The organism is Streptomyces sp. TSRI0281, assembly GCF_001905125.1.
Classification (GTDB): Bacteria; Actinomycetota; Actinomycetes; order Streptomycetales; family Streptomycetaceae; genus Streptomyces.
This window is the reverse complement of the sequence record NZ_LWLE01000025.1, coordinates 57,672-100,810: the sequence shown is the minus strand read 5'-3', so window position 1 is coordinate 100,810 and position 43,139 is coordinate 57,672. Positions and strand designations below refer to the sequence as shown.

General features: G+C 68.8%; 42 protein-coding genes and 2 pseudogenes. 24 read left to right on the top strand and 20 right to left on the bottom strand.

The annotated features are described in order from the left end of the window. The first annotated feature begins 103 nt into the window (after window positions 1–103). Both istA and istB read left to right on the top strand, forming a co-directional pair. Window positions 104–1,384, top strand: coding sequence for an IS21 family transposase (istA, locus tag A6A29_RS28525; RefSeq protein ID WP_073724221.1), 1,281 nt, complete (start codon window positions 104–106; stop codon window positions 1,382–1,384). After that, window positions 1,384–2,202: an IS21-like element helper ATPase IstB gene (gene istB, locus A6A29_RS28520; protein ID WP_073724219.1), complete on the top strand. Its 819-nt coding sequence runs from the start codon at window positions 1,384–1,386 to the stop codon at window positions 2,200–2,202. The genes istA and istB overlap by 1 nt, the downstream gene beginning before the upstream one ends. A 308-nt stretch (window positions 2,203–2,510) precedes the next feature. On the opposite strand, the gene A6A29_RS28515 is transcribed toward istB, so the two are convergent. Continuing rightward, window positions 2,511–3,956: an FG-GAP and VCBS repeat-containing protein gene (locus tag A6A29_RS28515; RefSeq protein WP_073724217.1), complete on the bottom strand. Its 1,446-nt coding sequence runs from the start codon at window positions 3,954–3,956 to the stop codon at window positions 2,511–2,513. Between the two features lie 470 nt (window positions 3,957–4,426). Here A6A29_RS28515 and A6A29_RS28510 point away from each other — a divergent pair, with 470 nt between their 5' ends. The 3 genes from A6A29_RS28510 (at window position 4,427) to A6A29_RS28500 (ending at window position 6,241) form a co-directional block, all read left to right on the top strand. Further along, window positions 4,427–5,167, top strand: coding sequence for a hypothetical protein (locus A6A29_RS28510; RefSeq protein WP_143197097.1), 741 nt, complete (start codon window positions 4,427–4,429; stop codon window positions 5,165–5,167). 57 nt (window positions 5,168–5,224) lie between these two features. Beyond that, window positions 5,225–5,461 carry a hypothetical protein gene (locus A6A29_RS28505; protein WP_073724213.1) on the top strand — a complete coding sequence of 79 codons (237 nt, stop codon included), beginning with the start codon at window positions 5,225–5,227 and terminating at the stop codon, window positions 5,459–5,461. Window positions 5,462–5,719: 258 nt separating this feature from the next. Continuing rightward, entirely contained in the window at window positions 5,720–6,241 is a 522-nt protein-coding gene (locus A6A29_RS28500; protein WP_073724242.1) for a hypothetical protein, read from the top strand. A 634-nt stretch (window positions 6,242–6,875) separates the two neighbouring features. On the opposite strand, the gene A6A29_RS28495 is transcribed toward A6A29_RS28500, so the two are convergent. Continuing rightward, window positions 6,876–9,641, bottom strand: a complete 2,766-nt coding sequence (locus A6A29_RS28495) for an ATP/GTP-binding protein (protein WP_385732150.1) — start codon at window positions 9,639–9,641, stop codon at window positions 6,876–6,878. 1,618 nt (window positions 9,642–11,259) lie between these two features. Between A6A29_RS28495 and A6A29_RS28480 the strand changes: the two genes are divergently transcribed. Then, entirely contained in the window at window positions 11,260–11,580 is a 321-nt protein-coding gene (locus A6A29_RS28480; RefSeq protein WP_073724205.1) for a hypothetical protein, read from the top strand. A gap of 245 nt (window positions 11,581–11,825) precedes the next feature. After that, the gene (locus tag A6A29_RS47080; protein ID WP_241838701.1) at window positions 11,826–12,164 is read left to right on the top strand and encodes a DUF6247 family protein; all 339 of its coding nucleotides are present in this window, start codon (window positions 11,826–11,828) and stop codon (window positions 12,162–12,164) included. Window positions 12,165–12,522: 358 nt separating this feature from the next. Here A6A29_RS47080 and A6A29_RS28470 read toward each other — a convergent pair whose 3' ends face one another. Further along, window positions 12,523–13,974: an amidase gene (locus A6A29_RS28470; RefSeq protein WP_073724203.1), complete on the bottom strand. Its 1,452-nt coding sequence runs from the start codon at window positions 13,972–13,974 to the stop codon at window positions 12,523–12,525. A 1,522-nt stretch (window positions 13,975–15,496) separates the two neighbouring features. Between A6A29_RS28470 and A6A29_RS28460 the strand changes: the two genes are divergently transcribed. Both A6A29_RS28460 and A6A29_RS28450 read left to right on the top strand, forming a co-directional pair. Beyond that, entirely contained in the window at window positions 15,497–15,925 is a 429-nt protein-coding gene (locus A6A29_RS28460; RefSeq protein ID WP_073724199.1) for a DUF5959 family protein, read from the top strand. A gap of 771 nt (window positions 15,926–16,696) precedes the next feature. Beyond that, window positions 16,697–16,912 carry a DUF6243 family protein gene (locus A6A29_RS28450; protein WP_073724176.1) on the top strand — a complete coding sequence of 72 codons (216 nt, stop codon included), beginning with the start codon at window positions 16,697–16,699 and terminating at the stop codon, window positions 16,910–16,912. Between the two features lie 932 nt (window positions 16,913–17,844). On the opposite strand, the gene A6A29_RS45020 is transcribed toward A6A29_RS28450, so the two are convergent. The 3 genes from A6A29_RS45020 to A6A29_RS45980 all read right to left on the bottom strand — a co-directional run bounded on the left by A6A29_RS45020 (window position 17,845) and on the right by A6A29_RS45980 (window position 19,352). After that, complete coding sequence (locus A6A29_RS45020; protein WP_143197096.1) at window positions 17,845–18,030, bottom strand: hypothetical protein; 186 nt, start codon at window positions 18,028–18,030, stop codon at window positions 17,845–17,847. A 144-nt stretch (window positions 18,031–18,174) separates the two neighbouring features. After that, window positions 18,175–18,423 carry a hypothetical protein gene (locus A6A29_RS45985; protein ID WP_198953338.1) on the bottom strand — a complete coding sequence of 83 codons (249 nt, stop codon included), beginning with the start codon at window positions 18,421–18,423 and terminating at the stop codon, window positions 18,175–18,177. Beyond that, a complete protein-coding gene (locus A6A29_RS45980; RefSeq protein WP_198953336.1) occupies window positions 18,423–19,352 on the bottom strand; it encodes a hypothetical protein in 930 nt (309 codons plus the stop codon). The genes A6A29_RS45985 and A6A29_RS45980 overlap by 1 nt, the downstream gene beginning before the upstream one ends. Before the next feature lie 149 nt (window positions 19,353–19,501). Here A6A29_RS45980 and A6A29_RS28440 point away from each other — a divergent pair, with 149 nt between their 5' ends. The 3 genes from A6A29_RS28440 to A6A29_RS28430 are packed head-to-tail and all read left to right on the top strand — an operon-like array spanning window position 19,502 to window position 22,165. Next, the gene (locus A6A29_RS28440; RefSeq protein WP_079183067.1) at window positions 19,502–20,434 is read left to right on the top strand and encodes a helix-turn-helix transcriptional regulator; all 933 of its coding nucleotides are present in this window, start codon (window positions 19,502–19,504) and stop codon (window positions 20,432–20,434) included. After that, the gene (locus A6A29_RS28435; RefSeq protein ID WP_241838700.1) at window positions 20,424–21,542 is read left to right on the top strand and encodes a saccharopine dehydrogenase; all 1,119 of its coding nucleotides are present in this window, start codon (window positions 20,424–20,426) and stop codon (window positions 21,540–21,542) included. The genes A6A29_RS28440 and A6A29_RS28435 overlap by 11 nt, the downstream gene beginning before the upstream one ends. Next, window positions 21,539–22,165, top strand: a complete 627-nt coding sequence (locus A6A29_RS28430; protein WP_073724174.1) for a TetR/AcrR family transcriptional regulator — start codon at window positions 21,539–21,541, stop codon at window positions 22,163–22,165. The genes A6A29_RS28435 and A6A29_RS28430 overlap by 4 nt, the downstream gene beginning before the upstream one ends. A gap of 323 nt (window positions 22,166–22,488) precedes the next feature. Here the strand turns inward: A6A29_RS28430 and A6A29_RS28425 are convergent, their stop codons facing one another. Next, the gene (locus tag A6A29_RS28425) at window positions 22,489–22,881 is read right to left on the bottom strand and encodes a hypothetical protein (protein WP_241838699.1); all 393 of its coding nucleotides are present in this window, start codon (window positions 22,879–22,881) and stop codon (window positions 22,489–22,491) included. A 383-nt stretch (window positions 22,882–23,264) separates the two neighbouring features. Here A6A29_RS28425 and A6A29_RS43485 point away from each other — a divergent pair, with 383 nt between their 5' ends. Together A6A29_RS43485 and A6A29_RS45015 are read left to right on the top strand one after the other, a co-directional pair. Next, on the top strand, window positions 23,265–23,954 hold the full coding sequence (locus tag A6A29_RS43485) for a helix-turn-helix domain-containing protein (protein ID WP_079183066.1): 690 nt from the start codon (window positions 23,265–23,267) through the stop codon (window positions 23,952–23,954). Beyond that, window positions 23,951–24,436 (top strand): hypothetical protein, encoded by a 486-nt coding sequence (locus A6A29_RS45015; protein ID WP_073724172.1) that lies wholly within the window; start codon window positions 23,951–23,953, stop codon window positions 24,434–24,436. The genes A6A29_RS43485 and A6A29_RS45015 overlap by 4 nt, the downstream gene beginning before the upstream one ends. A gap of 264 nt (window positions 24,437–24,700) precedes the next feature. Here the strand turns inward: A6A29_RS45015 and A6A29_RS28405 are convergent, their stop codons facing one another. Continuing rightward, the gene (locus A6A29_RS28405) at window positions 24,701–25,618 is read right to left on the bottom strand and encodes a phosphotransferase family protein (RefSeq protein WP_198953334.1); all 918 of its coding nucleotides are present in this window, start codon (window positions 25,616–25,618) and stop codon (window positions 24,701–24,703) included. Window positions 25,619–26,144: 526 nt separating this feature from the next. On the opposite strand from A6A29_RS28405, the gene A6A29_RS28400 reads away from it, so the two are divergent. After that, a complete protein-coding gene (locus A6A29_RS28400; RefSeq protein WP_073724168.1) occupies window positions 26,145–26,597 on the top strand; it encodes a hypothetical protein in 453 nt (150 codons plus the stop codon). A gap of 71 nt (window positions 26,598–26,668) precedes the next feature. Here A6A29_RS28400 and A6A29_RS47075 read toward each other — a convergent pair. Beyond that, window positions 26,669–27,013: pseudogene (locus A6A29_RS47075) on the bottom strand (hypothetical protein); the annotation flags it as partial. A 463-nt stretch (window positions 27,014–27,476) separates the two neighbouring features. After that, a pseudogene (locus tag A6A29_RS28390) lies at window positions 27,477–28,138 on the bottom strand (hypothetical protein). Here A6A29_RS28390 and A6A29_RS47070 point away from each other — a divergent pair. Next, window positions 28,104–28,310, top strand: coding sequence for a hypothetical protein (locus tag A6A29_RS47070; protein ID WP_241838703.1), 207 nt, complete (start codon window positions 28,104–28,106; stop codon window positions 28,308–28,310). The pseudogene A6A29_RS28390 and the gene A6A29_RS47070 overlap by 35 nt on opposite strands. 212 nt (window positions 28,311–28,522) lie before the next feature. Here A6A29_RS47070 and A6A29_RS28385 read toward each other — a convergent pair whose 3' ends face one another. Further along, window positions 28,523–28,879, bottom strand: coding sequence for a YetF domain-containing protein (locus tag A6A29_RS28385; RefSeq protein WP_073724166.1), 357 nt, complete (start codon window positions 28,877–28,879; stop codon window positions 28,523–28,525). A 92-nt stretch (window positions 28,880–28,971) separates the two neighbouring features. On the opposite strand from A6A29_RS28385, the gene A6A29_RS28380 reads away from it, so the two are divergent. Together A6A29_RS28380 and A6A29_RS28375 are read left to right on the top strand one after the other, a co-directional pair. After that, window positions 28,972–29,268, top strand: coding sequence for a hypothetical protein (locus A6A29_RS28380; RefSeq protein WP_143197095.1), 297 nt, complete (start codon window positions 28,972–28,974; stop codon window positions 29,266–29,268). Further along, window positions 29,265–30,059, top strand: coding sequence for a class I SAM-dependent methyltransferase (locus tag A6A29_RS28375; RefSeq protein WP_073724162.1), 795 nt, complete (start codon window positions 29,265–29,267; stop codon window positions 30,057–30,059). The genes A6A29_RS28380 and A6A29_RS28375 overlap by 4 nt, the downstream gene beginning before the upstream one ends. 302 nt (window positions 30,060–30,361) lie before the next feature. Here A6A29_RS28375 and A6A29_RS28370 read toward each other — a convergent pair whose 3' ends face one another. Beyond that, window positions 30,362–30,688 carry a nuclear transport factor 2 family protein gene (locus tag A6A29_RS28370; protein WP_073724160.1) on the bottom strand — a complete coding sequence of 109 codons (327 nt, stop codon included), beginning with the start codon at window positions 30,686–30,688 and terminating at the stop codon, window positions 30,362–30,364. 339 nt (window positions 30,689–31,027) lie between these two features. Between A6A29_RS28370 and A6A29_RS28365 the strand changes: the two genes are divergently transcribed. Both A6A29_RS28365 and A6A29_RS28360 read left to right on the top strand, forming a co-directional pair. Further along, window positions 31,028–31,348, top strand: a complete 321-nt coding sequence (locus tag A6A29_RS28365; RefSeq protein WP_143197094.1) for a hypothetical protein — start codon at window positions 31,028–31,030, stop codon at window positions 31,346–31,348. 323 nt (window positions 31,349–31,671) lie between these two features. After that, on the top strand, window positions 31,672–32,094 hold the full coding sequence (locus A6A29_RS28360; protein WP_073724156.1) for an ester cyclase: 423 nt from the start codon (window positions 31,672–31,674) through the stop codon (window positions 32,092–32,094). A gap of 236 nt (window positions 32,095–32,330) precedes the next feature. On the opposite strand, the gene A6A29_RS28355 is transcribed toward A6A29_RS28360, so the two are convergent. Further along, a complete protein-coding gene (locus A6A29_RS28355) occupies window positions 32,331–32,573 on the bottom strand; it encodes a hypothetical protein (protein WP_198953342.1) in 243 nt (80 codons plus the stop codon). 344 nt (window positions 32,574–32,917) lie between these two features. Further along, window positions 32,918–34,249, bottom strand: coding sequence for an MFS transporter (locus tag A6A29_RS28350; RefSeq protein ID WP_143197093.1), 1,332 nt, complete (start codon window positions 34,247–34,249; stop codon window positions 32,918–32,920). A gap of 117 nt (window positions 34,250–34,366) precedes the next feature. Between A6A29_RS28350 and A6A29_RS28345 the strand changes: the two genes are divergently transcribed. Further along, window positions 34,367–34,873 carry an ArsR/SmtB family transcription factor gene (locus A6A29_RS28345; protein ID WP_073724152.1) on the top strand — a complete coding sequence of 169 codons (507 nt, stop codon included), beginning with the start codon at window positions 34,367–34,369 and terminating at the stop codon, window positions 34,871–34,873. 229 nt (window positions 34,874–35,102) lie between these two features. Here the strand turns inward: A6A29_RS28345 and A6A29_RS28340 are convergent, their stop codons facing one another. Then, window positions 35,103–36,509 carry a S41 family peptidase gene (locus tag A6A29_RS28340; protein WP_073724150.1) on the bottom strand — a complete coding sequence of 469 codons (1,407 nt, stop codon included), beginning with the start codon at window positions 36,507–36,509 and terminating at the stop codon, window positions 35,103–35,105. A 528-nt stretch (window positions 36,510–37,037) separates the two neighbouring features. Here A6A29_RS28340 and A6A29_RS28335 point away from each other — a divergent pair. From A6A29_RS28335 to A6A29_RS28325, 3 genes are all read left to right on the top strand, one after another. After that, on the top strand, window positions 37,038–37,292 hold the full coding sequence (locus A6A29_RS28335) for a hypothetical protein (RefSeq protein WP_073724148.1): 255 nt from the start codon (window positions 37,038–37,040) through the stop codon (window positions 37,290–37,292). Between the two features lie 456 nt (window positions 37,293–37,748). Beyond that, window positions 37,749–38,435 carry a DUF4232 domain-containing protein gene (locus A6A29_RS28330; protein WP_073724146.1) on the top strand — a complete coding sequence of 229 codons (687 nt, stop codon included), beginning with the start codon at window positions 37,749–37,751 and terminating at the stop codon, window positions 38,433–38,435. Between the two features lie 377 nt (window positions 38,436–38,812). Continuing rightward, window positions 38,813–39,199, top strand: coding sequence for a VOC family protein (locus A6A29_RS28325; RefSeq protein WP_073724144.1), 387 nt, complete (start codon window positions 38,813–38,815; stop codon window positions 39,197–39,199). 487 nt (window positions 39,200–39,686) lie between these two features. On the opposite strand, the gene A6A29_RS47665 is transcribed toward A6A29_RS28325, so the two are convergent. The 5 genes from A6A29_RS47665 to A6A29_RS28305 all read right to left on the bottom strand — a co-directional run bounded on the left by A6A29_RS47665 (window position 39,687) and on the right by A6A29_RS28305 (window position 42,357). Then, complete coding sequence (locus A6A29_RS47665) at window positions 39,687–39,818, bottom strand: hypothetical protein (RefSeq protein ID WP_274535844.1); 132 nt, start codon at window positions 39,816–39,818, stop codon at window positions 39,687–39,689. An 83-nt stretch (window positions 39,819–39,901) separates the two neighbouring features. Beyond that, the gene (locus tag A6A29_RS28320; protein WP_198953329.1) at window positions 39,902–40,717 is read right to left on the bottom strand and encodes an IS3 family transposase; all 816 of its coding nucleotides are present in this window, start codon (window positions 40,715–40,717) and stop codon (window positions 39,902–39,904) included. Then, a complete protein-coding gene (locus A6A29_RS47065; protein ID WP_073724142.1) occupies window positions 40,665–40,946 on the bottom strand; it encodes a transposase in 282 nt (93 codons plus the stop codon). Before A6A29_RS47065 ends, A6A29_RS28320 begins: the two co-directional genes overlap by 53 nt. 39 nt (window positions 40,947–40,985) lie before the next feature. Further along, a complete protein-coding gene (locus tag A6A29_RS28310; protein ID WP_241838697.1) occupies window positions 40,986–41,354 on the bottom strand; it encodes a hypothetical protein in 369 nt (122 codons plus the stop codon). Between the two features lie 130 nt (window positions 41,355–41,484). Then, the gene (locus tag A6A29_RS28305; RefSeq protein ID WP_073724140.1) at window positions 41,485–42,357 is read right to left on the bottom strand and encodes a hypothetical protein; all 873 of its coding nucleotides are present in this window, start codon (window positions 42,355–42,357) and stop codon (window positions 41,485–41,487) included. Between the last annotated feature and the right edge of the window lie 782 nt (window positions 42,358–43,139).

The window sequence follows — 43,139 nt, the reverse complement described above, 5'->3', positions numbered from 1 at the left end:
TGTCGGCGACGGGTGAATCGTGACCCTCTGACAGCGGATCAAAACTGACCCACCTCGTGGTCTTCCGACCAACCTGATCTTGATCGAAGGTCAGGAGAAGAGGGTGATTTCCGTGGAGGACTGGGCAGAGATCCGCAGGCTGCACCGGGCCGAGCAGATGCCGATCAGGGCGATCGCCCGGCATCTGGGCATCTCGAAGAACACCGTGAAGCGGGCGCTGGCCACCGACCGGCCACCGGTGTACTCCCGGCCGGTCAGGGGCTCGGCGGTCGACGCGGTCGAGCCGCAGATCCGGGAATTGCTGAAGCAGACTCCGACCATGCCGACGACCGTGATCGCCGAGCGGATCGGCTGGGAGAAGGGCATGACGGTCCTCAAGGACCGGGTCCGCGAGTTGCGTCCGGCCTATCTGCCCGTGGATCCGGTCTCGCGCACGACGTATCAGCCCGGCGAGCTGGCCCAGTGCGATCTATGGTTCCCGCCGGTCGACATCCCGCTGGGCTACGGGCAGAGCGGACGCCCGCCGGTCCTCGTGATGGTCTCGGGCTACTCGCGGATCATTGCCGCGCGGATGCTGCCCACCCGCACCACCGGCGACCTGATCGACGGACACTGGAAGCTGCTGACCTGCTGGAACGCGGTCCCACGGATGCTGGTCTGGGACAACGAGGCCGGCATCGGCCGCGGCAAGGTGACCACCGACTTCGCCGCGTTCGCGGGCCTTCTCGCCACCCGAATCTATCTCTGCCGGCCTCGTGATCCAGAGGCGAAAGGGCTGGTGGAGAGGGCCAACGGCTATCTGGAAACGTCATTCCTGCCCGGCCGCACCTTCACCGGACCGGACGACTTCAACACCCAGCTGACCGTCTGGCTGAACATCGCCAACCGGCGTCAGCACCGCGCCCTGGGCGCCCGCCCGATCGACCGGTGGGAAGCCGACCGGTCCCAGATGCTCGCCCTGCCGCCCGTCGACCCGCCTCGCTGGTGGCGCTTCGCGACCCGTATCAGCCGCGACCACTACATTCGCGTCGATACTTGCGACTACTCCGTGCACCCCCTGGCCATCGGCAAGAAAGTCCAGGTCCGCACCGACACCGACGAGGTCATCGTCACCCTCAGCCCCGGCGGAGCCGAAGTCGCCCGCCACCCGCGCTGCTGGGCCAAACAGCAGACGATCACCGACCCCGTCCATGCCCGCGCCGCAGCCCTCCTTCGGGGCGACTACCGCCACCACCAAGCCTCCCGGGCCCTGGCCGCCCGCCAGGCAGGCGCCGCCACCGCAGCTGACCTCGTCGAGGTCGAACAACGACAACTCGACTCCTACGACCGCATGTTCACTCTCATCGAGGGCGGCGGCGGACACGACGAGCCGGAGGCATCCTGATGCCACCCACCGCCACCGAGGCCAGCCCCGGCAAGCCCCAAACCGGCCGCCAGACCGCCTCCGACCTATCCTTCCTGACCCGGGCGATGAAGGCACCGGCGCTACTGGACGCAGCCGAGCGGCTGGCCGAGCGCGCGTTGAAAGAGACCTGGACACACACCGAGTTCCTGGTCGCCTGCCTCCAGCGGGAAGTCTCCGCCCGCGAGTCCCACGGAGGCGAGGCCCGCATCCGGTCCGCCCGCTTCCCCGCAATGAAAACGATCGAGGAACTCGACGTCACCCATCTGCGCGGCATAACTCGCCAACAGCTCGCGCATCTGGGCACGTTGGACTTCATCGCCGCGAAGGAGAACACCGTCTTCCTGGGACCGCCGGGAACCGGGAAGACACACCTGGCGATCGGACTAGCGGTCCGTGCCTGCCAGGCCGGCCACCGCGTCGCGTTCGCCACCGCCGCCGAATGGGTCGACCGTCTGGCCGCCGCCCATCACGCCGGACACCTCCAGGCCGAGCTCACCAAGCTCAGCCGCTATCCGCTGATCGTGATCGACGAGGTCGGCTACATCCCCTTCGAAGCCGAGGCCGCGAACCTGTTCTTCCAGCTGATATCGAACAGATACGAACGAGCGAGCGTGATCGTCACGAGCAACAAACCCTTCGGACGCTGGGGAGAAGTCTTCGGCGACGAGACCGTGGCAGCCGCCATGATCGACCGCCTCGTCCACCATGCCGAGGTCCACTCCCTCAAAGGCGATTCCTACCGCATGCGCGGGCGCCAGCTCGGACGCATCCCCACCGCCGCACACGACACCGACTGAACACCAGCAACCAGACCCAGTGGGTCAAAGTTCGACCGCCCAAACTGGGTCAGGATTCAGCCGCCGCCGACACGGGGTTCCGAGTGGCGGACATACGCTTGCCGCCCGTTGGTGCATTGCCGAGCTGCCCGGACGGGTGGACGTGGGACGGGCCCCCTATGGGGGCCCGGCTGACGCTTCAATGCGCCGAAGCGCCACGTCCCAAGCACGACGAAGCTGATCGATGGGGATCTGTACGGGGTCGCTGACCATGGCGCCAGCTTTACTCGGTCACGTCGTCAGCGACCCATCGGACAGACCCTGGGCGGCTATCCGGCGAGGACGTCGCCGAAGTACGACAGACCGGAGGGCCCGCCGACCGAGGCGGCGCCGAAGGTCGTCGAACCGGTGGCGGTGATACTGCTCGTACCGGACTTGAAGAGCCAGAGCGAACCCGCGCCCTTGTTCTCGGCGTAGGCGCCAACCACCAGCTCCGCGCGGCCGTCCTTGTTGCTGTCCGTGAGTTCGACGGAGGAGCCGAACTGGTCCTGGGTCTCGCCGGCGCCGGGCACGCCCGCCGTGTCCTGCGTGAAGCTCTTGGAACCGGTGCCGGTCAGCCCCTTGGCGGAGCCGCGCAGCACGGTGACCGTGCCCGTGGCCCGATTGCTCCCCGTGCCCTCGCCCGGCGCGCCGATCGCGATGTCCGCGTAGCCGTCGCGGTTGGTGTCACCCGCGGCCAGGCTCCAGCCGAAGCGGTCACCCTTCTTGGCGGTGCCGGGAATTTTGGTGGTGGCCTGGGTAATACGGACCGGCTTGCGGGTGGACAGCCCGGCGGCGCTGCCGTACGTCACGGTGATCGCACCTCCGGGACCACCGTTCGGTTCTCTGGCGGACTTTTCCGTGAAGTTGCCGGTGACGATGTCGCCGTAACCGTCCTTGTCGACGTCGGAGATGACGGCCTCGTAGCCCCCGGCGACCTTGCTGGACGACTTGAGGCCGGTCTTGCCCCCCTTGTAGAGGACGCTGCGGGTCCGGTACCCGTCGCCGCTCTCCTCCTGGCCCATGACCAGGAGGTCGGTCGCGCCGTCGCCGTTGACGTTCCCCGCGACGATCTGGTCGGCGTTGATGCCGGTCTGGCTGTAGGTGTCGATACCGACGAGACCCGCCGCTTTGCCCGTCCGGGAGACGGGTCCCCTGAATATGTTCAGCTCGGGTGCGGCGATGTTGACGGCGGCCAGGTCGGTGCGTCCGTCCCCGTCGAAGTCACCGGACGCGAGGCTCCAGCCCAGTTCGTTCCGGTACTTGGGCAGCGGCGCCGAAATGTCGACGGCGGACTTCAGCCCGCTCGCGCCGCCCCAGACAACGGTGAGGACGCCGAAGGAGTCGGTTTTGCCGATCCGCTCGCCGTGCACGCCGACGACCAGGTCGGTGTACCCGTCACCGTCGAGGTCACCGGTGGTGAGGCGGTCGCCGAAGTAGTCACCCGTCTCCGGCGTTCCCGGAATACCGCTGGTGGCCTGGCTGATGAGGGTGCGCTTGGACTTGTTGAGCCCGTTCTTGGTGCCGTAGACGACGGCCACGTACCCGGCCTTCGACTTTCCGCTGATCTTCCCGAGGGGCGCGGCGATCGCGAGATCGCGGTAACCGTCGCCGTTGAAGTCGCCCTGCATCCCGGACGGTGCTGCGACGGCACTTCCCCCGGTGGCGAGCAGCAGCCCGCTGACGAGGGCGGCCGAGGCGGTGGTCGCGAGGATGGTGCGAAGGTTCTGCTGCATGCGTGTCTTTTTCTCCTACGGCACGCCGGACGCCGTGACGGCTGTCCGAGTCGGTATTCCGAGCCGGTGACATACGGGGGCCGGATCCTGCCAAGCCTCCGACCCCGCACACACGCTTCGCCCGGTGCAGGTGTGACCACTGAAGTGCCCTGGGGGTTGTACGGGTCCCACGCCGTTGTCCAATCGCCTGGCCAGCGGGTTGTCGCCGATCCACTCGCCCACTCGTCCCGGAGCGGCACGCCGAACCCTTCCGCTCCGGTGGGCGCGCGGAAGGTCACGTCAGTGGGTCCCGGCCACACCCGGTGCAAGAGCCGGTCGATCGCCTGCGGATGATCCCGTCGCCCACCGCATCGGCCGTTGCCCACCGGCAGGAACGATCGCAGCCGCTCCCACTCGGCATCGGGTCGGTTCACCCGGCCTCATGGAACAGCCGTCCGGGCGAACAAGACCCAGGGCCTACGCTCCCGGGCATGACCAAGTTCTTCGCCACTGTGTGCTTGCCGCCGACAGCGCCTCGGAAGGTTCCACAGGCGATTGCTGACGCCATGGCGCCCTACGATGCCAATCTCACCGAGGAGTGGAATCCGGCCGGCCACTGGGACTGGTGGGCCATCCGTTCCAGCGTGGGCAATGCCTGTCTCGTGTTGCCTCCGCATGACGGAGACCGCAGGCTTATCACGGCTTCAACCGTCCCGCGCAGGAAGGCCAAGCTGGAAACCCTCGGTCCGCTGGAATGCTACGGCGGCCCGCGGGGTCTGCTCGACTTCGACGGTATGCGGAAACGAGCGGCGCGCACGCATGACGCCCTGCTCGCCGCGTGGACCGAGCTGACCGTAGTACACCCGCCGGCCCGCCCGCTCGCCGACTTCCTCGCTCGCCACGAGGCCGATCCGGGAAGGTACTCCCCGGCAGACGCCAGGAAGGAGCATCTGGCTCAGCCGCTGGTTCAGGCCGTCGCCCAGCGGGCCGTCGCGGGAGACCCGCACTTCGACACGTCGTTCCTGCTCAACGACCCGGTCGCATACTTCGCGCAGGAGCACGAGGAAGCCAGGCTGTGGTCGGTCCGGTGCGCCGTGCCCGGCTTCGCCCTGGTCACCCTTGATGGCGCGTGGATGGACGCGGACACGGACGGCCACTGGGAACACGCCAACCGCTATCTCGACGGCCTCGATGCCGAGGCCGTCGTCCTCGACCTGCTCTGTCACTCCTGAGTCGTCAGACCGGGCCGACCCGTACAGGTCAGCCAGACGGCTGCGCGACGGATGCCCATGATCGACAGGACAGAGGAATACATCTGGGCGTCGCCCACGATCCACGGCGCCGTCACCGCCGTCACCGCCGTCACCGCCGGCACCGATCTGTCTCGCACGCGAGGCAGCGTTACCGGACTGGCTCCCGCGGTCGCGCTCGACTACGGCCTGTCCCGACGGGCCCTGATCGCCGTACGGACACCATCACGGACTTGGATCACCCGCCGACTTGCCGCGCTCGCCCACAGCGCCTGAAGGCCCTTGGTGATTCCACCGTGCGTGCCGTGGTCCGCCAGGCCGTCCGCGCCGTTGGTACCATCCCGCCCGCACCATCCGAGAAACTCCGTGGCGGGGATCGCCGTACCAATCCGAGTCGGCGTAAGCATGCTCGAATCCGTCCACGACCAGCTGCCGTTCGTCCCAGATCTCACCCACGCGTGCAGGCTACCGGCGAGCAGCCGCAGTTCTGATATGAAGATCACGATCTACTACTGGAGTACGAGGTTGGCTCGCATGAGCGTGCAAGGGCGGACCTATCGATACGTCGGACCGGTCGACCTGAAGGCTGGGGTCCGGCCTGACAACGGCGGCTGCCGGATCGGCACAGCAGCTGACTTCGGCAGCTGGGTCGCTGAGCGATCGGCAGCGGAGCTGGTCGAACCGTTCACCTTTGTGGTCGGCACGGATGGTGTACTTCGGCTGGCGCCGCGACGAAGTGAACACGTGGCCTGTGCCGGCGGGGAAACCGTCCTGAGCGCTGGGGAGATCAGCTTCACCCGCGAGGCAGGCCGATGGGCAGTGAGCGACGTCAGCAACCTCTCAACCGGGTACTGCCCGGACGCCATCTCCTGGTCAGCAGTCGCTCGTGCTTTGGATGATATCGAGCTCGGGCGTCCGCCCGGCTTTACCCACGAAGTGGTGTTCCGTCGCTGTCCTGGCTGCAAGGAGCACAACATCGTGCGCGAGGACGACTTCGTCTGCGTCTTCTGCGGCAGCGATTTGCCCGAGGCTTGGAACGTGGATCCCGCCGCATGACGACCATGGGTCATAGCCACTCGTCGATGGCGGCGATGAGGACGGTTGCACCGGCCTGGGGACGGAGTCCAGCGGCAGGAGGAACTATGCGCAAAGCGGGCGCCTTTCCGGGCGTAGCGGTTCTCCCATCGAAGGGTTTCGTGTGTGTGCCATCTCTGTAGGAGTCCTGGTTCTTATTTTTGGCATCTGCCTCTTGGGAAACTTCTGGAGCCTCGCAAGTCGAATATTCGCCTCCATCTCGGACTTCATGAACCCGGGGGCGGCAACAGTCAATACCTTTCGAGTGATCGGCGCAGGCGCAATTCTTATCGGGTTCTTCTGGATTGCTACCGCTCTTACTGAAATCCTCTAAAGGATTCCGGCGGTTCGCGTAGGCCGGTAAAGGACCTGAGGTGTCCCGCAGATGCCGTCCCGACGGAGCGATCTTCGCGACCACCGCTCCCTCCCGGCAGTCGGGACGAGGAGGCGGCCCGCGACGTGTACTTCAACGCTTGACACACACCTCTCGGCCCGCCGTTCTCATTCCGACGCGAGCGGCGGCGGCCGTTCGCGTCGGGCCGGTGTCGGAGGGCTGTTTCCCGGTGCACCAGCACCCTGACGATCCGTGCCTTGTCCCTGGTGCCCGGCGCGTCGGTCAGTGCTGTGTGAGGAGGGTGCGGCGGGCTTCGACCAGGGCGCGCCACCGGTTGCGGGTGGTGTGTTCGCCCTCCAGCCATTGGGCGGGGGAGGGGTGGGTGAGGGGGAGGCCGGCCATGAAGTGGGCGATGTCGGTGTAGTAGGCGTAGTAGTCGGGCCGGGTCAGTTCCCGCAGCCGGCGGATGCTGGCGGCCGTCTGGTTATGGTCGTCGCGCACGGCGTGGTGGAAGGCGAGGGCCAGTTCGAGTTTCGCCTGGGCGAAGGCGAGCCCGGACGTGCTGATCTCCGCCGCGAGTACCTGTGCCCGGTCTTCGACACCGGCGGTGCCGGCGTCGCGCAGGAGGGTGGCGATGCGGACGTCGAGGGTGGCGGCGCGGAGGTCTACGCGGGCCAGGAGGTGTTCGGCGAGTTCGATCTCGTCGTGGGCGGTCTGCGGGTCGGTGAAGGCGAGGGTGAAGGCGCGCATGGCCTGGGACATGGCGGCCTCGCCCGTTTTCCCGTGGTGCTCGCCCTCCAAGCGTGCGGCGAGGAATGCCTGGGCGCCCTGGTGCAGGGTGCCCTGGACCCATCGGATGTCGCCGGTGACGCGGTGGTGGCGTCCTTCCCAGCCGAGGTGTTCGGCGGCGTGGAGGGCGGTGGAGAAGTCGCCGGCGAGGCGCGCCAGGTGGGCCAGGCCGCGGCGGGCGTTGGGTGCGAGACGCCCGTTGCCTTCGGCGACGAGGCGCATGCCGTGGCGGGAGGCTTCGGTGTCTCCGAGGTCGCGGTGGGCCTTGGCCCGGTAGTAGAGGGCCATCTCGTGGAGCTCGGCGGGCAGCAGCCGGGTGTCGGCGACGGCGGTGAGCCGGGCGGCGGTCTGTTCGCGGTGCTGATGCTGGCGGCGGGCGAGGGTGTTGAGGAGCTCGACCAGGGCGTCGGCTGCTGTGGCCGGCCCAGCGGAGCGGCCGTCGGCCGGGGCGGTCCGGGTGGGTGGGGTGAGGGGTTCCCATACGGAATCGCTGACGTAGGCCCAGGCGGCGTCGGTGAGCCAGCCGAGTTCAAGGTGGAAGTCGGAGGCGATGGCCAGGCCCTGGCGCAGGCAGCCGACCAGCAGCATCCGGTCCCGTCCCGTTCCGGCCGCCCACTGCTCGCCCAGCGCGGCGTGCGCGCGTTGGGCGGCCTGTGCCCAGTCGGTGGGTGACCAGCGGTCGTCGGTGAGGTCGTCCGCGGTGCGGATGGTGGTACGGATCAGGGCGTGGAGGTGGAAGGGCCACAGCCCGAAGACATCCTGCTGGATGAAGGGGCGCTCCAGCAGGCGCAGGGCGGGGGCTTCGTGGGTGGCGCCCGCGGTCCGGGTGGCGAGGCGCAGGTCGAAGGCGTCGAGGAGGGCGACGGAGCGCAGGACGTGGCGTTCGTCGGGGGTGAGGTCGGACAGGGTGCGGGCGATCAGGGCGGGGAAGCCGATGTCGAAGTCCGCGGGCTGAGGGGTGCGGCCGGTGCGGTGGATGTCCAGGACGCGCATCACGGCGAGGTCGAGGTGGAGGGGCAGGCCGTGGGAGCGTTCGGCGATCATGTTGCGGAGGTGTTCGCCGATGAGGGGCTGTCCGTCGCGGGTGAGGCGGCGGGCGAGGTAGTCCTGCCGGTCCTCGGGGCTGAAGTCGCCGATCAGCATCTGGTGCACCGTCGCGCCGGGGCCGGGGCCAGTGGTGCGGGGGCGGGGTTGGGGTTGGGGGATGCCGTGGGCGGTGAGTGCGGGCCAGGCGTCCGGGCCGGTCCAGTCGAGCTGACCGTGCAGGCCCGGGTCGGCCCATTGCAGCCGGCTGCGGCCGGTGATGACGAAGAACGCGTTCGGCATGAGCCAGACCATGCGCTGGACAAGGCGCTCGAAGTCGCGGTGGGTCCGGTCGCCGATCTCCTCGAAGGTGTCCAGCAGGACCACCGGGACGACAGCCTTCGCGGGAGGAAGCTGGGCGATCTCCCAGGAGAGCAGGTGCGGGTAGTAGGAGAGGGCATCCAGGTCCGGTTCGGCGTCCAGGAGATCGGCCAGCCGCGCACATCCGGCGAGCGCGTTCACGGACTGTCGACGCTCGCGCAGGGCCCTCACCAGTGACCCGGCGACCTGGCCCGCGACCGACCCGATCGTGCCCGGCAGCAGCAGCGCCTGGGCGACATCGGCGAGCGCGGACTGCATCTGCTGCGGCATCGCCCGACCGAACCGGGCGGCGAGCCCGCCACGGCGCACGTACTCCTCCAGGCTCTCGCCGGGATGCTGGTGCTCCCAGTACCGGCGCAGGGCGATGTCGAAGGCGGGCAGCGGGTGGCCGAGCTCGGCGAGCGCGAGCCGCAGGGCGAGGACCACCCGCTCGAAATCGGTGTTCGCGGAGCGGGCGAGGTCGATCCGCACCGGCAGGACGGAGGGCCGGTCGGGCCAGGCGGGGGCGCTCCACTGGGCGGGCCGGGATTCGGCACCGGTAAGGGCGGCCTCCAGCTTGCGCGACAGCGTCGACTTCCCGATACCGCCGACCCCGTGGAAGACCAGCACATTGCGCCGGGGAGCCTCCAGGTCCTCGACATCGAACCCGGGACCGGTGACGTGGTGGAGGTGCTCGGCGAGCGCGGCCGCGACCGCCTGCCACTGGGACTCCCGGTTGGTGAAGACGTCCTCGGAACTCAGCTGCCGGTCGTTCGATCCGAACAGTGCCCGCAGATCCCGTGCCACAACATCAACCCCCGAAAGATGATCACCTGACCTCAACCTATGCCCGGCCAAGGCCCCTTGGTGAGGCATCCCCCAACCACCCGGAACGGCCCCTCCACGTCGGCGGCCGCGGGCCGAGTGGCGCCTTGCCCTGCGGGGAGCAGCCCTTCGACAAGGCCGCTCTGTCCCGAGAACAAGGTGGTTACGGTGCCCAGCCCCAGCCCCAGCCCCAGCCCCAGCCCCGCCGGCCCCGAACGCACTCCTCCCGACCCGCCACCCGCCCCGCAGGGCGGTCCGCCGGACATTGGTCAGGAGGGTGCCCAGGAGGTGGTGGACCGGTCATCCCCTGGTGCAGTGCACGCCTCCAGGCCGAGAAGCGGGCCGCCGTGCCCGACGCGGAATGCGTGGAGCAGCTCAAGGCCGCCCTGCAGATGTGCGTGGCCGGCCAGTGAGCGCTGGAGGACGCCGACGACGAGGAGGTAGCCCGCATCGCGGCTGCCTACGAAGCACGGTTCAGAGAACTCACCCAGTCGCAGACGCATCGAAACCGGCGTCCGGTCCCCGTTGGCTTTGTTCACGAGTAGTGCCGTCGGTTCGCGTGCGGGAAGCACCACTTGGACGACGCTGTCTGCGGGGTCGACCGGGGATTCGCACGCCGGTTGCCGCTGCGGCAGAGGCACCCGCTCATGTCTTGCTCCGGCACCGTACGTACGCGGGCCCTCGGCTGTCATACATCGCGGCGACCGAGGGCCGTGCCCGAATCACGGCCCGGCGGTGGGCGGTGCCGGGGGAACCATAGTGTCCAGGTCATTGTTGGGGGACTGCAACTCGTGGAAGCGCCCACTGCTCGGGGACGGCGTGATGCGCCGCTCTTCCGCCGAGCCGTGGGACCCCCGCCAAAACACGGCCAGGAGGACGGTGGCACACACAACGCCGATGACCAGCGGGACCGGTGGGCGCTGCCGTGATCTGATCAGGCGCAGGCAGAACCAGCCGGCGCATGCCACCGCGAAGATGATGATCAATGGGGAGAGCTGACCACGCTTGTATGTGATCAACACTGCGTCGGATGGGCGGTCAACAGCAGGAGCGCCGCATAGACCGCGCCGAGCGCCACGATGATCCCGCATGCCCCTTACAGCAGGCGTAGCGCGAGGCAATTGCTGTGCATGTCGCTCCTCCCCTCACGGCCCACCGCATATGGCCGGTCAACCGGCCCTGGTCGAAGTAGCTTGGTCGGTCCCCAACAGGTCCGCCAGTCAGAAGGCCGGCGGGACGCTCGGCTCGACCTCTGCCTTCTCGACCACTCTTCCGTCCTGGTCCGTTTCTGGTGAGCGCTCCCCCCTGACATTGAACGATGGTGCAGACGGAGGTGCAGTCGGGCGAGCTTGCCTCTTGTTTTCACTCCGAGCGCAGCTTTCCGGCCCTGGGAACCGCCTCTCAGCCTGTCCTGCGGTCAGGTCCGCCGGGCTGCCGGAAGGTTCGCGGGCCTGCCGGCGGGGGCGAGGTGCAGTAGTTGCAGGCCGGGCGGCTCCAGGTGCCGCAGGGGCGGCGTTCGTTGCGGTAGACGGCGCTACCGTCCCGCCGCATCACCGTACGGACGCGTCCGGCTGATCACCCAGCACCTCCGATTCTTGCTTGTGCAACCCATTTCGATGCCCAGGCGTCCGGACTCTTGACGGACATTGTCGATTATCTGGGAGGGCACGTGGCGAAGAAGGACCGGACTACGGACGCGGCGAGGGAGAAGGACCGCGAAAAGTGGATGGCTCGCTTCCAGGTACGGCTGGCCATGCAGCCGGGCGTGGACCGGGCAGTGGTGCTCCAGGCGGTCAAGGAAGTCACGACACACTGCGCGGATACGGGAGAGCACCCGCGGACTGCTTTCGGCGACCCGGATGCCTATGCCGTGCAGGCTGCCGCGCGGCTGGTACCGGCGGACCGGGCGGCGCGCGCGAGGCGGCACGACGCCGCAGTGGACGGGCTCGGTTCTGTGCTGAAGAGGGCCCGGGACGTCACCGGTCTGTGACCGGCTGAAGCGATGCCCGCCACGGCTCGGCGCACGGGGTTCTGACCCAGCTTCCCTCCGTCCGGGGCTCGTTGGGCGTCTCTGCTTGCGCGTTGCCGGTGACGGACGGCGTGCCGTCCCGGTGACCACCATCGAGCTGCGCCTGGTCGAAGCCGCAGGTCAGCCGAGGCCGCAGGTGACACCTACGGTGCTTCGGCTAACCGACCACAATCCACCACCATGGGAAGGGAACACCGGATGTCCGGGTGCCGGCCTTCGACCGGCAGTGGAAGGCTGCGCTGGAGGAGTCCCGCCGGGCGTTCTCCCTGGCCGAGCTGTACGAGGTCGTTCAGGACGGGCAGGGCCGCCTCGCCCACGCCCCGGCCATCGGACGCGTTCGTCGCCTCCGGCTACGACGACAGCGAGTCCATCGACATGGCGGAGCTGCGGGGAAGGCGCCGGTGAGCGGACAGCCTTACGCGGTCCGCTTCTCCGCTCCGGCCGCGAAGGTGGTCCTCGACACCCTGCCCCAGCACGTCGAAGGCACTGTGTGGGGTCCTGGCGTGACGGGCGCTCACCTGCCGGTGCTCAGTCGACGCCGCTGAGATGGATACGGCTGGTGCGGTCGTCGACCCGGACCACCGCGACCTTCAGCCAGTTGAGGTTGTCCTCACATGGCGCGCACACCTGACCCTCGCGGACCCTCGCCAGCGGATCGGGCTCCGGCAGCCCCAGGTGCGAGAACGGGGTCGATGGGTTCGTCTTGCGGGCGAGTGGCTGTTCCCGCAGGCTGAGCGGTTCCTCGCTTCAGCTGCGCGACGAACTTGTCCACCTCGCCCGCAGGGAGGACGAATGCCATGATCAGGCCGTTGTCCTGCAGCCCCTCATGGCATTCGCGGTGCATTCGGAGGATCCCGTCATGATCCGCGCCTCGCCCTCGACGGACACCCCGGGTAGTACGCCCTACTTCGGTGCCTGAAAGCCGCCGATCTTCCGCTCAAGCAGTTCGGCCAGCCTCAGCGGGGTGCGGTCCTCGAACATCGGGCCGATGAGCTGCACTCCCACCGGCAGACCCTCGGGCGACCGGCCCGCTGGTACAGCGGTGGCGGGCAGACCCGGCATAGTGGCCAGACCGGCCCAGACGAGCTGGTCGAAGTACGGGTACTCGACGCCGTCGATGTCGATCCGACGCTTCATCACGTCGGGGTTGTGGTCGTGCGGGAACGCGGGAGTGGGCGTGATGGGACACACCACGGCGTCGAACGCGGCGAAGACCTGCCGCCAGCCATGGCGATGGAGCTCGCGAAGCCTGTTCGCCTCGATCCAGTCGCGGTGGCTGAACACCATGCCGCGCAGCCGCGCCGCATCGAGACTCCGGTCGTCTGCGCTCAGCCCGGCGGCGCGGGCCTGCAACTGCTCGTACGCTTCGACGGGAAAACGTGCAACGGAGCCCGAAAACAGGAACTGCGTATAGACCACCGCGGCTTCGGCCAGATCGGGCAGCAGCGGACTGTCCCGCTCGACGCGGGCACCGCCGTCGGCAAGCGCGTCGGCCACCCGGCCGACGCCCGCCCGCACGGCGGACCCGGTCGGAATGAGCGGATGCTCGTCAAGGACCAGCACCCGGAAGTCGCTGAGCCGTTCGTGGCGCGCGGGCGGCAGCGTCAGGTGGTGCGCCACACCGAGCGTCAGCGGGTCCGGTCCGGCCATGACGTCGAGCAGGAGCGTGAGGTCGCGAGCGGTGCGCGCCATCGGACCGACGACGGCGAGGTCGTGCTCGACCGGCAGGGCTGGACCGGGCGGCGGGACCATGCCGCGGATCGCCGCCAGCCCGAGTGTCGGCTTGTGCGCGTAAATGCCGCAGAAATGCGCGGGGGTGCGCAACGAACCGGCGAGGTCGGAGCCGATGGACAGCGCGCCGAATCCGGACGCCAGGGCCGCCGCCGAGCCGCCGGAGGACCCGCCCGACGTACGACGGTGGTCCCACGGGTTGTTGGTGGTGCCGTAGAGCTCGTTGAAGGTCTGCACGTCCTGCAGCCCCACGGGCACATTGGTCTTGCCGAGCACCACCGCGCCCGCGGCCTTGAGCCGCGACACCTGCACCGCATCCTCGGCCGGCACGAAGTTCCGGTGCGGCGGCATACCCCAGGTCGTGGGCAGTCCCGCAATGTCGTACGACTCCTTGACCGTCACCGGAATGCCCAGCAGGGGCCGGTCCTCACCGCGGGCACGCGCCCGGTCGGCACCGCGCGCGGCGGCCCGTGCACGGTCGAAGTCCGGCACACAGATCGCGTTGATCCCCTCGTCGTCCCGTTCAATACGGGCGATCGCCTCGTCGGTCAGTTCCGCCGAGGTCACTTCACCGGCACGCAAGGCAGCCGAGAGTTGGTCGGCCGTCGCAAAATTCCACTCCATGAATCCGACCGTATGGGCCTGTGGGAGAGGGCACGAAATGTCGCTTCGCACAACGGGGTGGATGTCTGCATACTCATCTGCCTGGCGGTCCTCGAACCGATGGTCGTGGTGCTGCTGGGACTCGTTCGGTCCGCTGGTCCGCTGGTCCGCTGGTCCGCTGATGCACTGATGCACTGATGGACGGCGAAGGCGAGTTCTCGGACTGCGGCTGCCAGGCCCAACGCCTGGACCGGACGGCGTGGCCGACGGTGGGTCAGGTGCGGGCTGCTTCCTTCTTGCTGCCGTCTTTCTGGCCGAACAGGCCAGCCGGTGTCGACGTGCTGGGGGGATCGTCTTGCCGGACGCGGCGGAGCCGCCGTTCAAAGGGCGCTGGCCCCGAGGCCACGTACGCCCTGAAGCACGAGTCGCTCGGACGGAGCCGAACGACCTGGTGGGCTACGAGGTGAACCGGGCTGGCCTTGGCCACGAGAAGTCCGGGTTCTGGCTCAACTTCTGTGATGCCGAATCGACTCTAGGTCCATCGGCTCAGCGAACATCAGGAACCGGCAGGTCAGCGCGCCGGCCCGACGCGGGCACGAGCGCGCTGTGTATGGCTCCACGTATGGCTCCACAGAAATGGCACCACAGAAGTTGAGTCATAGCCCGTTCTCGTGGGCAGAGCGCCGCAGCACTGCCGTTGGATCAGTCCTGCTGCTCCAACTCATCGGCGAACGCACGGAGGGCATCAGCCAGCTCCTTCTTCGTGGGCAATTTGTCCACCTTTCTTTCCAGGCCATCGATACGTTCCGCCAGGTCGTCCAAGCTCGCCGGTGCCGTGGGACCTGTCGTGGGCCCGTTCGTAGGGGCCGGAGTCTCGGACGGGCCCCCGTCCGAACCCCCCGAACCTCCAGTGCCCGAACCGTCGGAGCTGCCAACGTCGGTGCCGCCCGATCCGCTGACAGAACCGCTGTCCGCGCCGCCCGTATCGGTACCGCCGGTATCCGCGCCACCCGAGACACCACCGCTTCCGGGGGCGGATGTCTCGACGGGCACGGGCGTCGGGCCGGCCGGTCCACCGTCCTGGTCGGCCACGGCAATCGCCCCGCCCACACCCAGCACCACGGCGGCAGCCGCACCGACCAGCGCCACTGCCACGCGTCGAGCCTGTATCTTCCGCATTTGTGTCATGCGACGGACATTAACCACAGATCACAGCGGACGGATTCCTTCCGCCCATTCCGCGCAACAGGGGCCTCATCCCGCAACGCGGCGGTCCCCAGACCCCACTCGGCCCGCCCTGCAGTGCGCGAGCGGGCAGTCCGGCGCCGAGGCAGAAGCGCACGGCTCGGCGTTCCTGAAACGCGTTTGCCACGGGCGTCCTGACAGCGAAGTCGTCGGCCCACGGCTTCGGCCTGCTCTCGACCCGAACACGATGCCGCCGGCCCGGACGACCGAGCTGGGTGGGGGCGACTGCGAAATGGGGTGGCGGATGCACTCCTGACAGAGCGATGATCTCTCGGCACTCGCCGATGAAGGGGCAGTTATGGGTGACGTCGCTCCGAGGGAGCTGATCGCGCTCGCCGATGACGAGGGGAACAGCGTTACCGTCAATGTTCTGGGGCGTGATCCTAGGTGGAGTGCCGGGCTCGACGCCGAGATAGTGGTCAGGACGCCGTTCGTGTCAGGCCGTATCCACTTGGTGCTGTCCGCCTCGAAACTGGATAGCTGGGCGGACGCGCTGAACAGGCTCGACGCCGGCGAGGACGTCGTCTGGATGGAATGGGACAGGGGGCCGTCCATTTCCCTCCAGCTCACCGGCGAGCGTGACTGTCCGGAAGTGGTGGTAGAGGATGAATCGGGCTCCATGGTCACCGTACGGGTGCCGCTCGTCCCGCCGGATGACTGGATTGCGGATCACCGGCAACGCCTGAAGCAGGTGATGAATCACTGGGTGCCGATGCTGTCGGCGTAGGGAGAAAAAAAGCCGCCGCCGTCAGATGGGCCTTGTACCTGCTTGCGTGGTTCCGGGTGCCACGGAATCCCGTACCTTCCTCAGCTTCGGCCGACGGTTGGCAGTAGTCGGCGAACTCGTCTCCGGCATCTCCGGACAGAAGCGGCCGGCTGGTCTTCGATCGTCGACCGATGGCGGGCCGACGGCCCCTCGTGCCCTCCTGCCCGATCCACGATCCTGGCGGCGCAGCAGACCGGAGCGACGGTGCCGTGATGCACTCAAGCCGGCTATGCGAGTTCAAGGGGGTAATCGGCTGCTTTGGCTTGTCGTTTTTCACCCCGTCAGGAGCTGGCGTAGTCGCCCCGGCCGAATGCGGCAGCGTACGCCCACCGGAGGCACCGGAGGGCGTCCCCGCTGCCAGTGCGAGGGCAAAGCGGGCGGTGGAAGCACCCGGAGGCGATCAAGGTCCAGCGAGGGCCTGAGGAACTGGCGATGACGAGGAGGGCAATGACCGTCACGAGCAGTCCAATGTGGGCACCGGGGCACCGCCCACGTCTGCGGTCAGTGCTTCGAACCTGGCGGCGGACCAGGACCTGGACGCCCGGCCGACGCCGGGGCGGCGAGAAGGTTGGTATGCGGGGCCTACGGAACCGGGTAACGTCGTTGTTATGTTCTTCCAGGCGCCGATTTACGAGTGAGAGTGTGATGGGCCCCTGCTGACGTCCTTCGACGTCGCCGTCCGTCCCCCACCGATGAATCCGTAGATCACTTCACACCATTCCGGGAGAACCCATGACCGTGAGCAAGAACATCAACAACCCCGTGGGCATGGGCGGCGGCCAGCGCAAGAGGCTGTCCCGCGCCGAGCGGCAGAACAACGGTCCGCACCGCAACCTCGACCGCCAGAGTGCGGCCGACCAGAAGGCTGAGCTGGTGCGCAAGATGCGCGAGAAGGCAGGCGTGGCCGGGGACGCAGGGCAGGCGGGCGACGACACCGCACAGAGCTGACGCACCGCCGCCGCAGGGCGGCACCGCACGGGGCAGGGTCCGGACCGCGACGCGCGGTCCGGACCCTGCTGTCGTATCGGGGCTCTGCTGCCGTAGCGGGCGCGGCCGGTCCCGCCCCACTCTCGGCCGGCCGGCCGCGTCTCAGCTGACCACCCGGGGCAGCCGCAGATTCGCCCAGCCCCGCCACCGCCACCAGCCCGAGCTGCACCAGCAGCTCAGCACGTTCCCCGTGCCCAGCCCGTGCGACATCGCGGCCAATGCTTGCCCCGCAATGTTGAGGCGGGGGAGCGGCCGAGGGAGCGGGGGCTCGCTGCCCGTCCTCGTGCCATGCCGCTGCCTCGGGAGTGTGGCCCGGCCCGTGCGCCGCCCGGATCTGTCTCGATGCGGAACCCGTACAGAACCCGAACGGGAAACCCTCGCCCGAGCCTCGGAGCTACCTGTACAGCGCGCTCCTTGTCATCAGTGACGCGGGAGCCGTACAGGAGCGTGTCCTGCAGGATGTGACCTTGCTCCCTCATCGCCTGGACGCTCTGGCTCTGCCCAACGGTCGGGTCGTCCTGCAGAGCCATGGTGCTGTGGGGAACGGAACGCGCGGATATACGGCTGCGACGGCCGCCCGCGACGCAGTTCTGTCATGGGGCGTGGGATTGAGTTCATGATGGCGGACCGGCGGAACAACCTGTGGAGCGCCTACTTCGACGAAGGGGTCTACCGTCGTGGTCGACGAGTCGGAAGTCACGATGCCCAATGGCGCCCCGCTCAAGCGGTACGCGCGACCTGTCGGACGGGGACGATGCCTCTACCTACGTGGTTCCTCGACCGGGCAGTGGTACGTGCTGGACATGTAGGCCCGGACCCAGTCAGGGCTGATGCGTTCTCATGCGGCGAGACCGAGCATGGCGGGGGCGTGCTCGGAGCGTGACCTGTAGAGATCAGCTGCGGCGGCGCTCGCTCTCGGTGGCCTGGACGGCGTGGGGGAAGAACAGGCCGGGTGGGACGGTTGCGAGCAAGGAGCCGATTCGGTAGCGGCGGCCGTGGACACGACGCGGATCGGGTACCTCGTCCAGTAGTTCGGGCCGACGCGCGAAGGTCGGCTGGAGGGCATGGGGTGTCGACATCCCCCGCGGTGGCGTGCGAGGGCGTCGACCAGGGAGGATGACAGGCCAACGCGACCCCTGTCCGTGATCCATGGCTTCGACAACCTTGATCATCAGGGGTCGCGTTTCACTGTTCCCCGTCGGGCCGTCCGGTCGCTGCTCGATCTATCGGGGTGAGCCGCTCGTTACGTCGCCCGAGTACGTGTCCGCCCTGGCTGCGTACGCCGCAGTGAACCGCTCGGCGGCCTCCCAGAGCTCGCCTTCGCGCTGCGGGTCGTAGGACTCCTGCGACGAGCGGTCCGCACGGCTGCGGTCGACGTAGGAGCCGGTCGGCGCCCGGGTCGTGCCGAGGACGACGTCGGCGAGGTAGCGGCCCGCGGCGCTGCGGCTGGTGGCGAACGGGGTGAGGGTCATCACCGGCATGATGCGGCGCATCGCGAACCGGGAGACGGGTCCCGCGTTGCGGGCGAGGCCGGTACCGGGGACGAACCCCGGGTTGAAGGCGACGACGTCGATCCCGGCCGGCAGCCGGCGCGCGTACTCGTGAACCAGGTAGATCCGGCCAGCTTGCTCGTCGAGTACGCGGTACGCCCGCCGGCCGCGGTGTCCGGCTTGGCGAAGGCGCCCGTGCGGACGAGGACGCCCGGGGGCTTCCAGGCCGGGCCGGGCACCATGCCCATGTTGTGCTTGAAGTCGCCGAAGTGGGTGTCACTGGCGGTGATCACGATCCGGGCGGGAGCGGTGAAGCGGTCCTGGAGCAGTCGGACGAACAGGTGGTTGGCGAGCACGTTGACGGCGAAGGTGGCCTCGAACCCGTCGGGTCCCTCGGTCAGCGCGTTCGTGTACTGCGTGCCGGCGTTGCCCACGAAGCCGCGCAGCGTCGGCAGGTCACCGTGGTCGAGCCGGTCGCGGATCTCGTCGGCAGCCGAGCGGACGTCGGCCAGCGCGCCGAGGTCCGCCGAGACGTGCGAGACCGTGTGCCCGCCGGAGCCGTGGTCCGCCGAGAGGTGCGAGACCGTGTGCCTGCCGGAGCCGTGGTCCGCCGAGAGGTGCGAGACCGTGTGCCTGCCGGAGCCGTGGTCCGCCGAGAGGTGCGAGACCGTGTGCCTGCCGGAGCCGTGGTCCGCCGAGAGGTGCGAGACCGTGTGCCTGCCGGAGCCGTGGTCCGCCGAGAGGTGCGAGACCGTGTGCCCGCCCGCGCCGAGCTCCGCAGCGAGCTGCGCGCCGGAGGAGCCACGGGCCACGACCAGGAGTTGCGCGTCCGGCGACCGGCGCAGGATGTGCTCCGCGGCGACACGGCCGATCCCGCGGCTCGCGCCCGTCATCACGATGGTGTGCTTCATGGAAGGCTCCTCAACTGTTCAACCGATGGCGCCCGGCGCGGGGCGCATCTCCACGTTCGCCGGTGGCGCCACCGCCAACCAGTGCCGTCCCCGTCACTAGGACCGGCAGTACCCAGGCTGATGCGGCGCCGCGCGGCGAGAATGAACCCATGGCTTCCTCCCGCTCCGAATTCGCGGCACTCCTGCGCGCCTGGCGCGACCGGCTGTCCCCGGCCGACGCCGGCTTCACGGCGACGGACGGCCGTCGTGCCCCGGGACTGCGCCGCGAGGAGCTCGCACAGCTGGCCGGGCTCTCCGTCGACTACGTCCTGCGCCTGGAACAGGGACGCGCGAAGAACCCCTCGGCCCAGGTCGTCGGCGCCCTCGCCCGGACCCTTCAGCTCTCCCGCGCCGAGCGCGACCAGCTGTACCGAAGCGCAGGGCTCCTTCCGCCCCAGGACGGGACGGTCAGCACCCACGTGCCCCCGGGCATCCAACGGCTCGCCGCGCGCCTGGGCGACGTACCGATCGGGGTGTTCACCGCGGACTGGACCCTGGTGTGGTGGAACACCATGTGGAGCGCCCTGCACGGTGACCCCGCCGTCCTCCCGGCCGCCGAACGGAACCTCGCCCGTGCACTCTTCGGCAACGGCGCCGCACATGCCTCGATGCTTTCCGTCCGATCCGAGCGCGGACAGGACGCCTTCTCGGAGTCGATCGTCGCCGACCTCAAGGACGCCGTGTCCCGCTATCCCAGGGATGTCCAACTCGATCGTCTCGTGCGGGAACTGCGAGAAGTATCCGATGCCTTCGCCCATCACTGGGCCACACAGAGGGCCGCGACCCAGCACACGACGGACCGCAAGACGATCCGGCATCCGGAGATCGGCGACATCCTGCTCGACTGCGACGTCCTCATCGTCCCCGGCGCAGACCTGCGCATGGTCACGTACACGGCAGCGACCGGAAGCAGCGAGGCCGAGCGGCACCCGGGGGCCGGGCATCGTACTCCGGCGACGCGTTCACCTGCTTTGGGGCCGGGCGGGGGCGAGCATGCCCGATTTTTAGGTCGAGTGACCTATAGTTGTATTCATGAACATTGATCAGCTGGTGCATGACCCCGAGGGCCCGATTCTGCTCGTCGGTGGATACGGGACGGTGGGCGCGGAACTGGCGAGGGCGGCGCGGGGGCGGTGGCCGCTGCTGTTCGCGGGGCGTTCGCCGGGGAAGGCCGCGGAGCTGTGCCGGGAGGTCTCCGCCGAGGCCCGCCGGTGGGACCTGTCCGCCCCCGAGCCGTTCCATGCCTCCGTTCGAGCCGTGGTGAGCCTGGTGAACGATCCGGACGACCGGGTGCTGCGGGCGGCCCTGGACGGCGGAATCCCGTATGTGGACGTGACGCGCTGGACGGTGAGGATGCAGCGCGCGGTAGCCCTGGTGTCGCTGGGCTCGCCCACGGCGCCGACGCTGCTCTCGTCCGGGTGGATGGGCGGGGTGGTTCCGCTGGTGACCGCCGCGCTCGCGGAGCGGCTGGGCGGCGTGGAGAGCGTCGACACCGCGATCCGCTACGACCTCGCCGACCGGGCGGGGGCGGACTCGGTGGAGTTCATGGACCGGCTCGGCGTCGACTTCGAGGTGCTCGAAGGGGGCCGGGGCAAGGTGGTGAGCCCGCTCACCAGCGCCCGTACGCTCGCCATCGGCCAGGACCGCACCAGGGTCGCCAGGATCGACACCCCCGAACAGTTCACCCTGCCCCTGACCCTGGGAGCCCGTACCGTCACCACCCGTATCGGCTTCAGCAGCAACTCCTCCACGTCCACCCTGATTGCCCTCGGCAGGACCGGATTCTTCCGGCACGCCCGGGGCGACTGCTGGCGGCCCGTGCGCCGCCGCCTCCTCTACTCGCCCGGCGAGGGCGGCACCGCGGCCGTCCGTATCGAGGTGCGCGGGCCGGGGGGCTCCCTGACCGCCACCGTGACCGACCCGCGAGGCCAGGCGCACATGACCGCCGTCGGCGGGCTCCTCGGCCTGCGGCGCGTACTCGGTGACGACGGCGCACCGGCGGCGCGGGCCGGGCTCGCCTTCCCCGAGTCGCATCCGCTGCCGGCCACGGTTCTGCCGGCCCTGGAAGCGGCGGGCGTCCTGGTCGACGTCGTGCCGTCTTCTTCGGCGTCTTCCTCGGCTTCCTCGGCTTCCTCCGCGGAGGCCGCGTGACCACCGCCAAAGGCGCCGCGCGCCGGGCCGCTCTCCTCGACGCCGCAGAGGCCACCCTCGTCGGCAGCGGGTACACGGCCCTCTCACTCCGCGCCGTCGCGGACACGGCGGGCATCCGACTCGGCCACCTCCAGCACTACTTCCCCTCCCGGGACAGCCTGGTCGCCGAACTCCTCGCCCGCATCCTCCAACGCTCCCTCGACCGGGTCACCGAGGTCGTCCCGGACGGCAGGCCGGACGAAGTGATCGGTCTGCTGCTCGCTCAGCAGTCCGACACCCAGCTGGTCCGCGTCTTCGTCGAACTGTGGGCCCTCGCGGCGCGTGACGAGGCCGTCGCCGTCGCGGTCCGCGCCTTCTACCGCCAGTACGCGGATCTGCTCGCCGACCGCATCCGCACCCTCGCACCCGGCGTCCCGCAGGAGGAACAGCACGCCCGCGCCGAGGTGTTCATCGCCCTGATCGAGGGCAGCACTCTGATGCGCTCCGGAGTGGCGGGCACCCCGTCCACCGCCACGGACGCACTGATCTCCCGTACCGCCCTCGGGATTCTCACCGGAGGTGGGTCCGCCTCCGAGCTCCCCGGCCCGGCGAGGCCCGCGGTCGGCCTCGAAGTACGCGACTGAACGTCGGCCATGCCCTGATCATGGCGCTGTCCGACCGCCGTCCCGAGGGCGATGTGGTCCGGTACCGGAGGTCTTCTCCGGCGCTGCGCTCACGCGGTCTGCACCCCGAGCGCACCATCGGCGGCGCTGGTACGAGCACGCGTGGGAGATCCGGGACGCCTACGGGTAGCGGGAGTTCGGGCCGTCCGCGGGACCCGCTGGACCGAGCGCGTCCGCAGCGGCGTGGTCACCCTCCACCTCAAGCAGAGCTCCCACCTCCGTGACCACGTCGTCTTGCTCGTCATGCGCGTCGCCCGACACCTGGTGCTTCTCTTCCGTGTGTCCTACCAGTACGTGGCCGGACCCGCGAGGACCCAGCCGGCGTCGGTGGACTTGACCCGAAAACCCAGTGCCACCTCGATTATCTGCGCACGGTAGGTGATCTCGACGTACGGATGGCTGCCGGCGGGGTCCCAGTGGAAGTCCGCGAGGTCGAGTTCGCCGAGCCAGGACAGGTCCTGCTCCCACGCATCGGCAGCAGGGCTGCCGCTCGCCTCGTCCTCGTCGGTGCTCGCTTCGACGGAGCCGCTCCATAGCGACTTGAGCACATGCCGGACCGGGTAGTGCTCGATGAGCTGTTCGGCCTCAGGGATCCTCCCTGCCCGGAGCAGACTGAAGTAGTGGCGAACGACCGCTTCGATGTCGGTCTTGGCAGGGTGCTCCATCCAGATCTTCACCGCGAGATCATAGGATTTTTCTTTATGATCCGACCTCGGATATCCGGGGAACTGCACATGGGTGGACCCACCGTTCCTCGATTGCCCGCGCAACGGTCCTCGAACGGATGATCGGAGGCGCTCCGGCCATCGGGAATCTGCCGGAAAAATGTCAGTGGCAATCCTGGATCGGCTGACGGTTCGGCTCCATGGAAGAGCTGGTGCTCCGGCTGGAGGAGCTGCCGTTCTGCCGCAGGGCAGCCACGGGTGCTGCCCTGCGTACGGGCTCCCGGCTAAACTGAATTGGCGGTGATGGTCAGCTTTCGGGGGCGGGAGACAATGGCAGAGGTCATCGTGGGACGGGTCGTGCGACCGGTACGGAACCGGCCGACTCGGAAGAGTGAATGAGGTCTCGCGCCGCGTCCAGGCATGGCGTGGAAGGTACGCACCGTGACCTCGCGAGACAGCGCAATATCGGCCTGCTGAAATCCGTCGCGGCGCACGAGCACGGAGCCCCCGCCAAAGAGCTGGCCCGCGAGATGGGTCTGCCGCTCCCCACCGCCTATCACCTGCTGCGCACCCTGGTGCACGAGGGATATCTGCGCCGTGAAAACGGGCTGTTCTTCCTTGACGAGGCGTTCCTCCTTGTGGCACGTACCCACGGCGAACTCGGCCATGAATCCCGCGATCGGTTCCTCGCGCACCTCGCCACCTGCGCCCATTGCACAGCCGATGCTGATGCTCAACAGCACCTGAAGCTGCTCTCCGAAACAGCGGGGCCGACCCCTCCGGCGGCGACCCCTCCTGCGGAGTCATTGCCGGTCCGGCTTCAAGAACCAACGGGTCCGTCCAGCGGAGCGGACGACCACCATGCCGAAGGCCCACATCAGCAGGTGGGGCATGCGCATGGCGAAACCGACCGTTCTGATCCCCTCCCCGCTGAACTTGCGGCCCAGGCGATATCGGCATTCGGCAAGGGCGCGGGCACGGTTTTCGAGGGCCTTGACCAGTTGTTTCGGGCTCTCGGTCCGCCGATGGATGACCACCAGGAGCTGGACCGGACACAGCAGAGCGGCGAAGGCGGGCGACGGTGAGGGAGCAACGGGAGACTGCTGCATCGCTGGGTGGATTGGAAGTCGCGCGCGCCTGGGCCGACGTACCAGTAGATCACCTCGAAGTGGCGCTCAAGGCCCTTGAGCCGCAGTTGATACGTGACCACGAGTACCGCATGGCACAGCAACAGATCGACCATGAACTTGAACTGAAAGCAATAGAATTGGGAGAAAATCGAGCAAAACAAGCACACGCTCTGTATCTTGCCGGTCTTGCCGCGGGCTTCATCATCACTGTGGGCATGCTTGCCGGAGCGGTGATTGTTGGCAGCAACGATCAGCCGTGGATCGCTGCGATGCTGTCCGGTCCGAGCGTCCTTGCACTTGCCACCGTCTTCGTGCTTCGGCGCAACGACGCTGCGCAAACTCTTGCGGTGGCGCGCAGCCAACGTTTGACCGTTGACGCGATAACACAGACACCACCCACCACTCCTGGTGCCACCCCGGAGGCCGGCATCGTCTGACCTTCGTCAGTTATTTCGCACATTCACTCACGGAACCTGTGTCAGATCATGCGAAAGGGAGGAGTAACGCCTCCCTTCTCACCGAGATCGACATCGACACCCGGCGCGGCAGGTGACTCCCGCAGTCGTGAGCAGCTGCTGTCGTGCGTCGGTTCCGGAACAGATCTTGGAGGCGGTCACAGTCGGCGATGCCGCTGTTGGAATCGAGGCAGGGCACAGGCAATGATGGTCGGCCGCCGGGACGGCGCCCCGGACCGCCTTGGCTCAGCCCAGGGTGTCCATCAGGGCGGTGACGTAGGCATCCAGCCGCTCCTCCACGGCTCGCGTCGTCAGCTCGGTCCTCCCTGCCTCCCGCCATGGCTGCGCCACCAATTGCACTTCTTCCGAGCACGCCAGCCCGTCCCGCACCTGCCAGTACAGCCGCTCGCTCGCGGCCGCTGCCAGAATCCCGCCGGCAGCCTCGTACGCCTCGGCGAACCGCAGACCCCACGCCGGGCCGTGCAGCAGCGCGAGATTGGTGGAGCAGTGCGCCACATCGAGGTCCGCCGGGCCCCAGGAGGTCACTGCCCAGTCGACGACACCGGTGATCCGGGGACCTGCCGGGCCCGGGGGCGGCACGTCGAACAGCACGTTGCCGGGGTGGAAGTCCCGGTGCAGGAATCGCCCTTCATAGGGCGGCGCGGGCCTGCGGATCACGTCGGTCGCCGCGGCCCATGCCGCCGCGTCGGCGCCCTTTGGAGTCACGATGGAGTCGGCTGTCGACCACGCCACATACCCCCGGGGCTGCTCAGCGGGTCGCACTGCGTGGATCGCCACGAGTTGACGGGCCAGCAGAGGGACGCGTGCCTCCAATCCCTCGTCGTCGAGGACCGTTCGGCCCGCCAGATGTGTCATCAGGAGCGACGGATATGCGCAATGCGCGGCGGTCGGATCCACCGCGACCAGTCCGGGAGCCGGTATGTCGGTCCCCGTGAGCAGGGTCAGGGCGCCGGCCTCCCTGGTCAGCCAGTCCTCGGCGTGCTCCACGTCGACGAAGGTCCGCAGCACCAGGTCACGGGTGCCTCCGTCCCGCGTGCCGATGGTCAGCCTCCGCATTTCGGCGGTGATGCCGCCGTGCAGCGCCTCGGTTCTGACGACCCGTTCACCGACCTCCAGGTGCCGGCTGACCCAAGCCAATGTCAACGGTCGGACAGCCGCGCCCTCATGGCGATCCGTCACCGTGCCACCTCATCATCCGGACGGCGGCTCACTCAAAAGCTTTCCCTTGGAAGCGATGGCAGCCCTGCTCCATTCCATTCCGCGTACCGGCTCAACGGCACGCTCGTAGCTGCCGCGAACACCGTTCGGGAACCCGCATCGAGCCGTGACCGCAGCCGGGAAGGACCTCGTCGCCGGGCACCGGCAATGAGCGCCGGTGCTCCGTCCGCCGCACCGCTCCACCCCGCTCCACCCCGCCCCCCGGTGCACTGCGGCTCGGGGGCCTCGGTACGGGGACGGCGTCGGAGGACCGCCTTGAAGCAGGGGATGGGGCCGGGCCGGGGCGTATGCTGAGCATGGCAGATTGCGCCTGCCCGCTCCGAGTCATGGTGGCCCACGTCCACCGTGACGGCGAAGACAAGGTTCCCCGAATCGCGCAGCAGCGTTCCGCCAGGTCATCCAGTATCCGCGGCGGGGCGGGCGTGGGTCGTCCCGCGAGATGGAGCTCACGATGACCACGAACCGTCGCCGCAAGGCTGAGATTCACGCCCACCGGGAAGCCACCGGGACGGCGTATCTGGTGGCCCGCCGACAGATCGCTGCCTTGGCCGAGGTGATGCAGCAGCATCCGCAGCTCAACTCCTTCGGCGTCGGCGTCTTCAATCCCCGGCGCAAGACGGCCGAGCAGCGCCGCACCGACCTCGCCGCCGGCCGCGAGAAGTTGGCCGGAGCCGTAGCCGTGGTGGCGGAGACGGCCGCATGGCTGCGCGAGAACATCACGCCGATCGAAACTCCTACCGTCAGCAGCTACACCGTGAAGCACGTGATGGAGCGGGCAACCGGCAACTACGTCACCAACGGTGAGCTCATCGCCGCCGCTCTCATCGCCGGCTACACCTTCACGTACGAGCAGCCGAATGTGCTGTTCGGCATGAGCGCCCGGGACCTGAAGCGGATGAACTGAGCACCCCGGCCGTGATCCCTCCGGCCGCCTGAACGGGCCTCAAACAGGCTTCGCCCTCCGCGTCGGCTTCGCCCGGCCCGGCCGTCCACACCCCGGCAGTAGCCCTCGCACTTCTCGGGGATCAGGGCCATGGACCGGGAGTCGCCGGGGGCGATGACGATCCTGTTCCGCGCGCCGAAGGAGACGGAGTACACCGGCGCGTACACGCCCTGCCGGGCAGCCGTGTCCTCTCCGACCTCCTCCCACAATCGCCAGGGCGGTCCGGTGGGCCGGGGGTCAACGGCGTACGTCGCGGGCTCCATCAGCGGAGGATGGAGCTGCTCCCACCCCCCGTGGTGGGTGTGGACGGGAAGGGCGACCCGGGACACCGGCGCCGTCAGCTCCGCGCCGCACCCGGCACACACGAACACGTCCAAACAAGCTCTCCCTCGGCCCGGTTCCCGGGGATTGTGCCTGGCCCCGCGGCTGAGGATCCACCAGATTTCGGAACGGCTCCCGGGTGCTGCTTTCGGATCACCCCGTCGCCATCGTCATCCGGTCGGCTTGGCCGGGATGCTGAAGAGGCGATTCTCGCGGACATGGCACGACCATCACGGGTCCGGTGCGACAAGTCCGATGGGACCGGACACCTGTGACTGAGTGCGCTGCTTGACCGGCCTGGCCAAGCAGCGCACTCGGGGTTCCGCGCCGCACACATCGCTCGCAGAGTGTGGGCTTTCAGAGCGGCGTCGGGTCAGCCGGCTCCGGGGGACGAACCTTGCTTGAGCGCAAGGAGTTCCGACTCCTGCGGGGGCACATGCCGACGAGGTACTGACGTCCCCGGTCCGGCCGGTCCGGATGATGACGCTTCTGCGAGGGGAGGCGGTCCGCGCACGTCGCCTATCGCACGGCGACGTGATCCCCGGTCGACGACTTTGCCCCGGAGGTGGAGTTCCCGTAGTACGTCCACCGCCACGTCCCCGGCCCGGTGGCCTTCACCGTGGTCCTGAGCGCCCCTGTACCACTCGACGTCGCCTTCTTGACCGTCTTGTACGAGGAGGCGCCCGCCGCCTTGAACTGCAGGCTCACCGTGCGGCCCGCGTACCCCTGGTACGTGTGGGTGTCCCAGTTCGCCCGTGTGACCCGCCCGGTCACGGTGATCGTCTTCCCTTTAGTGACCGGCTCCGGCGAGGCGTTGACAGTGACGCGCGTGGCCCGCTTGACCTGCAACGGGAGGTTCTCGTCATCAATGTCGAAGGCGTCTCCGGCGAGATGGACCTGAGCAGCGGTCTTCCAGGTCCCGGCGTCCTCGTTCCCGAAGTCAGTGTGCCGCGGGTCGATGTACAGCCACTCCTCGAAGTCGCAGATTCCTTTCGCCTTGTCCACGACCTTGCAGTCGCTGCCATGATGGCGATGTGGATCGTGTCGCTCCTGTCGAGCTTCCCCCGGTAGGGGAACACCATCGGCCCGTCGTCGTATCGGAGCTTGGTCGTCATCCGGAAGACCGCATGCACCTCGACCTCCTCCTTGACCCCGATCACGATCGGCTTCCCGTCGTTCACCGCGACCCGGGTGAAGGAGACCCCGCCCTCCGCCGCCCCGCCCTCCGCCGCCCCGGCCGGCACCGCCACCCCTGTGAACACGACGGCCGCTCCACCAGCCATCACCGCTCTCCATATGGTCTTCCCCATCTTCGAACCCGCCCTTTCCCTGCAGCCTGGACCGAGCGCGTAGGCGCACCGGCCGGAGGTTCAACCTCGCGGCTGACTGTGGGACAGGGGAGGGCTGCACGCGGTTGTACATGGTGCGGCAACGATTTGATCACCACGGCATCGCCCTGGTCCGGTGCCCGGAGCCCTCTGAATTCACGGTACTGCCTCGATCGGCCGACAGCGTGGACCCCGGCAGCCCCGGCAGCCCCGGCAGTCCTGGCAGCCCAGGCAGTGTCAGGGACGTGCGGTCATTTCTCGGCGCAACATGTCGAGTTCGGTGCGCAGGGCTGTGAGTTCGGCGCTCAAGGCCACCACGTCGTTCTTGTCGGCGGCCTGGTCGCTCTTGCGCAGGGTGACCAGGAGCGTTCCGCTGGGCTGCAACGTCACCTCGCTCGCCTCGGCACCCCCGTCACCGTCCTGACTGCGGACCGTCACTTCCAGGTCCGAGCGGCGCAACCTGTTGCGGCTGATCGCCTTCGGGAGCCATGTCCCGTCGCGTACCAGGGTGACCGGTACGGTCTGCTCGGTCAGCCCGCGCACGCCGCTGTCGATATCCGATATCCCGAGCGCCATGTGGTCCAGGTGGATCACAGCTGCGGGACCTCCGGCTCAGGCGAACACGTCGGACGAGCGTGGCAACGGCCCTTTCACCGCCGACCATCTCGGCAGGACACAACGGGACCGTGGCCGCCGAGGTCTGTGAGGAGCGTGGCCGGCGACCGAACCGCGCATCGTCAACGCCGGGCGCCGCCCCGGTCATGGAAATCGCCGGAGTGTCGGCGGATACGGACCGGCTTCGGCCTGAGCCGCACGCCGTCGGAGTCGACATGGACGAGGTGAACCGCCCCGGGTTTCGCGGAAGTCCGGTGATCCTGTTTCAGGCGGACTCTGCAAAAATCGGGGCCGATGGAGCCGAACGCGGCATAGAGTTCGGTGCGTTGGGTGGGAGTACTCCGCTCGCCGTCGAGGAGGTTGCGTGAGCAGCACGGTCCCTGCTCCACAGGGTGATCACAGACCGACGGTCACCGCGTTCGACTCACAGAGTTCAGAGTACGAAAAAGCGTTCAGGCTGTTCCTCGCCCATACCGAGGGCAAGGACTCCGGCAGCGCCCATCTGGCGTCCACGGTCGCCGCCCTGCCACGCCGTGGCATGTTCATCGACGCGGGCGCCGGGGCGGGTCGCGCCACCGCCGCGCTGGCGGGCTCCTTCGAGCGCGTCACCGCCATCGAACCGAGCCCCCACCTCAGGCACCGGCTGGTCCGCGCCTGCCCGCAAGCACGCATCCTGGCCGACTCCATCGCGACCGCGGTTCCGGAGGAGACGGCCGACCTGGTGCTGTGCGAGCACGTCCTCTACCACGTGGACACCGGCCAGTGGCTGCCCACCTTGGAGCGCCTGGCTTCCTGGACGGCCCCGGGCGGCCGTGCCGTCGTCGTGCTGCAGAATCCGGATGGCGATTGCATGCGCATGCTCCGGCACTTCACCGGACACCGCTACGACTTGCGCAGCCTCATCGCACCGTTCACCGCCACCGACATCCACCGCGAGTGGCGCCTCACCCTCACCACGGTCGCCGCGACCGTCGAGACCCCTGACCTGGACACCGCGCTCACCATTGCCCAGTTCCTCCTGAACGACGCGCCCATGCCCACACCGCCGCCACGCCTCGACGACCTGGCCGGCTATCTCCAGGACCACCACCGGACCCTCGACGGCGGATACCGCCTCACCTGCCCCCAGGACTACCTGCACATGGAACGCGCCACATGACGAGCACCGCGTTCCCTTCCACCGGGCCGCCCCCCTCATGACGAACCGCCCGGTCCCTTCACCCGTGTGCCTGCTCTCCGCTGTTCGGTCGGGGTGGCTGCGTACGTCTTGGGGTGCCGCTGTACGTCCACGGGTTGACGTACAGCGATGATGGCCAGGGGGAGTGAGGTCGGCCGGCCCGGCGGGCGGACGACGTGCCGGTGACCGGGCGGGTGGCGGGCCTCCGGGGCGTGACTGCGGGGCCCGGTCCGGGTGGGTTGGTCCGGGTGGGTTCAACGGCGCCCGATCAGGGGGGCCGGCGGTCAGCGGAGGAAGTCGACGTGGTCGATCAGGCCGTCGCGGACCCGGTAGGCGACCAGCACGCGGAGGGGGTCGTCCGTGATGCCGTGGGCGATCTCGTGGTCCACCACCCAGTCGCCCTCGGTGAGTCGGCCGACGATCTCGGCCCGGCAGCGGCCCTTGGCGAACATGTCGGCGTACGCCTGCCGCACGGCGTCGCGCCCGAGCAGGCGGTCGCCGCTCCTGCGGTTGATGCAGACGTCGGAGGCGTACGTCGCCGCGAAGGCTTCGAGGTCATGGCTGTTGTAGGCGGCGAGCTGGCGTTCGACGACGGTCTCTGGGGTGGTCATCAGTTGATCATGCAGAGTGCTTCCCTCTCTCGTCCAGACAAGACCGGGACTACCTGCCGCTCGGGACATTTCCCACCGGCCCGAGCGCGCCGGACCCCTCCGGGCCGGTGCAGTACGCCCTCCCGTCTTCGTCGAACGTTCCGCCGCCTCTGCCGTACGACGTCACAGCCCCTTCGTGGGCTTGAGCCCCACGATGCCGTCGTGCCCGGGGTGCCTCCAGGACCCAGTACTTCACCTGTTGGTGTCGTTGGTGTCGCTCGGGGCCCTTGGGGTCGCCGGGGGTGAGGATGGTGTCCACAGGGCCGCGCGGCGGCTTTCGACGCGCTGGGAGCACGTGTGGTGGATGACCAGAGGCAGTACGAGCAGACGTACAGGGAGCTGCTGGCGGTCGTGGCGCGTCTGGATGCCCTGCGGCGGGGCGAGGGGCGCGACCTGGACCCGATGGCGACTGCGGCGATGCATGCCGCCAGCCACGCTGCCTGGACCCTGTGGCGCGCCATGGGGCGGGAGGTGACTGCTCCGCTGTTCGGTGACAGGGGCGATGAGTTTCTGGATTTGGCCAGGGTGTGGGCCAGTAGGAACCCCACGGACCAGGCGATGGTTCCGGCTCCGGCTCCGTCTCCGGAGTCCCTGGCCTCGTCTCCGGAGTGTCCGGTGTAGCGCTCGACGGTGCGGTGCGGCATCGCCTGACGGCCCCTGGTTTTCCGGGGGTTGCGCGCCTTGCCCCGCGGCCGTGTTCGGATGCCGGTCCGGGGCGGCCACCGCGTGCCCCGCGTGCCCCGCTGTACCCCGCGCACCCACGCGGGGCGTGGAGGACGAGGACCTGGAGCACGACGTCGACGGAGCTGGGTGGCTGCGGGGGCCGGTGCTGCTGGCACGGCGTCCGGGATGTTCCTCCGGAACGGGTCAAACGGGGAGGGCATGACCCGCCGCGCAGGCGTGACGGTCCCCGCCACGGACGGCGGGCCCGGTAGGAACACGGCATGGGACAACGTAACAAAACTGTGGCCGGCCGCTTCCTGGAAGAGACCGAGGACCGGAACCGTGTGCCCGCCTACGCACATCTGTGCACTCCGGACTACCTTGAGCACGATCCGGCTGTGCCGCAGGAGACGGTTGGGCTGGACGAGGCCGCACGGGTGTACGGGGAGCTGGTCGTGGCCTTCGGGCTCAGACACACCGCGGAGAGTATGGTGGCCGAAGGGGACCTGGTGTGCGCACGGTTCACCGTACGGGGCCGCCACACCGGCGACTACCAGGGCTTCCCTCCGAGCGGCAGGACCTTTGAGGTATCCGGCCAGGCCACCTTGAGATTCCAGGACGGAAAGATCGCCGAGTCCTGGTTCAACTGGGATCTGCAGGGTGCTCTGGAACAACTCGGCGCTCCCCCTGGCTCTGCTCTGTGACACCCGCACGCGAGGCGACGACGATCACGAGCACGATGTCGTCCGGGCCGGGGGCGCCGGCCGAATTGGGGACTGCCAGGCAGGGCCAAGGAAAGTGACGGCCCGTACGACGAATTCCCTTGACCATGTTGCGGTCAAGGGAATTCGCCGTGTCTTGCGGTACGTGCCGTACGGGTCAAGTGGGTGCGCGGCGAGGCGGGTGCCTTACGTGGCAGTGCCGGGCCGACGTTTCACTCCTAGCCGAAGATGGCCTGGAACGTTCCCTTGTTCCACGCGCGTCCGGTCTCGCTGTTCGAGAAGTAGACCGGGCCGACGCGGTCGATGACGCCGGCGAAGGTCGTGTCGCTGGTCTGCTCGGCGCCCTGAGAACCGGTGGCGTTCACGAGCCCGCCGCCGTCGTTGGCCAGAGCGGCGCCGGCGCCGCCGAGCAGAATGCCGGCGACGAGGACGGACGTGGTCAGAGCTGAGCGCATACGCATGACTACTCCCATGGGTCTTTGGAAGGGCGCGACGCGAAGCGGTCGCGTCCGGCCGTTCAACGCCGTGGAGGGTTCACGGGGAACGGTGTGTCACTCCAAAGGGCTTGCGCAGGCGCCCGGGTGGCTCTTCCCGGCGGGTCCGGTGCTGACGGGGTGGCGGGTGGGCACCGGGTGATGGGTGGGCGCCGGGTGATTCCCGCCCGGTGCCCAGTCGGTTCCGGCCCGCCCGGTGACCGGGCGGTTCCCGTACGGGTACGTGTGACCGCGTGCTCCGTACGCCTGAGGCGGGCCCCGGACCGGACGTCCGACTGGGGCTTGCCCCGTACCAGTGCTGCGGGGTTGACTCAATATCTGGCTGCTGCTGAATCCTTGGGCCGGCGCCGGGAGTTGGTTCTACGCCGTTCGGTACCTCGTGCTGCCCAGCGGGCGGCGGCTGGAAGGGCGAGCGCCGCGCCAGCGAAGAGGGCTGCGAGGGCCACCCATCCAGCTGGGCCGTGAGGAAGGACGAATGCGATCAGCAGCGCCGGTCCGAGTGCCTGACTGACAGAGATTCCGGTCTGGTAGATGCCCTGGTAGGTGCCGTGGGCGTGGTCGGGGGCCAGGTCGTAGGAGAGGGTCCAGCTACCGGCTTGCGAGGCGACCTCGCCCAGGGTGAGCAGGACTACGGCGGCCAGGAGGACCGCGGTGGCGGTGATCGCCGAGCGGTGGGCGGCACAGGCGGCGGCAAGGCACGCGGCCGCGACGAGGGGGCCACCGCGGCGAAAGGCGCGCGCCGCCTGGGCCGGGCCGGTGATGCCGCGGGCGGCACGGACCTGCAGGGCGACGACCAGGGCGGTGTTGGTGACCAGGAGCCAGCCGACCAAGATGTGGGGCGCGTTCGTGTAGGTGAGGAGCCACAGGGGCAGAGTCACTTCGAGGACGACGTAGAGGGAGTTGACGACCGCGTTGAGCGCGGTGACAGCGAGGTAGGGCAGATCCCGAAGCAGGTGGGACCCGCGTCGCCGGGACAGGGCGGCGGCCCGTGCCGCCCCGGCCTGCGCGGCCGGGGGCCGGGCTGCGGTGGAGATCCGGCGAAGCGGGATCAGCGCGAGGAGGAACGCGGCGGCGCTCACGCAGATGGCCCCTCGGTAGGCCGCATTGCTGTCGAAGGTAAGGACGACCGATCCGAGGGCGGCGCCCGCCCCGATGCCCACGTTGTTGACCGCCCGCAGCAGGGCCGGGGCGCGGGTGCGCAGGCCGGGGTGGAGGGCGTCGGCGTACAGGGTTCCGCGCGCGGTGGCGTTGGCACGGCTGCCGGCCGTGGCCAGGCACGCCAGCGCGAGGAAGACCGGGAAGGAGCCGGCGACGGCGTACAGGGCGATCGCGGCTCCTTGCAGGAGGTGCAGAACGGTCAGGACGGTCTTGGCGTTCCAGCGGTCGCACGCGCGGCCGGCGGGGAGGGAGGCGAGGATCCCGCACAATCCCGCGACGGTCAGTGCCAGCCCGACCCGTGAGGCGGAATAGCCCAGGGCTTGGGTGAACCACAAGGTGCTGATCGTCAGGAAGAGACCGTTGCCGACGGCGTTGACCGACAGCGGCGCCGCGAGCCCTCGCACGGTCGGATCGCCGATCAGCCGCGCGGTCGAGGCGACAGCGGGCGGGGCGATGGTGGGCGGGGCGGTGGTGGGCGTATTCATGTGCTTCAGCACAGCTTCGTGCCGGCACGAGCGGAATGGATTTACCCTAGTGCTTCGGAGGGCGGCGCGAATGCCCTGTTCACCGGGATCACCGGTCGGCTGACCTGGACCGAGGACATGCTCATCATCGAACGCAGCGGTCCCTGGCCCCCGCCTCCGGCCGAGATCCCCCTCGACGGACGACGCCTGCTGCTGACCCCCAGCTGCTTCGCGGACGGCGTCTCCACCATGCTCAGCTCCCGGGCGCTGCCTCACATCGTCTATGGCGCGCGGGGCCTGGCCACCCTCGCCGAACGCCCCTCACTGCCGGCTTCCCGAGCTCTGGAACGGCTTCTGGGCGCGTCACGCGCGCGTCTGCTGACCATGCTTGCCGAGCCTGCCTCCACCACGGAACTCGCCCACCGTCTCGATGTCACCCCCGCTGCCGTCAGCCAGCATCTGTCCGTCCTGCGCGAGGCTCACCTTCTGGGGCGGACCCGCCACGGGCGCCACGTCCGCTACCGCCACAGCCCGCTCGGCGCGGCCTTGTGCGAACCGCACCTCGGCCACGGCACCGACAACGGAGCCGGACCTCCCGGACAAGAAGCTGCGCCGGGCGGTGACGGTCCGGAAGGATCGCGTTGAGGGCCGGCGCCCATCGGTCCTCCGGGGTTGCGTGCTGATGAAACCGAACACCCACACCGTCCTCCCCGACCGGCACGGCTACTTCGGAGCCCTGTCCCCGCCGCCCCGTCATGGACCGGCACCACCACCCCATCGACTTCGTCGACGTCGGCCACACTCTCGTCGTGAAGACAGTCATACCCGGGGTCTCGGATCTCCTGGGTATGACTGTCGGCTTCTCAGCGTCCGGTCAGCGCCGGGTGGTGAGCAGTGCTCTGGCGCGGTCGAACGCCGAGTCGCGGTCCGCCGCGAACTCCTTTTCCGTGAACACCGGTGTGCGCAGGTGCGGGGGGATTCCCGGGCCCTCGAAACTGTGCCCGCGGGAGTTGGTGTATTTCTCGTTGGAGAGGGTGAACGTCCAGTTGTTGGGCAGGGAGCGCGCGAGGGTGTCGGAGAAGACTCCCTGGGTGTTCTCGCCGATCCGGACGGTGGGCGAAGGGCGTCCGGCCAGCGCCTGGGTGAAGGTCTCGCCGGCGCTGACGGTCGAACCGCTGGTCAGCAGCGCGATCGGGCCGGTGTAGCGGGGCGAGTCGTCGGCCGGGACCACGCGCATGGTCTGGCGCGGGGTGAGCCGGGTGTCGTCCTGCGGGTCGTTGCGGGTCTGCTTGGCGAAGGCGGTGTACGGGTGGTTGGTGAGCCGGTTCGCGATCTGCAGCCCCAGCCCGTCCATCCCGCCCATGTTGACCCGTACGTCGATGATCAGCCCGCGCCAGGCGTCGGGGCCCGAGGTCCGGGCCCGGGTGATGATCCGGTCCAGGACCCGGGCGAGCTCCGGGGAGTCGATCGCGTGCCCGTACTCGCCGGCCGTGTAGGCGATGAAGCGGCTCACCCGCAGATAGCCGATGCCTCCCGGCAGTTCCGCGTAGCCGATCGCGCCATTGGCGTACGGTTCCAGCGGCTTTCCGCCCAGGTCGCGCCGTTCGATGAACTTCCGGACGCGAGCGTCGTACTCCCGGGAGGGCGCGGTCGTGCCGGGCCGGATCGTCTCTGCGTAGCGGCTGAGTTCGGGGGTGGCCGCCTCAAGTGAGACGTGCGAGTCCTGGAGCGGTGCGACCATCGCGGCCAGGATGTCGAAGAGTTCTCCGGGAGGCGTCGCGGCACTGACCTTCGGCCGGTACTTCGCGCGGGCCGCGTCCCAGTCGACCCCCCGGCCGGCGAAGAAGGCGTAATTCTCCTTGAACGTCTGCCAGAACACGTCGAACGTCGCGACCGGGCCGGTCGGCTGGTCCTGACCGCAGAGGGCCGGCAGGGCACTGATCCGGCGCATCCGCTGGGTGCCCACGGCCCCGTCGTAGCTGTAGACGGCTCGGGAGGCGGTCCGCGGACGTACGGTCAGGACGGCGCCGTCCTGGGCGAACCGGACGGTACCGTCGGGGCCGGTCGCACCGTCCTGACGTACGGTCACAGCAGGCCGGCAGCTGATGGCCGTGGTGTCCCAGGTGCGCATCACCCCGTCGCTGATGGTGAGGGCGGTTCCGTAGCCGTCCATCTGCCAGATCCCGTCCGCCGACAGGCTCGTCCGGGCCTCGGGCGCCCTGGGCGCGGCGGCGGCCGTGCCCAGCGTTCCGGCCAGCGCGAGGACGATTCCCGCCGCCATGAGCACACCACGCCGGGCCCGCCGCCCGGGTCCTCCGGAGCCGCCGGGCCCCCCGGATCCCGCTGATTCCCCGGTCCCGACGGAAAGCGCCGATATCGTCACTCTGTCCCTCCCCATGGATGCGGTCGGCCCTCATCGTCCCGTGGGCACGTCCGCCACCGCGTCACCCCGGAAGCACCGGACCGGTCAACCCGAAGAGGTACAAGAGGAGTGGGAAACCCTTAAGGGAGGCAGGTCCCAGGCCGACGCGGTCCGGGTCCGGCCGGTGTTCGTCGAGGGGGTCGGCCATGGGGTGGAGTCACCGTGGTCCTTGCTGATGAACATCCCGGGCTTCATCACGTGCTCCTGGTCGTGCAGGGTTCCGCCGGCCTTGGGTGTCGGCGAAGTGACCGCGGACTCCGGGACCAGCCGAAGGTGTGGTTTGTGCCCGGTTGCTCTGGATGCGGGTGTGTGAACGCCTGACTCTGGTGCGGGCAGCGCAACAGTCCCTCGAACCGCGCTGTCCAAACCGAGAAGCAAGGAGAGCACATGGCCACGTACGAGACCGAGATTCACACCGGCGGGGGAGGGTGGCAGCCGGACGAGCCGCTCACGCTCTCCCTGGCCAACCGCGGAGAGGTCGTTCCCGCGGACGGCGCTCCCGCCACCGGTACGAGCGTCACCTGGTCCAGCGACGCGGGAAACGGCAGCGTCACCTTCTTCGACGAGGGCAGCTCGTTCCAGGGGGCAGCCCAGTTCCCGGGCGAGGGGCCGGTGGGCTACCGGGGGACACGGACCGAGTGACCCGCTGATCCGACTCGGTGTGGGCCTTGCCGGGCACCCGGGGCAGGGCCTGTACGCGTCTCCACCGCCCCCTCCGGTTGCCGAACGCGCCTGTTCCCACCGCACCGTTGCCGCTGCAACGTTCAGGCCGGCCAGGTCCCACCGGAGCGAGAACGTCAAGATCCTGTGCGGAGAGCCCCCGCCCGCCACCCACGGGCGTCATCGACCTCATGCAGGTCCTTGTTCTCGGGTCCGGCAAACGTGCCACGTGCCACGTGCCACGTGCCAGGTGCCCGTGGGCGCCCGTGGGCCCGGCGGAAGCTGCGCAACGCAGCAAGCTTCGCCTCCCACGCCGACCCCTTCCCGAGGTGAGTAGGCCTGTGACAGAACGAAGACGTCGCGGAGGACTGTCTGTAACTCGGTGCGAGATACAAATACTTCCGACCGCATGCACCGCGCTGCTCCTGGGGGAACACCGTGAAGTACACCCGTATCACCGCTCTCGCCACCATCGGCCTTGCCGCCACCCTCTCGCTCACCGCCTGTAGCGGCGACGGCTCCGCGAAGAACTCGTCCGCCAAGAACTCCTCGTCCTCCTCTTCGTCGCCGGAGGGTGGCTCGAAGCCGGAGAGCGGTTCGGGGACGGCCGGTTCGGACGCCGGCAAGGCGAAGACGGGCTCCGGCCAGGACACCGAGGCCCGCGCGGGCGGGGCGGACGTCGCGAACGGTACGAACGGTGCGACGCAGACGGGCGGCAAGATCACGTTCTGCAAGACGGAGGACCTGGCCATCGACGCCACGGACGCCGCCCCGGACGAGACCTCCGGGAGGATCGACATCACCATGATCAACCGGGGTTCGACCACCTGCTCGGCAACCGGCTTCGCGGGCGTCGACATCAAGGACACCGACCACACCTCGAACCCCATCGGGCGCGGCCAGGCCCAGCCGCGTATCACCACCCTGAAGCCCGGCGCCGCCGCCGTCTTCGACCTCGCCTACGACATCGACAGCACCGGCAACAGCCTCGCGCACCCGACGAACATCCTGGTGACACCCCCGAACGAGACCCACACCGTGACCCTGAAGTGGCCCGCGGGCGCGGGAGACATCAAGGGCGCCTACACCGACGTCGAGGTCTACCCCACACACACCACCAAGTAGGCGCGGCGCCCGCGGCCAGCTTTCTGGGGTGCCCGCATGACGCACGAATCGGCCGCACTGCGCGTCCGGTGGACCGCGACAGTCGTCCCCGGCCACGAGGACAGCCCCGGAGGCGCCGGAGCGTGAACTGTACAGTTCCGGACCACCCCGGCAAGCATGAGGCCGACGCCATGTTGCTCACCTGTGCGGCCCCGGGGCCGGGCGGCACCCCTTTTGCCCGGCTCGCCGCCACGGATCCCGAGGGGTCCTCACACAGGCCCGTAACGCAGCACGCTGCTGTAGCTGTCGAGCACTGGCCGCCGTGCCGTGCCGCGGCCTCGCCGCCCGTACAGCAAATAGGACCGAACCCGTCCTAGACCCCTAATACCGTGCCCGTCATGAGCCATGAAGACACGTCAGCATTCACGTTCCGCTACTCGGCCGTCACCTTCGACTGCCCTGACCCCGCCGAACTGGCCCGCTTTTACGGAAAGGCACTCGGCCTGCCTGTGGTCTTTTCCACCGACGATTTCATTTTGCTGGGCCAGGAGGGAGCTCCAGGGCTCGGCTTCAACCGGCTTGCCGACTACCGCCGCCCCACGTGGCCGGACCCCTCCCAGGAGAAGCAGGCCCATATGGAACTAGGTGTCGACGACCTGGACGCCGCTCAGGCCCGCCTGCTCGCGCTGGGGGCCGTCAAGCCCGAATTCCAGCCGGACCCCGACCGGTGGCGGGTCCTGCTGGATCCCGCGGGCCACCCGTTCTGCGTCTCCACCCTGGTCTGACCATATCGACGAACACCGGGTGACAGGCGGTCACGTCAACTGGCCGCAGCCCAGCGGTGGCCGCCGGGCACGGTCACTTACCACGTGGTTCTCCGGGACCGGGTGACCGGTGCGGGCCGGACGCCGGGCTGCCCAGGAGTCCATTGCTCGGGGACGATTGGTGTTGGCGAACGTGCCCCATAGCTAAGTTCGGTCAGCTCCGGTGGCGAACGAACCCATACATACACCTTCACACAGAGACGGGGACCGCCCCCGGCCCCAGGCGCGGTGAGGCGAGCGAGAACCGCCTGGCCCGTGCCGGCCGCCCGCAGCATCGTACTGAAATCGGCGTGACCGCTGACATCAAAGAAGTTGAGCCAGAACCGCAGCTTGTGAACAAAGCCAGCCAGTTGCACTCGCGTCAAGTGGCGGGACTTACCGCTCCAGGCCCTGCCACGAGGGTGAATTTCGCAGGTTGCCCACGCCTCGATACCCGCCCGCCCGCGCCTCACCCGTCGAAGTGGAACCAGTGAAACCCGTGTTCGAGCAGCGGCGTCAGCGCTCCGCGGTGGAGCGCGCCGAAGCTCACGACCGCCTCGTTCTCGTCGCTGCTGACCGTTGCGAGCAGTCCGGGGGCCACAAAGAACTTCTCGGCCTCATAGGTCGGCAGGAACGGACTCAGCGGAACGGGATTGTCAATCCCCTCGACCTGTGGAGTCCTTCCTATGCAGCCAGCTTCGGGGTGAGGCCGGCCCAGTACTCGCGTTCGTAGTCGATCGGGCTCTTGTAGTCGCACACGCTGTGTAGCCGACGGGCGTTGTAGAAGTCGGTGATCCAGGTGGCGACCTTGATCCGGGCCTCGGCCCGGGTGCGGAAGGTGCGACGGTGGACGTACTCGGCCTTGAGCACGCTGTTGAACGCCTCGCTCACAGCGTTGTCGAAGCACGGTCCAACTCGGCCCATGGACTGGAAGACGCCCAACTTGCGGCAGGCACGGCCGAACTTCCGTGAGGTGTATTCCGATCCGCGGTCGCTGTGGAAGATCACGCCGCGGACATCGCCGCCGCGGGTGGCCGCGGCCATGTTCAGCGCGGCGACCACCAGGCCGGCGTCGTGGTGGGCGTCCATCGCGTAGCCGAGCAGGCGCCGCGAGAACAGATCGATGACGGTCGCCAGGTAGATCTTCCCCTCGGCGGTGACGATCTCGGTCATATCGCCGACCCGGACGAAGTCGAGTTCCTCGGCGGTGAAGTCCCGCTTCACGAAGTCCGGCGCGGCCGGGCGCTTCCCCTGCCTGGTCAGACCCCTACGGTGCTTCACCACGCGGGCGATGAGACCGAGCTCGGCCATCAGCTTCGCAACGGTGTTGACCGAGATGCGCCAGCCCTTGCGGACCAGCAGGATGAAGATCTTCGGGGACCCGTAGGTTCCACCCGACTCCTTGAAGATCTCCTTGATCTCGTCAGACAGCTGCTGTCTTCGCAGCTCACGCGGGGTGGGTTTGCGGGTATGCCACTTGTAGAACCATGACTGGCTCACCCCCCAGCGCCCGGCAGGACACCGCGTGCGGAATGCTGTACTCGGTCCTCTGGTCGCTGATCACCCCGGCCACGACGGCCGGCTTGCCCTTCTCGGCTCGCTTGGCCCGTGACACCCAGCTCGCGAGCGTCGCCTCGTTGGTCCCCAGGTCATCGGCAACCTCGGAGATCGGCTTCCCCGTCTCGGCCACGATCCGTACAGCCCCCTCACGAAACTCCGGCTTGAACACCCGACGCTTCTCTGCCCTGACTCTCAACTCCCCCTGCAGTCACGGACTCCACGCTACGAGGGGAGACTCATCGACCAGTTTGGTGAGGGCCTCGCTGAGTTCTCTTGCCTTCGCAGGTTCGAGACGCAGGTGGCGCAGTGTCAGGTGGGTCTCGGCGGGAGAGCGGTCCAGCTCCTGGGCCACTGCGGCGAGCATCGCAGTGGTGCCTGCCGCTTGGGGTTCGGCGACGACCATGTGACGGGCCGTACGCCGGTAGTACTGCTCGGTGCCGCCGCGGACCTGGCGGGTCTCGGCGACATGGACCAGTGAGTTGCTCCACGACGCGACACCCCCACCGGCGCGAGAACCAGGCTGTCCGACCCGCGCCGTCAGGGGGTGCTGTGTCTTTGCCCCGCGGTGGCGGGGCACCGCGGGGCACGCGTGCATCCTGACGGATCAGGTGGCCATGGCGAACGGGCGGAGGCTGCCGGGACGGCGGGCGGCACGCGTGCCGATTCGGCAGCACCCGGGCACGCCCGGTCGCGGGCCGTCCCGTGTCTCAGGCCTGTGGGACGTGCTCGCCCAAGCATGCCCAGGTGAGCTGGGCCACCACGCCCGTGACGGGGAAGGGGCCCGAGTTGGGCAGAGCCGCCTCGGTGGTCTGAAAGGCGGTGACCGCGACGAGCGTGGCCGCGTCGAAGGTTCCCCGGGTGAAGGTGCCCGGGACCAGGAGATTCAGGCGCGTCGGGCCGAACATCCTTTGTATGACTCCGATATCGTCCGCGCCCGCTTGGTCGACGTCCCCGAGCTGGCGATTGGGGCGATTGCCGGGGACGGGAAGGAAGAGAATGTCAGGGTCGCTGGCCGGCGGCTCCTCCGAAACGCCCGCGTTCCGGAACAGGCCGCGGTCGACCGCGTTGCGCTTCCCCAGGCCCGATCCGCCCATGTTGCACTGCAGTGCGGCGGCGAACCAGTTTCTGGCGCCGACGGCCAAATGGAACTTCCGGAACAGGGACGGGCCCAGGCCGTTCGGCCCCAGGCCCCAGGCCATGCTGAGGACGCCGAGCTGGGCGTCGGCCGGCCATGTGTCGAACCCTGCGAAGAGGGTGCGGATCACGGCCTCGTTCTGGTTCAGCCGCTTCGTCACCAGGGTGTCGATCCCCGCGTCGCTGAGATGCAGAGTCGTGGCGGTGCCGCCGGCCTTGACGACAGTCCACTCGGCGGTGATCTCGAAGTCGGAGGCCTTCGTGTTGTCACTGTCCCGGAGCAACGGTGCGCCGAGGGAAGCGAGCGCCAGGGCATCCGCCACGGGGTCGATCTTGTTGCCGATGCCGATGGTCACGTTGCCGAGGCTGTCCAGATACATGTGTCTGACCCGCCCCTCCAACCGTGTGGAGAAGGCGGAGAAGTTGTCGCGCACCGCGGTACGCATGATGGTTGGCCTCCGTTCTGCGGAGATCGGCCCCCTGGCCACCGGAGTCCTGGTTGTCGCGCCGCATGCTGCCGGAGGCCCCGTCGAGGTGAGGAGGAAGAGCGATTCCGAGAGGTGCGTCCTCCGCTCCGAGGGAGTGCGGGCGGCCATGTCGAGCCAGGGGTCGCCTATCTCCATGGTAGAAAGCCGGCGCTCGGTCCGCTCGTCGTACGTGCCGCCGCATGGCCGGGCATGGTGACCGCCCCCCCCGAGGCAGGGCGGGAGATGCCGAAGAGCTGTCTGATTCGCGCCGCGATCGAGGACAGCGGGATCACGACGCTCCGCTGCGAGTGCGGTGAGTAGAGCGCTCTCCATGTGTTCGACGGGCCCTTCGAGGCGCTGGCCACGGATCCCGACAGCCAGCCTCCGTGACCAGCGGAGGTGGATGGAAGGCCATGCGTCAGCGGGGAGTTCCGGTACCGCCCGCCGCCCGCGGTCGCAGAGATCCTGGTGGCGGCGCGGTCCTTCTGCGCCACGCGTGTGGGTGGTGCTCCCTGGAGCTCCTGTCGGATCTGGTGTCCGGCGATGCAGAGGACCTCGTCGAGGAATGTCAGGAGGCCATCCGTCCGGGTGTCCGGACGTTCCTGGAGGAGATCGCCTCGGGTCGGTCGCCGGTCGCGGCCTGTCTCTCCTTCGGCGGCGGCGGGCGGGACCTTCGTCAGCATCCGCCGCCGGCCGCAGGAGCGATCACCTGTTCAAAGGTGCTTCGCGTGGGCGCTCTTGACGACGTTGTCGATCGCCGC

What these genes read in the sequence shown, in the direction of transcription:
- istB (WP_073724219.1), top strand. Translation starts at nt 1,384, where the DNA reads ATGCCACCCACCGCCACCGAGGCCAGCCCCGGCAAGCCCCAAACCGGC.
- A6A29_RS28515 (WP_073724217.1), bottom strand. Translation starts at nt 3,956, where the DNA reads ATGCAGCAGAACCTTCGCACCATCCTCGCGACCACCGCCTCGGCCGCC.
- A6A29_RS28510 (WP_143197097.1), top strand. Translation starts at nt 4,427, where the DNA reads ATGACCAAGTTCTTCGCCACTGTGTGCTTGCCGCCGACAGCGCCTCGG.
- A6A29_RS28505 (WP_073724213.1), top strand. Translation starts at nt 5,225, where the DNA reads ATGATCGACAGGACAGAGGAATACATCTGGGCGTCGCCCACGATCCAC.
- A6A29_RS28500 (WP_073724242.1), top strand. Translation starts at nt 5,720, where the DNA reads ATGAGCGTGCAAGGGCGGACCTATCGATACGTCGGACCGGTCGACCTG.
- A6A29_RS28495 (WP_385732150.1), bottom strand. Translation starts at nt 9,641, where the DNA reads ATGCCTCACCAAGGGGCCTTGGCCGGGCATAGGTTGAGGTCAGGTGAT.
- A6A29_RS28470 (WP_073724203.1), bottom strand. Translation starts at nt 13,974, where the DNA reads ATGGAGTGGAATTTTGCGACGGCCGACCAACTCTCGGCTGCCTTGCGT.
- A6A29_RS28460 (WP_073724199.1), top strand. Translation starts at nt 15,497, where the DNA reads ATGGGTGACGTCGCTCCGAGGGAGCTGATCGCGCTCGCCGATGACGAG.
- A6A29_RS28450 (WP_073724176.1), top strand. Translation starts at nt 16,697, where the DNA reads ATGACCGTGAGCAAGAACATCAACAACCCCGTGGGCATGGGCGGCGGC.
- A6A29_RS45020 (WP_143197096.1), bottom strand. Translation starts at nt 18,030, where the DNA reads ATGTCGACACCCCATGCCCTCCAGCCGACCTTCGCGCGTCGGCCCGAA.
- A6A29_RS45985 (WP_198953338.1), bottom strand. Translation starts at nt 18,423, where the DNA reads ATGACCCTCACCCCGTTCGCCACCAGCCGCAGCGCCGCGGGCCGCTAC.
- A6A29_RS45980 (WP_198953336.1), bottom strand. Translation starts at nt 19,352, where the DNA reads ATGAAGCACACCATCGTGATGACGGGCGCGAGCCGCGGGATCGGCCGT.
- A6A29_RS28440 (WP_079183067.1), top strand. Translation starts at nt 19,502, where the DNA reads ATGGCTTCCTCCCGCTCCGAATTCGCGGCACTCCTGCGCGCCTGGCGC.
- A6A29_RS28435 (WP_241838700.1), top strand. Translation starts at nt 20,424, where the DNA reads ATGAACATTGATCAGCTGGTGCATGACCCCGAGGGCCCGATTCTGCTC.
- A6A29_RS43485 (WP_079183066.1), top strand. Translation starts at nt 23,265, where the DNA reads ATGAGGTCTCGCGCCGCGTCCAGGCATGGCGTGGAAGGTACGCACCGT.
- A6A29_RS28400 (WP_073724168.1), top strand. Translation starts at nt 26,145, where the DNA reads ATGACCACGAACCGTCGCCGCAAGGCTGAGATTCACGCCCACCGGGAA.
- A6A29_RS28370 (WP_073724160.1), bottom strand. Translation starts at nt 30,688, where the DNA reads ATGACCACCCCAGAGACCGTCGTCGAACGCCAGCTCGCCGCCTACAAC.
- A6A29_RS28360 (WP_073724156.1), top strand. Translation starts at nt 31,672, where the DNA reads ATGGGACAACGTAACAAAACTGTGGCCGGCCGCTTCCTGGAAGAGACC.
- A6A29_RS28355 (WP_198953342.1), bottom strand. Translation starts at nt 32,573, where the DNA reads ATGCGTATGCGCTCAGCTCTGACCACGTCCGTCCTCGTCGCCGGCATT.
- A6A29_RS28350 (WP_143197093.1), bottom strand. Translation starts at nt 34,249, where the DNA reads ATGAATACGCCCACCACCGCCCCGCCCACCATCGCCCCGCCCGCTGTC.
- A6A29_RS28345 (WP_073724152.1), top strand. Translation starts at nt 34,367, where the DNA reads ATGCTCATCATCGAACGCAGCGGTCCCTGGCCCCCGCCTCCGGCCGAG.
- A6A29_RS28340 (WP_073724150.1), bottom strand. Translation starts at nt 36,509, where the DNA reads ATGGCGGCGGGAATCGTCCTCGCGCTGGCCGGAACGCTGGGCACGGCC.
- A6A29_RS28335 (WP_073724148.1), top strand. Translation starts at nt 37,038, where the DNA reads ATGGCCACGTACGAGACCGAGATTCACACCGGCGGGGGAGGGTGGCAG.
- A6A29_RS28325 (WP_073724144.1), top strand. Translation starts at nt 38,813, where the DNA reads ATGAGCCATGAAGACACGTCAGCATTCACGTTCCGCTACTCGGCCGTC.
- A6A29_RS28305 (WP_073724140.1), bottom strand. Translation starts at nt 42,357, where the DNA reads ATGCGTACCGCGGTGCGCGACAACTTCTCCGCCTTCTCCACACGGTTG.